At 43.1% G+C, this 57,671-nt stretch carries 43 protein-coding genes and 2 tRNA genes (1 of these 45 running past the window's edge); 18 read left to right on the forward strand and 27 right to left on the reverse strand.

Annotated elements, in window-relative coordinates; genetic code table 11:
* Positions 1 to 147: 147 nt before the first annotated feature.
* The 6 genes from VK664_RS07790 to rimP form a co-directional block, all read right to left on the reverse strand.
* A complete protein-coding gene (locus VK664_RS07790) occupies positions 148 to 789 on the reverse strand; it encodes a response regulator (protein WP_461398072.1) in 642 nt (213 codons plus the stop codon).
* Between the two features lie 12 nt (positions 790 to 801).
* On the reverse strand, positions 802 to 4,434 hold the full coding sequence (locus VK664_RS07795; RefSeq protein WP_461398073.1) for a sensor histidine kinase: 3,633 nt from the start codon (positions 4,432 to 4,434) through the stop codon (positions 802 to 804).
* Positions 4,435 to 4,710: 276 nt separating this feature from the next.
* On the reverse strand, positions 4,711 to 6,084 hold the full coding sequence (locus VK664_RS07800; RefSeq protein WP_461398074.1) for a peptidylprolyl isomerase: 1,374 nt from the start codon (positions 6,082 to 6,084) through the stop codon (positions 4,711 to 4,713).
* A 174-nt stretch (positions 6,085 to 6,258) separates the two neighbouring features.
* Entirely contained in the window at positions 6,259 to 9,297 is a 3,039-nt protein-coding gene (infB, locus tag VK664_RS07805) for a translation initiation factor IF-2 (protein ID WP_461398075.1), read from the reverse strand.
* Between the two features lie 100 nt (positions 9,298 to 9,397).
* Positions 9,398 to 10,645: a transcription termination factor NusA gene (nusA, locus tag VK664_RS07810; protein WP_461398076.1), complete on the reverse strand. Its 1,248-nt coding sequence runs from the start codon at positions 10,643 to 10,645 to the stop codon at positions 9,398 to 9,400.
* Positions 10,646 to 10,778: 133 nt separating this feature from the next.
* The gene (gene rimP, locus VK664_RS07815; RefSeq protein WP_461398077.1) at positions 10,779 to 11,267 is read right to left on the reverse strand and encodes a ribosome assembly cofactor RimP; all 489 of its coding nucleotides are present in this window, start codon (positions 11,265 to 11,267) and stop codon (positions 10,779 to 10,781) included.
* 196 nt (positions 11,268 to 11,463) lie between these two features.
* On the opposite strand from rimP, the gene VK664_RS07820 reads away from it, so the two are divergent.
* From VK664_RS07820 to VK664_RS07835, 4 genes are all read left to right on the forward strand, one after another.
* Complete coding sequence (locus VK664_RS07820) at positions 11,464 to 11,814, forward strand: hypothetical protein (protein WP_461398078.1); 351 nt, start codon at positions 11,464 to 11,466, stop codon at positions 11,812 to 11,814.
* Positions 11,815 to 12,107: 293 nt separating this feature from the next.
* Complete coding sequence (locus tag VK664_RS07825; RefSeq protein ID WP_461398079.1) at positions 12,108 to 12,431, forward strand: hypothetical protein; 324 nt, start codon at positions 12,108 to 12,110, stop codon at positions 12,429 to 12,431.
* A 76-nt stretch (positions 12,432 to 12,507) separates the two neighbouring features.
* Positions 12,508 to 12,861 (forward strand): hypothetical protein, encoded by a 354-nt coding sequence (locus VK664_RS07830; RefSeq protein ID WP_461398080.1) that lies wholly within the window; start codon positions 12,508 to 12,510, stop codon positions 12,859 to 12,861.
* A gap of 304 nt (positions 12,862 to 13,165) precedes the next feature.
* Complete coding sequence (locus tag VK664_RS07835) at positions 13,166 to 13,441, forward strand: hypothetical protein (protein WP_461398081.1); 276 nt, start codon at positions 13,166 to 13,168, stop codon at positions 13,439 to 13,441.
* A gap of 102 nt (positions 13,442 to 13,543) precedes the next feature.
* Here the strand turns inward: VK664_RS07835 and VK664_RS07840 are convergent, their stop codons facing one another.
* From VK664_RS07840 to VK664_RS07875, 8 genes are all read right to left on the reverse strand, one after another.
* Entirely contained in the window at positions 13,544 to 14,158 is a 615-nt protein-coding gene (locus VK664_RS07840; protein ID WP_461398082.1) for an HAD family hydrolase, read from the reverse strand.
* Positions 14,159 to 14,247: 89 nt separating this feature from the next.
* Positions 14,248 to 15,195 carry a glycoside hydrolase family 3 N-terminal domain-containing protein gene (locus tag VK664_RS07845; protein WP_461398083.1) on the reverse strand — a complete coding sequence of 316 codons (948 nt, stop codon included), beginning with the start codon at positions 15,193 to 15,195 and terminating at the stop codon, positions 14,248 to 14,250.
* A 78-nt stretch (positions 15,196 to 15,273) separates the two neighbouring features.
* Positions 15,274 to 15,936: a GDSL-type esterase/lipase family protein gene (locus VK664_RS07850; RefSeq protein WP_461398084.1), complete on the reverse strand. Its 663-nt coding sequence runs from the start codon at positions 15,934 to 15,936 to the stop codon at positions 15,274 to 15,276.
* 33 nt (positions 15,937 to 15,969) lie between these two features.
* Complete coding sequence (locus VK664_RS07855; protein WP_461398085.1) at positions 15,970 to 17,337, reverse strand: glucoamylase family protein; 1,368 nt, start codon at positions 17,335 to 17,337, stop codon at positions 15,970 to 15,972.
* 167 nt (positions 17,338 to 17,504) lie between these two features.
* On the reverse strand, positions 17,505 to 18,989 hold the full coding sequence (locus tag VK664_RS07860) for a RagB/SusD family nutrient uptake outer membrane protein (RefSeq protein ID WP_461398086.1): 1,485 nt from the start codon (positions 18,987 to 18,989) through the stop codon (positions 17,505 to 17,507).
* Positions 18,990 to 19,006: 17 nt separating this feature from the next.
* Entirely contained in the window at positions 19,007 to 22,183 is a 3,177-nt protein-coding gene (locus tag VK664_RS07865) for a SusC/RagA family TonB-linked outer membrane protein (RefSeq protein ID WP_461398087.1), read from the reverse strand.
* A gap of 224 nt (positions 22,184 to 22,407) precedes the next feature.
* Entirely contained in the window at positions 22,408 to 23,478 is a 1,071-nt protein-coding gene (locus tag VK664_RS07870) for a FecR family protein (RefSeq protein WP_461398088.1), read from the reverse strand.
* A gap of 143 nt (positions 23,479 to 23,621) precedes the next feature.
* Complete coding sequence (locus VK664_RS07875) at positions 23,622 to 24,215, reverse strand: RNA polymerase sigma-70 factor (RefSeq protein ID WP_461398089.1); 594 nt, start codon at positions 24,213 to 24,215, stop codon at positions 23,622 to 23,624.
* A 197-nt stretch (positions 24,216 to 24,412) separates the two neighbouring features.
* Between VK664_RS07875 and VK664_RS07880 the strand changes: the two genes are divergently transcribed.
* From VK664_RS07880 to VK664_RS07920, 9 genes are all read left to right on the forward strand, one after another.
* Positions 24,413 to 24,486, forward strand: a tRNA-Ile gene (locus VK664_RS07880).
* Positions 24,487 to 24,677: 191 nt separating this feature from the next.
* Positions 24,678 to 25,466, forward strand: coding sequence for an outer membrane beta-barrel protein (locus tag VK664_RS07885; RefSeq protein WP_461398090.1), 789 nt, complete (start codon positions 24,678 to 24,680; stop codon positions 25,464 to 25,466).
* A gap of 99 nt (positions 25,467 to 25,565) precedes the next feature.
* Positions 25,566 to 26,753, forward strand: a complete 1,188-nt coding sequence (hflX, locus tag VK664_RS07890) for a GTPase HflX (protein ID WP_461398091.1) — start codon at positions 25,566 to 25,568, stop codon at positions 26,751 to 26,753.
* 272 nt (positions 26,754 to 27,025) lie between these two features.
* Entirely contained in the window at positions 27,026 to 27,361 is a 336-nt protein-coding gene (locus VK664_RS07895; RefSeq protein ID WP_461398092.1) for a Rieske (2Fe-2S) protein, read from the forward strand.
* A gap of 143 nt (positions 27,362 to 27,504) precedes the next feature.
* Positions 27,505 to 28,116: a phosphatase PAP2 family protein gene (locus tag VK664_RS07900; protein ID WP_461398093.1), complete on the forward strand. Its 612-nt coding sequence runs from the start codon at positions 27,505 to 27,507 to the stop codon at positions 28,114 to 28,116.
* Positions 28,117 to 28,338: 222 nt separating this feature from the next.
* On the forward strand, positions 28,339 to 29,970 hold the full coding sequence (locus VK664_RS07905; RefSeq protein ID WP_461398094.1) for an ArnT family glycosyltransferase: 1,632 nt from the start codon (positions 28,339 to 28,341) through the stop codon (positions 29,968 to 29,970).
* Between the two features lie 216 nt (positions 29,971 to 30,186).
* A tRNA-Asn gene (locus VK664_RS07910) sits at positions 30,187 to 30,260 on the forward strand.
* A gap of 286 nt (positions 30,261 to 30,546) precedes the next feature.
* The gene (locus VK664_RS07915) at positions 30,547 to 30,849 is read left to right on the forward strand and encodes a GIY-YIG nuclease family protein (RefSeq protein WP_461398095.1); all 303 of its coding nucleotides are present in this window, start codon (positions 30,547 to 30,549) and stop codon (positions 30,847 to 30,849) included.
* 410 nt (positions 30,850 to 31,259) lie between these two features.
* Positions 31,260 to 32,411, forward strand: coding sequence for a hypothetical protein (locus tag VK664_RS07920; protein WP_461398096.1), 1,152 nt, complete (start codon positions 31,260 to 31,262; stop codon positions 32,409 to 32,411).
* Positions 32,412 to 32,524: 113 nt separating this feature from the next.
* Here VK664_RS07920 and VK664_RS07925 read toward each other — a convergent pair whose 3' ends face one another.
* Positions 32,525 to 33,631 carry a hypothetical protein gene (locus tag VK664_RS07925; protein ID WP_461398097.1) on the reverse strand — a complete coding sequence of 369 codons (1,107 nt, stop codon included), beginning with the start codon at positions 33,629 to 33,631 and terminating at the stop codon, positions 32,525 to 32,527.
* A gap of 50 nt (positions 33,632 to 33,681) precedes the next feature.
* Complete coding sequence (locus tag VK664_RS07930) at positions 33,682 to 34,326, reverse strand: vWA domain-containing protein (protein WP_461398098.1); 645 nt, start codon at positions 34,324 to 34,326, stop codon at positions 33,682 to 33,684.
* 242 nt (positions 34,327 to 34,568) lie between these two features.
* Between VK664_RS07930 and VK664_RS07935 the strand changes: the two genes are divergently transcribed.
* On the forward strand, positions 34,569 to 34,829 hold the full coding sequence (locus VK664_RS07935; protein WP_461398099.1) for a DUF3471 domain-containing protein: 261 nt from the start codon (positions 34,569 to 34,571) through the stop codon (positions 34,827 to 34,829).
* 160 nt (positions 34,830 to 34,989) lie between these two features.
* Here VK664_RS07935 and VK664_RS07940 read toward each other — a convergent pair whose 3' ends face one another.
* The 11 genes from VK664_RS07940 to VK664_RS07990 form a co-directional block, all read right to left on the reverse strand.
* Positions 34,990 to 36,768, reverse strand: a complete 1,779-nt coding sequence (locus VK664_RS07940; protein WP_461398100.1) for a RagB/SusD family nutrient uptake outer membrane protein — start codon at positions 36,766 to 36,768, stop codon at positions 34,990 to 34,992.
* A gap of 33 nt (positions 36,769 to 36,801) precedes the next feature.
* On the reverse strand, positions 36,802 to 40,101 hold the full coding sequence (locus VK664_RS07945; protein ID WP_461398101.1) for a SusC/RagA family TonB-linked outer membrane protein: 3,300 nt from the start codon (positions 40,099 to 40,101) through the stop codon (positions 36,802 to 36,804).
* A 343-nt stretch (positions 40,102 to 40,444) separates the two neighbouring features.
* Positions 40,445 to 42,862, reverse strand: coding sequence for an ABC transporter permease (locus VK664_RS07950; RefSeq protein ID WP_461398102.1), 2,418 nt, complete (start codon positions 42,860 to 42,862; stop codon positions 40,445 to 40,447).
* Between the two features lie 203 nt (positions 42,863 to 43,065).
* Positions 43,066 to 44,610, reverse strand: coding sequence for an alkaline phosphatase family protein (locus VK664_RS07955; protein WP_461398103.1), 1,545 nt, complete (start codon positions 44,608 to 44,610; stop codon positions 43,066 to 43,068).
* 51 nt (positions 44,611 to 44,661) lie between these two features.
* Positions 44,662 to 46,143 carry a SusD/RagB family nutrient-binding outer membrane lipoprotein gene (locus VK664_RS07960; RefSeq protein WP_461398104.1) on the reverse strand — a complete coding sequence of 494 codons (1,482 nt, stop codon included), beginning with the start codon at positions 46,141 to 46,143 and terminating at the stop codon, positions 44,662 to 44,664.
* A 9-nt stretch (positions 46,144 to 46,152) separates the two neighbouring features.
* Positions 46,153 to 49,371 (reverse strand): SusC/RagA family TonB-linked outer membrane protein, encoded by a 3,219-nt coding sequence (locus tag VK664_RS07965; RefSeq protein WP_461398105.1) that lies wholly within the window; start codon positions 49,369 to 49,371, stop codon positions 46,153 to 46,155.
* 99 nt (positions 49,372 to 49,470) lie between these two features.
* Positions 49,471 to 50,526, reverse strand: a complete 1,056-nt coding sequence (locus VK664_RS07970) for a FecR family protein (RefSeq protein WP_461398106.1) — start codon at positions 50,524 to 50,526, stop codon at positions 49,471 to 49,473.
* Positions 50,527 to 50,605: 79 nt separating this feature from the next.
* Positions 50,606 to 51,142 (reverse strand): RNA polymerase sigma factor, encoded by a 537-nt coding sequence (locus tag VK664_RS07975; protein WP_461398107.1) that lies wholly within the window; start codon positions 51,140 to 51,142, stop codon positions 50,606 to 50,608.
* A gap of 155 nt (positions 51,143 to 51,297) precedes the next feature.
* Complete coding sequence (locus VK664_RS07980; RefSeq protein ID WP_461398108.1) at positions 51,298 to 52,536, reverse strand: hypothetical protein; 1,239 nt, start codon at positions 52,534 to 52,536, stop codon at positions 51,298 to 51,300.
* Complete coding sequence (locus VK664_RS07985) at positions 52,508 to 53,518, reverse strand: type IV toxin-antitoxin system AbiEi family antitoxin (protein ID WP_461398109.1); 1,011 nt, start codon at positions 53,516 to 53,518, stop codon at positions 52,508 to 52,510. Before VK664_RS07985 ends, VK664_RS07980 begins: the two co-directional genes overlap by 29 nt.
* Positions 53,519 to 53,696: 178 nt before the next feature.
* Complete coding sequence (locus tag VK664_RS07990; RefSeq protein ID WP_461398110.1) at positions 53,697 to 54,101, reverse strand: VOC family protein; 405 nt, start codon at positions 54,099 to 54,101, stop codon at positions 53,697 to 53,699.
* Positions 54,102 to 54,363: 262 nt separating this feature from the next.
* On the opposite strand from VK664_RS07990, the gene VK664_RS07995 reads away from it, so the two are divergent.
* The 4 genes from VK664_RS07995 to VK664_RS08010 form a co-directional block, all read left to right on the forward strand.
* The gene (locus VK664_RS07995) at positions 54,364 to 54,978 is read left to right on the forward strand and encodes a Crp/Fnr family transcriptional regulator (protein ID WP_461398111.1); all 615 of its coding nucleotides are present in this window, start codon (positions 54,364 to 54,366) and stop codon (positions 54,976 to 54,978) included.
* Between the two features lie 195 nt (positions 54,979 to 55,173).
* Positions 55,174 to 55,842 carry an NADPH-dependent F420 reductase gene (locus VK664_RS08000; protein WP_461398112.1) on the forward strand — a complete coding sequence of 223 codons (669 nt, stop codon included), beginning with the start codon at positions 55,174 to 55,176 and terminating at the stop codon, positions 55,840 to 55,842.
* Positions 55,843 to 56,019: 177 nt separating this feature from the next.
* A complete protein-coding gene (locus VK664_RS08005) occupies positions 56,020 to 57,081 on the forward strand; it encodes a hypothetical protein (RefSeq protein WP_461398114.1) in 1,062 nt (353 codons plus the stop codon).
* 365 nt (positions 57,082 to 57,446) lie between these two features.
* Positions 57,447 to 57,671, forward strand: the 5' end (the start) of a protein-coding gene (locus tag VK664_RS08010; RefSeq protein WP_461398115.1) for an acetoacetate decarboxylase family protein. The gene runs 1,230 nt beyond the window's last position; 225 of the gene's 1,455 nt are visible here — the first part of the coding sequence; it begins with the start codon at positions 57,447 to 57,449; its stop codon lies beyond the right edge, outside the window.

Below are 57,671 nucleotides of genomic sequence, written 5' to 3' on the forward strand. Positions count from 1 at the left end.
CATGAGCAAAGGTATTAACCACGGGACACAGCCGCAAAAAGGCACAATCCCGCTCCCAACGGTGCGAAGGAATGAAACAAAACTGCAGCGTCATAGTGCTGGTAAACTTACAAAGCATACCAGCACTTCAATCTCGCAAAATCCAGGTTAAATATAAGTAGCAGAGTTATTCATGAAGTTGACCAATGAAGCGGAGTTCTTCAACTTAAGCTTCTTAAGGATATTATGACGATGAACCTCGACCGTCTTCAAAGAAATTGCAAGCACCGCTGCTATCTCCTTTGATGACTGCCCTTCCTTGATAAGATTAATGATCTGGATCTCTCTTTCGGTAAGCGCATTTACATTCGGGGTATCGCTGTTTTCTTCAAGTACCTGGTCGGAAATATTATTTTTGATCTCGTCACAAACATATTTGTTGCCATTATGTACTTCCATGATGGCTTTGATCATCTCTTCCTTGGATGAATTCTTTGTAACATAGCCCTTCGCACCAATCTGCAACATCTTCTTGGCATATGCTGGTTGAGAATGCATAGATACTCCAATAACCTTTGATAAAGGCGAAACTTTCCTTATGCGTTCGGTTGCCTCAAACCCTGATATCGGCATCATGTTGATGTCCATCAGTACGATCTGGGGCCTTTTGATTTTTGACATTTCAACAGCCTGTTCTGAATCACCACACTCTGCAATTACTTCAAATCTTGAATCGTTGTTGAGGATATAGCTCCATGTCTCACGGATCAACTTATGATCATCGGCAATCAATACACTAATCTTTTCCATATTTCTTGGTTTTTACGCGTTTGTAACGGGTATGTGAATATTTAGGGTGCACCCCTTTCCCGGGGCTGTTATTAAATTTACTTCGCCATTAAAAAGTTCTGTGCGGCTTGTAATATTAGCCAGCCCCACACCACGTTTTAATTTATTATTTTCTTTATCGAATCCTTTGCCGTTATCACTGATAGTAAGGTCCACGATTGAACCATCAACCATCAGTTCGATGATAAGGTTAGTGGCTTCAGCATGTTTAAGCACATTGTTAACCTGCTCCTGTATTATCCGAAACAACATCAGCTGTTGTTTTTCATTTATTACGGTTTCAATACCTGGTGTATAATAAAATTCAGCATTTAACCTTTTAGTTGCCCGCACATTTTCCATCAGGTCATTGATTGATTCAATGATACCCAGGTCACCAATACTTGGGGGTACCAGGGATCTTGATATAGCCCTGATTTCGTTAATCGCGTTAAAGATGTTTTCAGTACTTCTCGAAATCAGGTTTAGTCTTTCATTCTCATCACTACGTGCCAGTTCCAGGTAAAGTTTTGCAGTAGATAAAATCTGGTTCACATTGTCATGAAGTTCTTTCCCGATCTCAGCCCTTTCTTTTTCCTGTGCATCCACTACGGCCTGGGCCACCAGTTTCTGCCTGTCCAGTTCCTGTTTGAGTACTTGTTTTTCTAATTGTTTTCTTTCCGTGATATCCTGCATTGAACCAACAATCCTGGCCACTTTGCCCTCCTGGTTAAAAATCAGGAATCCCCTATCATAAACCAATACATATTCTCCATCAGCCCTGATAAAACGATATTCGGCTTCCCAGTGTTTATGTGTTCCACTCAACATAAAATGTTCAAAACTGGTTCTTACCCTTTCCAGGTCATCTGCATGGATCTTGGAACTCCACTCAGAAAGGGATTGAGGTGAGCCAACCGATTTGTAACCAAATATATTCGCATATCCTTCTCCGTGATATAGTGAGTCAGAAAAAACGTTGTAATCCCAGATCGCATCATTAGTCGCCCGGGTGGCCAGCAGGTAACGTTCATTGCTGATACGTATCCTGGAATCTGCCTTTTTATTTTCAATGATCACCTTCAGGAGATTCTGCACCCTGTCCAGGATCTGAAGTTGCATCGGTGTAGGAGACGCAGCATGCCTGTAATATGTTGCAATCGTAGCCAGAACTTCATTTTGTGCAGTCTTGATAGGAAATGACCAGCATGCATTTAAGTCGTATTCAGATGCAACATCGCGATATTCCGCCCATAGAGGATCTGAACTGATATCAGAAACAATCACCGTGTTTTTTGTAAACATGGCGGTACCACAGGAACCAACTTTGGGACCGATATGAATACCGTTAATTTTTTCAGTAAATCCTTTGGGCAATCCTGGTGCAGACAAGTGACGCATAGATAAACCATCCTCATCGAGCGTCAGTACTGAACAAATCATACCCGGGAATATCTGTTCCAGTCCCTCAAGGAAATGATCAATTGTTTCTTTCAGTGTCGCCACCTGGCTCGCGTTGTATTCAAGCACACGTTTCTCAAGCGCCAAAAGATTTTCCTGGTGTTTACGATAAGTTATGTCGCGGAAATAGATAAACAAACCATCGTTGAACGGATACGCACTTGATTCAAACCAATGATCAAGCGCCGGGATATATTGTTCAAAACTGACAACTGATTTCTGCAGGATAGCATGTTCGTACCTGTCAAATGAAATCTGGTCAGTCATGTATGAGTTCAGGGCAATGATATTTTTACCAACTGCATAAGTCTGGCTGATACCGGTAATGGTTTCGATAACTTTGTTCCAGAGTGTAACCTCCAGGTTATTGTTAACTGCAATAAAACCATCAGTAATACTGTCGAGTATTCCTGTAATTCTTTCTGAATATTCCCTGATCTGCCTGGTGTTTTCAGTCAACCTTTCACGCGCAGCTTTTTGCTCTGTAATATCGATCATAGAGGCAACCACGCCATCCGGTAATCCCGTTGGATTTGAATAATAAACTGGTTCCGTATTTAAGGTCAGCCAGGTTGTCTCCCCGTTCTTTAGGTAAACTCCCATAGTCACATCCTTCACCGGCTTTCCTGTAGTTAAAGTAATCATAGTAGGAAACTCAGGTAGGAGAAATGCAGAACCATCCTCTTTAATAACCCGCAGATCCGGCTGGCGTAAAACATCACCCAAAGCTTCTCCTCTTCCCAGCTGGAACATTTTTTCGGCTGCATAATTAACGGCAACCACATGACCCTTGCTGTCATGCATCACTATGCCTTCACTAAGAGAATTAACGACTGATCGGTATCGCTCTTCAGATGCTACAAGAGAGTCTAAAGTTTGCTTGAGCTCTGTTATATCCTTTGCGAAAATAATTCCCGTAAAAGATTCGCTTTTTGAATTGCGCAAATACTTTGCGGTGATATTGAACCAGCGATCGTTCCCATTCCTGACAGCTGCACGGTAAATATTATTCACGGCAGATTTCCCGGTGGTGCGTGCTTCTTCGAGTTCAATCCGGAAGCGATCACGCTCATCCGGATGGATGATCGCAGAGATTGTTTCACCAACCATCTCACTGCCAGGAAAACCAAGCGTTCTTTCAAACTCAGGTGAAACAAAAATTATCCTGTCATCTCTATCTAGTTTGAAAATAATTTCGGAAGTGTTTTCAATGATCTCTTTAAGTTCAAGATGGGCAGATTTTAGTTCGAGATTTTTTTCATTGATTGCTATATCAACTTTCTTCTGTTCTGATATTTCTGTTATGCGCTGACTGAAACCCTTTGGTTTCCCGTCCGAATGATATATAGGTGTGATCTTTGAACTAAACCAGCGTGTCTCTTCATGGCCGGCGAGTTGAAAATCGCGATAACAAATTTCATTATTTGAAATGGCTTTCTCGAAGTCCACGATAAAATCCCCGGTTAGTTCGGGATTACTATGATATGCTTCCTGCATCGATTTACCGACATAGTCTTTGGGCATTCGTTGCAATAAAATATCATTATTGCACCATAACTTTTTAAACTGGCCTTCGGCATCATATTCAAAAACAACATCATCGAGCGAAGACACAACCCTGTTTAATTCGTCTGCTTTACTCAGCAGGTTTTCCTCAATCGAATTGCTGTTTGAATTATCCATTCGTTTTTCCCCAGGGGAATGGAAAAATTCAACAGTTAGGAAGCTTGTTTCAATCTCGTGCTGGGTTATTTTTAATTCAAATAAATGATATTTATCTGTTACATGGTATTCATTCGGAGTGCCCAGGTATGCATTTGGAATGCCCGGGGATACATTCGGAATGACCAGGGATTCATTGGAAAAGTTCAGGGAATTATCCTGCATCTCCCTGATTTCTTTGAATGTCACCTCGTTCACAAAATCTCTTAATGATCCATTGTATGTTTCGTCATCAGGTTTTGTAATAGCCAGAAGCGCGGGATTCGCGTAAATCAGGTTCAAAGTATCCGGTTCCAGTATGCAAAACGGGTATAAGGATCCGTTGTAAAATGCCCTTCCCCACTTTAAAACGTTCGCATATTGATCATGATAACCATCGGAACGATCCCGATGGGAAGCCTGGTTAGAGGCTATCCCGGATATTAGATGATTTGATTGGTTCAATAGAACAGGTTTTGCTTTTCGTTTTCAGAAACGCGACACACTTAGTGTAAATACTTATGCAAATAACCGAAAAAAGGTTTTCTGGGTTCGGAATAAAGGTTCTTATTTTCCCAGTTTAGGGGTTTACCTATAGATAAATTAAATAATCGCTATGCAACCCGGGGGGCGATAGACCTATAATAAAGAGAAAACGCTTAGACCGATCAGATATTATGACCAGGATCAAAGCGCTTATTCTGAGGTAAAATATAATATTAAAAGCCTGACTTGCCAGCTTTAAAAGCCTGACTTAGCAGCGTATTTTAACCATGGACTCAGGGTTTCGCAATTAGCGAATTCCGGGTCAATCATCAGGTAATAATTAGAAATTTTTGTGGTGAACCATTTTTCAATCATCTCCTGTTTTTTAAACTCAACAGCCCTTTGCGCTATCCGGTTATAATCGTCTTTAAGGTTTTCACGATGTGGTTCTGAGCGTGATTTCAGGAATGCGATACGGACACCTTTTTTACCACGTTCGTCGGTAAACGCCACCGGTTTTGATATCTCGCCGACTTTCATGTCTTTGATCAGTAATGCCATGTCTTTACTGAGCTGATCATAGGTCAGATATGTACCGTTCTGGCCCTGGAGCATACCGGCTGTGAACTTGGCATTATCGTCCTCACTGTATCTTTCAGCCGCAGCTCCGAAAGTGAGCGTAGCTGCTACCAGTTTGGACCTGATTGAATCAAGCCTTTGCATGGCCGCTGTTACCTCAGACTCTGTAACCTTTGGAACTCTCAGAATATGTCTGACAACGGCATCATCACCGGCACGGCTCACCATTAGTATAATATGATATCCAAACCGGGATTTGAACACCGGCGATATTTGTTTTTCTTTTAAACGGAAAGCATTATTAACAAAAGCAGGATCAGCCGGCTGGCCTTCAATCGTTTTTTCAGCCCGGTTTGTTGTATACCGTCCACCGGTATTTTTGCTTCCGGGGTCATCAGTATATAGACCTGCCAGCGTTTCGAAAGTTGCTTTACCACTTTCCACCTGCTGCTTATAATCCAGCAATTCATCCTGCGCAAGCTTTTCCAGATCGCGGCTAGCCTTCGGATAAAGAACAATCTCTCCTATCTCAACTTCTGACTCATAAAATGGTAAGCTGTCTTTTGGGATTTTTTCCCAGTATGCTTTTGCTTCCTGGGGAGTGATTTTTACTCCTTCAACGATTTTATCGCGCATACGCTCGGCGAGTTTTCTTTCTTTGAACGACTGGCGAAGGTCTTCCTTGATCTGGTAAACCGTTCTGCCTGCAATTTCTTCGAGCGCTTCCTTGCTGCCGTACTGGCCGATAAACCCTCTGACCTGGTTATCGAGCAATGATTCGATCTCAGCATCCTCGATGATTATACTATCTTTTTCTGCCTGCAGCACAAGTGCTTTCAGAGCAAGTATCTGCTCCATGATAAAACACTCTGCGTTTGGTGGAACAGGTTCGTTTCGTCTTTGCCTGTCCTGGATATCATTATAAACATCAGATTTGAGGATAATCTTATCACCAACAATGCCTACAATTTTATCCGCAACAACGGGTCTTTGGGCAGAGGCTACAGCCGCAAATAAAACGGCGAAAAAAAAGAGAGCAGTTTTTTTCATAATCGGTATGCAAATTAGGGAAAAGGAATCTGGTTGGAAGGGAGAATTTCAGTTTTAACAAAAACAACAACCCCGCACTTGCGGGGTTGCCTTGATTTATTTAGTCGGGAGATTTTGAAGAAAAAATCTCAAGGAATTGAAACCATTGTGATGCGCATCAAGCTCCCTTCGCTCTTACAGCGTTCTTTTTACTTCTTCTTCTTCATAAGCTTCAATGATATCGCCTACACGGATGTCGTTGAAATTCTTTATCGTCAGGCCGCATTCCATATTGCTGGCAACCTCTTTCGCATCATCTTTGAAACGTTTAAGCGATTGAAGTTCAGCACTCTGGCCCTCACCTTTGGGATATTCAACGATACCATCGCGTATAATCCTGATTTTTGAATTACGCTGGATTTTTCCATCAAGAACATAACAACCGGCAACAGTTGCCTTATCGAACTTGAACACGTTCCGTACTTCAACATTCGCAGTAATCTTTTCCTGGATCTTAGGTTCAAGCATTCCTTCCATCGCACTTTTGATCTCTTCGATCACATTGTAGATAATGGAGTAAGTCTTGATTTCCACACCCTCGCCTTCCGCAAGCCTTGCAGCCTGGGCAGATGGTCGAACGTTAAACCCTACGATTACCGCGTCAGATGCTGTTGCGAGCAATACATCAGATTCTGTAATGGCACCCACAGCTTTCAACACAACGCTGATTGCTATTTCTTCAGTTGATAATTTCTGTAATGAATCACTCAATGCTTCAACAGATCCATCCACGTCACCCTTGATGATCAGGTTCAGCTGTTTGAAGTTTCCGAGAGCAAGACGACGACCGATTTCATCAAGCGTGATGTGTTTTTTGGTCCTGATACCCTGTTCGCGAAGGATTTGAGCACGGCGGTTGGCCATCTCTTTTGCTTCCGCCTCGTCAGAATAAACCTTGAATTTTTCACCAGCCTGCGGCGCACCATTCAAACCAAGGATTAAGCCTGGTGAGGATGGAGGTGCTTTATCTATCCGGTTGTTTCTTTCGTTGAACATCGCTTTAACGCGACCATAGAACTGACCGGAAACTACCAGGTCGCCTGCTTTTAGCGTACCATTCTGAACAAGCACAGTTGCTACATATCCACGCCCCTTATCCAGGGTTGCTTCAACGATGGTTCCGGAAGCTTCCTTATCAGGATTTGCTTTCAGCTCCAGCAACTCTGCTTCAAGCAGAATTTTCTCAAGCAACAGGTCTATATTAAGTCCTTTTTTAGCACTTAACTCCTGGCTCTGGAACTTACCACCCCATGATTCCACGAGGATGTTCATACCAGCGAGCTGTTCGTATATTTTTTGCGGATTTGCTCCGTCTTTATCAATTTTGTTGACAGCAAAGATCATTGGAACACCTGCAGCCTGTGCGTGGCTGATGGCTTCCTTGGTCTGGGGCATCACTGCGTCATCTGCGGCAACCACGATCACTGCCATATCGGTTACCTTGGCACCACGTGCACGCATGGCCGTAAACGCCTCGTGACCCGGTGTATCAAGGAAGGTGATATGTTTGCCATTGGGTAAAGTAACTTCATAGGCACCGATGTGCTGGGTGATACCACCCGCTTCACCAGCTACTACGTTGGCGCTTCTTATATAATCAAGCAGTGATGTTTTACCATGGTCAACGTGACCCATGATCGTAACGATAGGCGCTCTTGGCACAAGTTCATTTTCGTCTTCATCATCGTCCTCGTCTTCCATTTCAAGTTGTTTTTCCATGTCGATGAATTCGACATCAAATCCAAACTCAGAGGCTACGAGTTCAATAACTTCAGCATCCAGGCGCTGGTTGATGGAAACCATCAATCCAAGACCCATACACTTACCTATAACTTCAGAGTAACTTACATCCATCAGGTTTGCGAGTTCGCTAACACTAATAAACTCTGTTAACTGCAGCTTGTTATCGGTCATATCATCACCATGACTGTCTGATTGCTCATCACGTTTGGCACGACGATATTTTGCTTTAAGGCTTTTACCCCTTCCGCCGGAGCCGGCAAGTTTTGCCTGCGTTTCCCGGATCTTATCCTGGATTTCCTTCTTATCAATTTCTTTTGCCTCTCTTGGTGTAAGAGGTGGCCTGCTTCCGCCTTGTCCGGGACGATTACTCGGTCCACGGTTTGGACCGCCTGGTCCGCGGAAGTTTCCACCGCCCTGCTGACCACCGGGGCCGCCAGGTCTTTGTGGTTGACCCTCAGGTTTCTTGAACAGGTGTTGAGCTCTTTGCTGTGGAGTCTGTGTATCCTTTCTTTCGATAGGAATACGTTTCCTCTTGCGTTTTTCTTCGCCTGGTTTTGGCCTGTTATCATTTTCAGTCGGAAGCGTGATTTTCCCAAGGATTTTTGGTCCTTCGAGTTTGTCAGCCCTGATGTTTGTAATAACTGGTCCTGCTTCGGAATCACTCACCGTTGGTACGTCTTCCCTGAAAGCGGGAACAAGTACTTCGGCTGGCTGAGGCTGAGGTTTTACCACTTCCGGCGCAACTTCTGCTGGTGCCTGGGAGGCCGGTTCATCAGGAGCTTCAGCTACCGGTTGTTCAACAGGAGCTTCAGCTACTGGTTCAACAGGGGCGGGAACTTTTTCTTCCTGCTTTTTAATGATCGGCTTAATGATCGGCTTCCTTGGACGTGTAGATGAATCGATTGCAGACAAATCTATCTTGTCAAACACTTTTGGTGCTTCCAGTTCCGGAGAAACTATTCTTGTAATTTCAGGCTCTTCAGGTTTGATTTCAGCTACGACTTCCGGTTCAGGAATAGTTTCTACCTCAGGAGCCGTTACGGGCTCAGGTACAGGTTCCTTCACTTCTTCAACTACGGGCTCCGGTACTTTTTGTACAACCGGCTCTTCCTTAGGCTTAGCTTCTTCCTTAGGTTTCTCTTCATCAGATTTCTTGAAAATCTTATTGAATACAACCGCCTCATCTTCCTTCTTCTTTTTAGCTTCCTGGCTTCCTTTTGGCAGATCGATCTGGTCGCTTTTTAACTTAGCGACTTTATCGCCCGCGAACTCCAGCTGGAGCGCACGGTACATATCTTCCGACAATTTAGACGTTGGTTTCAGGTCATCCTTGTCAAATCCTTTGCCGAGCAAATAGTCGACCAACGTTTCTTTACCAACGTTGAACTCTTTGGCCGCGGCCATTAATCTGGGTGTTGTTGTTTCAGCCATTCGTATTTATGACAATTTTATTTGTGTGTTTGCTGCTAACCTCCGCATTTTCATGCGAAAAGCTTACCAACTTATCACACCAGAAAAATACCTGGCGGGATTAGCCCTGTTCGAACTCTTCTTTCAATACCTTTCTCACTTCGTCAATTGTGACGCGTTCAAGATCGGTTCTTCTTTCAAGTTCGTCAGCGGTAAGATCTAATACACTACGTGCAGTATCGCAACCGATTCTTTTAAATTCTTCAATTACCCATCCTTCAATTTCATCGGCAAATTCGTCGAGGTTGATATCAAATTCCTGGGTTTCGCCTTCTGTATCGCGGTAAACATCAATGCTATAACCGGTCAATTCCTGGGCCAGCTTTATATTGACACCTTTTTTGCCGATGGCCAGGGAAACCTGGTCTGGTTTAAGGTATACATTGGCTTGTTTCTTTTCGTTCTCCAGCTCCATGCTGGTTATCTTGGATGGTGTTAAAGAGCGTTGTATCAATAACTGGGTGTTGTTTGTCCAGTTGATGACGTCGATGTTCTCATTTTTTAGTTCACGAACTATGCCATGAATCCGGCTTCCTTTCATACCAACACAAGCACCTACCGGATCAATACGGTCATCGTATGATTCAACTGCAACTTTAGCTCTTTCACCTGGCTCGCGAACAATCTTTTTGATAACAATTAAGCCATCGAAAATCTCAGGAACTTCGATTTCCAGCAATTTAGCTAAAAAAGAAGGGGAAGTACGGGAAAGGATGATTACCGGTGAGTTATTTTTTAATTCGACTTTTTTAACAACAGCCCGGGTACTTTCACCTTTTTTGAAATAATCCTGGGGGATTTGTTCAGACTTAGGCAAAATAAGCTCATTTCCTTCTTCATCCAGCAATAATATTTCTTTTTTCCATACCTGGTAGACTTCGGCGCTGATGATATCACCAATCCGGTCACCATATTTTTTTACAAGTACATTCTTTTTCAGATCACTGATTCGGCTGGCGAGAGTCTGTTTCGCAGCCAGGATCGCACGGCGTCCGAAATCCATGATATTGATTTCTTCATAAAGTTCTTCTCCTACTTCAAAATCAGGTGCAACCTTTACTGCATCTTTATACGCCACTTCAGTCAGTGGATCTGTTACTTCTCCGTCCAGCACAATCATGCGCCGGCGAACGATTTCAAGGTCACCTTTCTCTGCATTCACAATGACGTCGAAGTTGTCATCACTGCCGAATTTTTTTCTAAGAAGCGTCTTGAAGACGTCTTCTACCACTTTCATCATCGTTGGACGATCGATGTTTTCTGCTTCCTTAAACTCCTGGAAGGCCTCAATAAGGTTAATGCTTGCCATTGTTGTTGTGATATTTTGAATTAATCATTGTTGTTTGTTTTACTAACTGTAATGAATCAGTGTACAAGGACAATATAGAATTGAAAATATATGTAAGATGATCTTATTTGGATTAGCATGAGAGCCGGATGCTTTAACTAAAAAGTATCTGGATCTTTGTTGACTTAATATCCGCAAAAGGTATATTATGTTGAATAATCTCCTGCTTTTTGGATGCCGGTCTTCCTTTGAAAGCCTTGCCTGTCGTTTCTTCCACCATTATCGCCTCTTCAGCTGCATCAGTTAACTTGCCTTCTACCCTGCTACCATCATTCAGCGTTACTTCCACTTCACGGCCAATGTTCTTTTTATATTGTCTGAAAAGCTTTAAAGGCTCATCCAGTCCCGGGGAAGATACCTCGAGAGAAAAGTCATCTGAAGGGAAAAGTACCGTTTCTTCAAATTGCTTGTAAAGCGCCCTGTTAAACATTATGCATTTCTCTATCGATATGCCAGCATCGCCGTCCAGGTAAACTTTTACATTATTGGTCGGCTTTATTTTTACTTCTACCAGGAAGTAACCGGGATGTTCTGCAAGAAGCGTCCCGATCATGTTTTCAATTGTCTGTAACTGCGTTTCCATACTCATGAGAAATTAAGAAAGGGAACGCTTCCGTTCCCTTTCTCTTAATCTTTTACCTGTGCAAATTTAAGGAAAACTATCTAGACAACCAATTAATATTGGAAGGGATATGAAATTGGCAATCTCCCTCAGTACCCGAGCGAATTATTTTCTATCTTCAATCATCACCAGACAATCATCAATTAATCAAGGAATTATGTCTCAACCAGAAAACCTCGGCTCATTTTTTTCTGAAAACAAAAAGCTTGTAACGGACTATATAGAGACGCGGATAGCGTTGCTCAGGTTGCAATCGGTCAGGATGGTATCAAAATCGGGCGGCACTTTAATCTGGGCAGTTATTGCCATTTTGTTCATGTTTATTATCCTGCTTTTTGCCGGGCTCGTTCTTGGGTTCTGGTTTTCGGCCCTCACTGGTAGTTATATAAAAGGGTTCGCACTGGCTACGCTGGTGTTTGTCGTGCTTTTTATACTCATAACATTATTCCGGAAAACACTTTTTGTAAACCCCATGATCCAAAAAATCATTTCTGATTCGAACGAATGAGATAGATTCCAATGACTGAGATAGCCTCAATGACTGAGATAAATGAGTTCGGATACAGATATAGCCCTAAGATAAAAACACATGAAAAAGCAACAGTTTCGGAAACCAATATTTTCAATAACGTTTCTGAAAAGTTAAAACTATAATGGGTCTGAAATAAAACACTTTGTTAACCGACTCACTAAATAAGATCGTCACGGACCAATCATGACCGGCATTTTTATTCAGTGGTTAACATTTCAAACACACGAAAACAATTCAAAACACACTGAAACATTTCAAAACACGCTGATATGCCCAATAATAAAATTCATGACGTAGAAAGTCTGGAAAAAGCGATCGCAGAACTGGAGTTAAAGAAGAAATTGTTAGAACAAAAGCTCGATGCCAATGGTGAGTATCTCCAGAAGAATTTCATGTCTATGGCTTTTAAATCAGTGGTCCCGAAAAACAGTTTTGATACCGGGCCAATTGCCGCAGCAGGAAATTTTCTGAAGAGTGATAAATTGAAGGATGGTTTCACCAGGCTGGTTAGTTCAGTTACCGATATGGCCAGCGATAGGATTGAATCAATTATGAATAAGTTCAAATCCAGGAAAGACGATAGATCAGCCTGAAAAAGCGGATTTACCATTCGTCGAATACCCTGGCAGTTAACAGTTTTTTTAAAGCTCCTGTATTAACTTTACGCGCATGGGACAGATACTTTTAGGATTATTTGCTGCTTATCTTTTATACAATTTTATTTTCAGGTTTCTTATACCCCTGATCCGCGTCACCCGCCAGGTTAAACGGCAGGTGCGGGATTTTCAACAACATGTAAATACACAACAACCCGGAGGTTATCAGCCAGGCAGTTCAAACGGCGGATTCAATGCCTCAGATAATAATTCAGGCCATTACCAGGCAGGGGGTTTTCAACCAGGCGATTTCCAGGGTGGGAGCAGAACACAATCTTCTGGACGGAACGGCACAGCTACCGGACCATTGAAACAGGAACCGCGCCCCGCAAAAGATGACTATATAGACTTCGAAGAGATCAAATAAACCCGGAATCTGTAGGTATTGAAATCCTGCGTATCAATGTTGCAGTTAAAGATTTGAATCGTTTGTTTAACACAAGCGATTTTTTTTGAAGGCATTGTATTGCAAAAGCTGCGATAGAACTTAACAGCGGCTGTCTCAAACCCACGCGAAAAAACTCACAACCACTCCACTCCACTCACCACTCACAACTCACCACTCACCACTCACCACTTTGATTTGCAGCCCGGAAGTATAATGAAAAATTCCTGAGTATCGTATCTTTGTGACACCCAAACTCACCGAACAACACCTTAAATCTTAAATCATGAAAAATACAAATGATTTAGAAAACAATAACCCTGTTACAGAAACGATCATCGATGCACTGGTTCATCCGAAACTTTATGCTTACAAGCCCGGAGGTGATGAAGATATACCTGCAGGTGTAGAAGATGATGACATGGGTGAAGGCTCCGACGACGATGCCATCACTCTGTCTGATGATGATTCCGGTGATGATGAGGATCTTGATTATGACGGAACACCGGTACCTACCGAAGAAGAGCTGGAAGAAGACAATTTTTCCGCAGACGACATCTGAAAAGAGATATGAATTATGAGTTATGAATTATGAAAGTGAAATCTGAAATAAAGATCTCATAACTAGGTTTCATAATTCATAACTCATAATTCATAACTCTTTTCATAAGCCCAGATCCAGTATCGATTTTCCAGGGGTGACCTGTACAGCCTGTAAACCTGCCTCGCGCGCCCCTTCTACATTAACAAGCATATCATCAACAAAAAGTGTTTCGGCAGCGTTTAGCCCGGCATCCCTGACCACATACTCAAAAGCTTCTTTGGTTGGTTTCCTCAGTTTGATCTCGTGACTGTAATAAGCCTTTTCAAAAAGCTCATCAAAAACTCCCTTGTCAAAATTTTCGCTGAAAGTTTTTCGAAATGACTGAAGATGTATTGAGTTTGTATTGCTGAATAGAAACAACCGGTATTTCTTTTTTAGCTCTCTCAAAAACTCTATCCTTTCTTTTGGAAAATCCACCAGCATAGCGTTCCAGGCTGCAATGGCAAGCTGGTCGTCATTTTGTTTTTTTGCAAGATTTCTTATCTCTTTGACAAACTGATCGTCATCGATTCTGCCAACTTCATAATCTTTTATAAAGGAAGTCACATGCCCGCCGGCAAAGATATCCTTAAAGTCTTCGAAACCGATTTCCGTAAATGCTTTTTCAGCTGCTGCGAAATCAAGGTTGAGTATGACTCCACCTAAATCAAAAATAATATTCTTAACTGGCTGCATAAATATTTCCAAAGATTGAGATGCAAAAGTATAGGATTTTTTATGTTGTTAATGAAAGCGTCATTGGTAAACCACAGTTTGAAGGTAAACTACAGTTTGAATGAAGCTTCTTTTACATCCCGGCTATCAGGACCAATATATACCTTAAAATCACCAGGCTCTGAAACCCATTTCAAATCAGAATTGAAAAATTTGCAGTCCTCTGATTTGATTTGGAAATTTACCTGTTTCGATTCGCCTTTTTTTATCATAATTTTTTGGTAGCCTTTTAATTCCATGACCGGTCTTGTTACCGAACCAACCAGGTCACGTATATATAACTGCACAACTTCTTCGCCATCATAATTTCCACTATTCGTAACCGTTATAGTCGCCGTGATTGGTGAAGATGCCGTAATGGAAGTTTTGTTGAGTTTGATATCGCTGTAACTGACACAGGCCAATACCGTGTTATCCTTACTAAGATCGGTGCCCTGGTAACCTCTCACCATAGCGCGGGCAATCTTAGAACCCAGCCACCAGTCTTCCCCCGCACCTTCGCTTACTCTACCCCAGCGCGGATCGCGGGCTATATCGACCATGGGTGAAAAGGTCCAGTTAAGACCATCAGCACTCATTTCTTCTGCGGCTGCTCTTGCTGTTTTTTCAATCAGTAAAGTATCCCAGGTTGCTGAGAGCACGAGTGGTATCGGGAATATCGTACGATGTCCATGAACCACATCATATCCAAATATCAACGGGATCTTCAGCCGCGTTTCCTTTACAGAAATGTCCTGCAATTTTCTGACTGCAATGGGTGTGTAGGTGTTAAATACACCTCCTACCAGTCCTTTCTTTATTTTTTCTTCCACTCCCTGGCTCAGTATGGGGCCGGTAACATCGAAACCGACCGAGGGAAGATTCAGCTGGCCGATCTTTTCTTCTATGGTCATCTTTGCGATCAATGCGGAGATGAACTGGTTCATTTTCGCCTGGTTCGTTTGCCCGTAACCGTTACCAACGGCCAGTATAAGGGCGGCTATGATGAGTTTTTTCATACGTGATTTACTTACTGAATCCAGGATTTCATCCCTTACAGTTAGTGGAATAAAACCAGGTTTGAACGGCACCTGGTATTATTTCTTAAGATATGGTTTGATGGCCACCTGCCAGATATCATAACCTTTTTCAGTCATGTGGAGACTATCGCTCACAAAAAGCTCGGGTATCGGTTGATTAGCTGCGTTCAGCATCTTTGGAAAGATGTCGATATAGGCAGTGTTTTTTTGTTTTTTAAGAAATTCCTTAATCATACTATTCGCCTTTACCACCACGGGTTTAACCCTGGCCCTGCTAGGACTCGGTTTCATAGAAACGAAAGCTATTGATGCCCTGGGAAGCTTTGACCGGATCATACCAAACAATGTTTTGAACCTGTTGGTAATGGTGTCGGCGGTAACAGCTGAATCACCGGCAGCATCATTTTCCCCGCAATAGATCACCACCTGTTTTGGCTGGTATTTTATAACTACATCGTCCACATACCGGATAACATCAGGCAAAGATGAACCTCCGAAACCACGGTTTATTATTGTGTAACCAGGGAACCTGTCCTGAACATCGGTCCAGCGGGTAAAGGAAGAACTACCTGTAAATACAATGGCATTTTTTGGTGGCATGCCGGCACTATCTTTAGACTTAAACTTTTGAATATCGTTATAGAACGGTGGAGTCTGTGCAACCAACGTGGAACTGAATATTGAAATCAATAAGCCAAAAAATCCGATTGTTTTTTTCATTCTCATAATTTTGAACCTTAAATATACATTGGGTTACTTTATCTGCGGACTTTCAAAACCGAGCTTTTTCAATCCTTTTTGTATTTCAGGTATCCCCATAAATAGTTTCCATAATAATCCTGAACGATGATTTTCTATCATAACAATAATCGGCCCCTGGTCGATGGCCAGGTGTGAATCGGCATACCAGTTTTTTGTTTCGTTAAAAGCATCTACAAATCCATATTCGCTCCAGATCTTATCACCAAGATCATTGTAGAAATGCCTCAGGGCCTGCATTGAATATTCAGGTGTATAAGGAAAAGCAGACAATGCTGCAGTTGGTGCAATCGTACCAAAATCATTGTCTGGTGAATGGGCATTATAACCATCATAGGTGTCACAAGCCGTAAGACCCCAGCAGTCTGGACCATAACCTTTAAAACCCTTGGGATTTCGTACACAATGCTCCCGGTTTATCAATGTATGATTACGGTTTTGTTCCCAGTAATCTGCATACTGATCTTTCAGGCCCCTGGGATCCAGTCCGAGAAAAGAATAATGTGAGAAAAACAATGGCCCGCCATAGTCAAATCCAAGTGGCAGTTTAATGCCATAAAATTCTTTACCATTTTTGAAGAAACTACTTTGAGCCCATCCACGATGATAGGCCGCAGCAGACACAGGATAACGTTCACCGGCAGCTGCAAGTACGTACATGATCAGGCATTCATTAAAACCACGTACCGGGAAATTCATTGCCCAACCGTTGTTTGGGCTCCAATGCCAGTACAATACTTCCTGGCCGCCCTGTGTAAACCAGTTCCATTCAACTTCGTTCCAGAGCCAGCCGATCTTGCTCCGTAGTTCATTCTCAACAGGATTATCACCATTGAAATATTGGCGCGCGCAAAGTAGTCCCTGGAAGAGGTATGAAGATTCCACCAAATCAGCGCCGTCATCCTTACGGCTAAATGGAATCGTTTTCCCGGTTGCGCCATTTAACCAGTGAGCATAAACACCGTGATATGAATCCGCCTTAGTAAGAAACCGAACCATTTTCAAAAGGAATTTTGCAGCCGTATCACGTGCGATCCATCTGCGTTCTGTAGCTACGATCACCGCCATGATGCCAAAGCCTGTACCGCCTGTGGTAGTTACTTCATCACCATAATCAAATGATTTATTACTTCGTTCCCTGGACATTCCACTCACCGGGTGAGCATAATCCCAGAAATACCGGAAGGTTTGTTTCTGGACCAGGTCAAGCAACTGGCTATCGGTCAGGTTTTTCCGAATATCAGTGGAGTACGAAATGCCGGCGCGGGCATTGATTTTTTGCTCCGGATTCTTTTTTTTAACCTGCGCCGTTCCATTTTGTATAACGGTAAAGGCCAGCAAATAAATCAGGGTTCTTTTCATCGTAATTCATTGATTAATTATAGCCACGCAGCATATGATTCGTGACGGGTCGTTGAAAACAAAAAACCGGGGTCGGCCATTTGGACGGTTAACCCCGGCTTTTGTAAATATGATACAATAGCGGTTACAATTGCTTTCAAGCAACCGCCCCATAGTCTATTTGACACTCAATAACCAGGATTCTGAGTCAGGATGCCTCCGGAGATATCTATCTCAGTCTGCGGGATCGGAAAAACTTCGTTCTTGCCGGCCTTGAATCCTTTTGGACCAAATATTTGGGGAGCACGACCCTGCCGGATAACATCAAAAAACCGGTCCCCTTCCATGGCGAGTTCATAATGCCGCTCGTTCCATATCGCCAGGCGCAATGCATCCTTATTGGTGGTTGTAACATCTGGTAATACTGAGGGATTACTACCCCGGGCCCGTCTTCGCACCCTATTCAGCGCTTCCAGTGCTGCGGTGGTATTACCAAGTTCATTAGCCGCCTCAGCCTTCATCAACAGAACATCCGCAAAACGGATCACCCGGATGTTCTGTTCTGAACCTTCGTTACACTCCACATACTGACTAAAGGGTACGTATGATTTCTGATTGTAGCGGGGATTATCACCGGTAGCCGGAATCAGATCGCCCTGGGGAGTAGTTTCGCCCCGGAAAATAATGGTTGCATCACGTCGGGGATCATCGGCTTCAAAAGCTGAAGCAAGTTCAGCGGTTGGCACATTAAATCCCCATCCCCCGCCCCGGCTGCCCCGAACACCCTGGGTCTGGCTATACTGACTATTTGATACATCACAATTTCCCGGAACGTAAGTAGCCTGGATCTCAAAAATCGATTCCCGGTTGTTTTCGTTGGGAATGCGAAAAAGTCCCTCGAAGCTTGGAAACAAATCGTATCCAAGACTTATAACCTGGTCCGTGAGCGCTGATACCTGGCTCCACTTCGACTGGTACATTGATGCTTTTGCATGAAGCGCGAGCGCTGCACCGCGGGTTGCCCTTCCTAATTCCGCGTTACTTACATTGGCAGGAAGCACGGTAGCTGCTTCCGTCAGATCCTTTTCGATTGTCGCCCAGACTTCCGCAGCAGTAGACCGGGGCACGAGGTATTCCTCTGCATTCAGGGGCACAGTGAGCAAAAGTGGAACACCTCCAAAGGCCCGGACCAGCCTGAAATAGGAGTAGGCGCGTATAAATTTCGCTTCCGCTAATATCCGGTTTTTTAGTCCCTCATCCATGGCAATTCCACCGACGTTATCCAAAATCTGGTTGGCCAGATTAACGTTACTGTATTGCGCTGCCCAAAATCCCTGTGTCTGTCCTTCGGATGCGGTATGCGAGAAATTATCATAGGTATTAAAAAACGAAGCATCACCAGGGCTGGAACCTTTTTCTGCATCATCCGAGCCCATGCTTTCTATTGCGAATGCGCCAAATGCGACGTTGCCAAAAGTGCGAAGATTGGCATACATCGCGTAAGTAGCTTGCAAAGCATCTTCCTGGTCCACAAAAAACTGTTCGCTTGGCTGCTGTGCCTGCGGTGGCACCTCGAGAAAGGATTTACTGCAACCGATCGGCATAAGCAGCGCCAGACTTAGCGCAACCGGCATTGCTTTCCTTATGATCTGATTTTTATTATGAGATAACATAGTGCGTCATTTTGAAATTAAAAAGTCAGGTTTACCCCAAAATTGTAAGTAGCATACAATGGATATACAATTACGTCTATTCCTGAGTTAATTGCGCCTGTGGCATTGTAGGGATCAGTTAATACTTCAGGACTAAAACCGCGGTACTTAAACCAATTGAAAGGATTCTGTGCATTCGCGAAAATCCGGAGACGACTGATACCCCAGCGCCCGGTCATATCCTGGTTAAATGTATAACCCAGCTGCGCATTGCGGACACGTAGGTAAGAACCATCCTCAACATAAAAATTACTGGGATTCAGGTTATCCCCGTTGAGATTAGACGAGGGATAAAAGTTGGAGGTACCAGGACCCGACCACCTGTTGGTATAAAACTCTTTTATATAATTCTCGTTACCATACCGGACGTTCATTGTACCATTGTAAATCTCTACATCGGCCACGCCCTGGAAGTCCACAGAAAGATCAAATCCTTTATAGTTGAAGCTGGTATTCAGGCCAAATGTGTATTTGGGATTTGGATTTCCAAGAATCACCCGGTCTCCGTCATCGATGGCGCCATTTCCGTTCAGATCGGCATAGCGAAAATCGCCCGGACGGGCAGTTTTCTGAGCTGATTTTTCTACTTCATCTGCACTCTGAAAAATTCCTTCTACCCTGAAGCCATAAAATTGTCCGAGAGGCTGACCGACTGCACTTCTTGTGGTAAGCCGTCCTGCGACTGTACCGGAACCGCCAGAATAAAAAGGAGCATTGCCTGTAGTCAGTTCCATCACCTTATTATCGTTTATCGCGAAATTGGCGCCGACATTGTAACCAAAATCCTTGCTGACATTGTCTTTCCAATTCACTGAGAATTCCCAACCCCTGTTGCGGAAAGTACCCTGGTTTCCTATGATCGTTGAACTGGTCGTTCCCAAATAAGCGTTTATTGGTATCGCGAAAATCCCATTTTTTGTCAACCGGTTGTACCAGCCTGCATCTACGCTAAGCCGGTTGTTGAGAACACTCATTTCCAGCGCAACATCGGTTCCCTCACCTCTTTCCCAGAATGTGGTTGGCGGAATCAAAGTAGCTATGCTAGCCCCCGTGTACGGTGTACTTGGATTTCCAAAGAAACCAGTAAAGCCTGGGTTCTGGGTAACTGTGAGTACTGAAAGCTGGTTGGGAACGGAAACATTACCCACCTGGCCCCAGGACCCGCGTAGCTTAAGGTTATCAAAAATCTTTTGATTTTCCATAAAGCTTTCTTTGGTAATCACCCAGCCCACCCCAACGGAAGGAAAATAACCCCAGCGCTGATCATCAATGAACTTGGAGGAACCATCTGCGCGGATGGATGCCGTCAACAGGTATTTGTCGCGGAAGCTATAATTAACACGCCCAAAATAGGAAGCGATGGTGTACTTGCTGCCATAGTCAGATATGTTTCGTGTTCCGGTATTACCCAGTGCGAAATAAAGATCCCCCTCGCTGGTATTAGGCACATTCAGCGAAGTACCTGTCAGTCCATAAGACTGGTAACTTTGCGCACCCTGGCCCGCCAGTACTGTCAGATTATGATCATCGAACCGTTTGTTAAAAGTCAGCGTGTTTTCGAGAATAAAATTTCGGTTCTCTAATTCGGAACCGGTTAGTTGGCTGATGTTACGATTCTGTACGCTGGTTGCGTTATAGACCGGCAGATAGGCGCGGGTATTGGACTCGCCAAATTCACCACCAACGCTGCTGCGAAACGTAAAGTTCTGCAGGAACTTGAGTTCAGCATAAACGTTACCAGTAAACCGGAACTGTTTTACCTTGCCGTAATTAAAATCGAGTTGCGCCTGGGGATTCGCGAAATTCCCGGTGGGATAATCTACCGGATCCCCGTAAGAACCGTCTGCTTCCCGAACCGGTATCACAGGTGGCGCTACAAAAGTATTATAGAAGATAGATTGTGGTACCGAATCGGTGTAGTTGGCTGCAGCAGTCAGAGTATACCCGATTTTTAAAGGCTTAAACACCTGGAATTCATGCTGAAAACGTGCAGTTACCCTATCGAACACATTGGTATTCACTATCCCTTCCTGTTTCAAATACCCAAGTGAAAAACTATAGGTGGATTTGTCACCCCCACCGCTTACACTCAAGTTATGATTGGTGATCAGTGCAGTGCGAAGCACCTGGTCATACCAGTCAGTGCCGTTTCCAAGGGAAGCGGGGTTTGCAAAAGGAAGTGTAGCGGCTGGATCATTGATCCGGGTTTTTTCATTCAGGAGGGTTGCATATTCTGCTGCGTTGGTCATCTCAACCTGGTTAGTGACCCGTTGAAACCCGATAAAGCCCGTATAGTTAACAATTGCTTTCCCTGGCTTGCCTTTTTTTGTGGTGACAAGTACAACTCCGTTAGCCGCACGAATACCATAGATCGCTTCACTGGACGCATCCTTAAGGATGTTCATGGATTCAATATCATCCGGGTTAAGGAAATTAATGTCATCATACCATACGCCATCGACTACAAATAGTGGATTAGTACTTCCATATACGGAACCCGCACCACGGATTTTGATCTGCGGAGATGCACCAGGTTTACCGGTATTCGTGATCTGGACACCCGCAACCTTACCCTGCAAACCGCTGATGGCGTTGGGGGCCGGTTGCTTGCTGATTTCAGCGCCAGAAACTGTAGCCACCGAACCTGTTACATCTATCTTTCGTTGGGTTCCATATCCAACAACAACAACCTGCTCCAACTCTTTGCCCCCTTCGACAAGCACAACATCGATAGTTGTTTTACCGGCAGTTGGAATTTCCTGGTCCGCATAACCAACATAGGAAAAAACAAGTACGGCACCATCCGGAACAGTGATAGAAAAATTACCACTCGAATCCGTAGTGGTTCCTGCTTCGCTGTATTTCACACGGATAGAAGCGCCCTCGATAGGTTCGCCTGCAGTATTTGTAACCCGGCCAGTGATTGTAGCCCGCACAGAAATAACATCTTCTTCAGACGCACTGATTGATACTTTCCCCTGTGTTTTTAATAAAGCCTGGTTGTAGAGAAAATGATAGTTAGATCTTTTTTCGAATACTGACAGCACCTTGTTAATATCGGCCGACTGCATGTTGAAACTGATCTTAGACTGGGAGAAAAAGCCGGCAGATAGATTTAAACTGGATGCCAAAATGATGACCGCGGTCAATTTCATTATGAACATGCACTTTAATAGGTGATACTTTCCGGAAGACCCGGAAAAAATCATTTTTTTCTTCATATTTTAAACATTGAACGGTGAATAAATGGTATGGCCTACTTCCGACGGTCGCCATACCGCACTAATCTGGCGGGGAATGTTAGCGCATTTCCCGTTTTTTATTTTTAGGTAGTGTTTGGTAAGCTCATGAAGTTTTGTTTGTTAGTTTGCTTAATGCATCAAGGCGAAACGGGTGAAATTGTCACTCCTGTTGATTGAATATCATAATTAAAATCGCGGGTGATTGATAACGCATATAGTGCCTGTTGTATCGTTTCCTTTTCAAAAATTCCTGTGAATCTTAGATTCTTCAGAGATTCACTCCCGAAATAAATTGGAACGCCATACCATTTTTCCATTTTTAAAGCGATGTCCTTTAAAGATTCATCCTGGAAAACAAGTTGGTTTTCCACCCATGAAGTTTCAATTATTATACTGTCAGCCTGTTTGAAGTGGGTAATACTCCGGATGGCCATAGAAGGTTCGTCCACAGAATTCCCCGCATTTATAGTGGCTGGCCGGGGCATAGAATCGTTGGAAATCACTAGTTTTTGATTGGGACGCAAGATAATTTTCTGTCGATCTCCCGCAGTTAGTCTTATTTCGAGGCTTCCACTGATCAATGCTGCTTCGCTGTTTTGTTCTCCCGGATAAGATTTAACATTAAAACTCGTACCAACTGCTTTAAGTTCCATGTTTGAAGTCCGTATGATAAAGGGGTGGGCAGCATCAGGCGTCACAACAAAAAAAGCTTCGCCTACCAGTTTCAATTCACGATTATCTTTTCCGAAACCTTCATTATAGGTCAGATTTGTTTTAGCGTTTAGCCATACCTGTGAACCATCCGGCAGCACTGTTTTTGTTTTTGAACCATTCTTTGTTGAGATTTCACTTAAAGCCATAGCCCTGGCAGTTGTTCTTTTCCGGGGCATCAAAAGGTAGGTAATGGTAAGAATTGCCACAAGGGTTATAAAGTATGGAAGCAGGTTAACCGTGCCTGATTTCTGTGTGGCAGGATGGGCATTTCTTAACCTTTCTATATGCGCTTCATACGCGGCTTCCGTTTCAGGATCCGGTTCTTCCGGATCTTCATTATAGGTGTCAGGAACCCAGAGATCGCTGATCGTTTGTAAAGGGAAATGTATATCGGGATTGGTCCGGAGGAACTGCTCCATCTCGGTTTGTTCTTCAGCTGTTATTTCGCCTGCAAGCTTGCGGGCCATCAAAGTCCAGATACGGTCTTGTTCCATATAGTAATTGTGTAACTATATGGAGACATGGATCAAAAGAATCTACCAAGGCTTTGAAAAAAAAGTCCAGGCAATAAAAAAAATCTGAATAATAATAGATTGGAAATGTTTATTTCCGATTAATACCGAAAATCTGATTCAAATCAGGATTCCCGGGCGGGAGGCAGACTGGAGCTAACGGTTCTAAGGTCAAACTGTATTGCTTCTGCTATTTTCCTGAGAGCGATCGCAAGCTGGTTATCGATGGTTTTTATCGAGATGTCAAGAATCTGGCCAATTTCCTTATATCTTAACCGGTCTTCCCGAACCATCTTATAAACCAGTTTACAACGGGGCGGCAATGAGTCAATTGCCCTTTCCATTTTTGTCATCATTTCGACTGTGATCATCATCTCCTCCGGATCCTGCGAATTATTCTGGAGTTCTACTTCCAGCTCATCGAGCCCAATCGGCGCTAACTTCTGTTGCGACTGAAGATATCTCAGCGTATTATTTTTCGCACTTACATAAAGATAGATCTTGAGGTTCCTGATCTCGTCAACATGTTTGCGGTTTTGCCAGATTTTAATAAACACATCGGAAACAATCTCTTCAGATACTTCGGGGGATGACACAAATGACCCGATGAAGTGAAGAAGTGGCTTGTAAAACAGGTAATAAAGTTGCCTGTAAGCCGTTTCATCATCATACAAGGCTATCCGCCTTTGTAACTCTATTAATTCAAAAGGAGTAGGCATGCGCGATCGTACTTTATTGAGAACTTGAGGGACTAAATAAAGCTATATGCAAGTTAACTGAAAAAAATTATAAGATTTCTGAGTTTCCCTCCATGAATTTTTCTAATTTCGCAGACCTGCAAAAAGTCAAAAGGTCCTTTTTCGCCTTTGATGCAGCAGTTCTTTACAGGTTTCGGGCTTTCCAAAGCCAAATTACTGGACCCTTAGCTCAGCTGGTTAGAGCATCTGACTCATAATCAGAGGGTCGCTGGATCGTGCCCAGCAGGGTCCACAAGGTATTGTCAGTTGTACAATTGCCAAATGTTAGGTAAGGAACATTGCCTGTTTAATATTGAATACTGGTTATCAATGGAGGTTTGCCTCTTCCCGGTATTCAATATTAAATGAGCAATATTAAATTTGACTTCTTCCTTAACAGTTTTTTAACCGGCTACAGGATACATTTGACAATCATTTATGTTTATGAAAAAATTATTTATTGCATTTCTGCTGGCAGGCTCGTTTTCTCAATTGTCGGCACAGGATTCTCTCACTACTTCAGGTACCAAGGTTCAGGACTCCATCATCAAAGCCAATTCACAACCAAAAAAGCAAAAGAAAGACTGGAGCAAGGTCAATATCGATAACCGCTCAGGTGACCATTTCATTATGCAGTTTGGCATAAACATGTGGACAAAGGCCCCTGACTCGATTGCTATTAAAGGATTTTCAAGAACATTTAATGCTCATCTGATGTATGATCTGCCTTTCAAAACCAATCCACGTTTCAGTGTGGCGCTTGGTGTTGGGGTTGGCGTTGATAATACATATTTTGATAAGGTTATCGTTGATGTTACCGGTCGTAAAGCTAACCAGCTGAGTTTCGAAGATGTATCTGACACCACACATTTTAAAAAATATAAGGTGATGAATACCTACCTCGAAGTTCCCCTGGAGCTGAGGTTTACTTCAAATCCTGAAAATTACAATAAGTCCTGGAAGCTGGCCCTTGGAGCAAAAATCGGGACCATGGTTGGAGCAGTTGCCAAGGGAAAAACCTGGCAGAGCAGTTCAGGTGCAACCATTAATGCCTATACTGACAAGGAAAAATCTAAAAGATTCTTCAATAGCACAAGGCTGGCGGTTACCGGCCGTATTGGTTATGGTATTTTCAGCCTTTTCGCCGTTTACCAGGTCAATGCCTTTATCAAAGAAGGTTTTGGACCTGATGTGAGGCCCCTGCAGTTTGGACTTGCCATCAGCGGATTATAAAAGATCATTTTATGATATTCAGAGCCGCATCAGTGATGCGGCTTTTTTATTGCCCAAAAACAAAAACAGTACCTTTACCCACAAAAAATATTTTAAGTCTTGTTAGATAAGAAAGTTGTTTATAAAGAAGAACAGGCTATCCTTGTTGGCCTTATTTATGGAACCCAGAGCGAGGCACAGGTTAAAGAATATCTTGAAGAACTTGCATTCCTGGCACTTACCGCCGGCGCAACCACGGTAAAGAGATATATTCAAAAGCTCCCCCATCCCGACAGCAGAACCTTTATTGGCAAAGGAAAACTGGAAGAGATCAAAAAATATCTTGAAGGAAAAGACATAGGCCTTGTCATCTTTGATGATGAGTTAACCGGCTCGCAAATACAGAATATTGAGAAGATATTAGACGCCAAGGTTATCGACCGATCCGATCTGATTCTGGACATATTTGCACGCCGGGCGCAGACCGCCCAGGCAAAAACCCAGGTTGAACTTGCCCAGTATCAATATCTTTTACCACGGCTTAAGGGAATGTGGAGTCACCTTGAACGATTGGGTGGAGGTATCGGAACCAGGGGCCCCGGTGAAACTGAAATTGAAACGGATAGGCGGATCGTTAAAGAAAAGATCAGCCTGCTGCGAAAAAGACTTGGAGTAATTGATAAACAGGCGGCAGTTCAAAGACAGGAACGTGGTGAATTTATCAGGGTAGCACTTGTTGGATATACAAATGTTGGGAAGTCTACCATCATGAACCTGCTTAGCAAAAGCGATGTTTTTGCAGAAAATAAGCTGTTCGCTACGCTGGATACAACCACCCGCAAAATAGTGTATGAAACCACTCCATTTCTTTTGAGCGATACAGTAGGGTTTATTCGCAAACTTCCTCACCACCTTGTTGAAAGTTTCAAGAGCACATTGGATGAGGTGCGCGAAGCAGATATCCTTATGCATGTTGTAGATATTTCTCATCAACAATTTGAGGAGCAGCTCGGAGTAGTAAACAGCACGCTGCAGGATATCAAAGCATTTGACAAGCCGACCATTACTATCTTCAACAAGATGGATATGTATGAAAAAAATACTTTTGATGAATGGCTGGAACCGGAAGTGAAACAAGAGATCCTGTTGGATCTTAAGGAAAAATGGCAGCGTGAAACCAACGGCAATGCCGTGTTTATTTCAGCCGTTGAAAGAACTAATATTGAAGAATTACGCCATGCGATTTTATCAAAGGTCAGAGAGCTGTATAAAATCCGGTATCCTTATAAAACGGAGTTTTTGTATTGATTCCGTTTTGTAATGACCCATTATGGATTGATATATTCTGGATTGAAATATTATGGATTAATAAAATATTGTATTGACACGTCATATTGATACGTCATGTCATTGTTGAACCTACTGTATGATTCTTCTTGGCATGTTATCTTCTGATTGTCGATTTGAATAAATCCTTGTGAAAACGTAGAGAAATCCCTTTCTCGACATCATTGTGTCGCTGGTTATTAATCATCTTTTAACTGATTCCTTAACCTACAATTATCAAATTCGTCCTTATAATGACCACCTGGTTCAAAATAGCTGAGTCTGCCGACGAACTGCCAATCGGCCCCAATGGCATCGCTGTTATCGAACTGCGCGACAAAAAGATCTGCCTCGCCAAACATGCCGGACAGTGGCATGGTTTTGCTTACAAATGTCCTCATGCGAGTGGCATTTTGGCAAACGGCGATCTCGATGCGATGGGTAATATTATTTGTCCCCTGCACCGCTATCGTTTCAGTTTAAAAAATGGACGAAACACCAGTGGCGAAGGATATTATCTCAAGACCTACCCGGTGGAACGGAGAACGGACGGATTATATCTCGCCTTGTCTACAGGCTTTTTTAGTTGAAAGTGCATATTAATTGAACGTTAAGCTTACCAAACGACCTTTTAGTACCACTGATTACTGATTACATTCGGGTATACTTCGTAAATCCTACTCACATCAACGATTAGCTGGTTGCCATAATTAAATTATTAAACTAATTAACTATGGGTATCTGGGAATGGGTCATCAACGTGGACAAAGAGCTTTTCACACTCATTCATGTTGAAGGTGCATTAACGTTTTTGGACGGATTTATGAAATTTCTCCGGCACCAGTACACCTGGATACCATTATATGCCTTTCTCCTGTATTTTATTATTCGTTTCGGAAAAAAGCAGGCTATTCCTTTTATTGTACTTACTGTTCTGTGTTTTGCAATTACTGATTATTCGAGCGCCAGTATTTTTAAACCTATGCTTGGCCGGTTGCGGCCTTGTCATGACCCAGAACTGATGGATGAGATCCGGGGGCTTGTCGGATGCGGTGGCCCTTATTCTTTCCCTTCTTCCCATGCTGCCAATCATTTTGGTCTGGCCACGTTTTGGTTTTTTGCCATTCAACGAATGACTTCTAAAAAATGGTACTGGCTATGGTTTTGGGCTTTCATTATTTGTTATGCCCAGATTTATGTTGGTAAACATTATCCGCTTGATATCGCCGGCGGCGCTCTTCTTGGTTTCATCACCGGTATGTTGTGTTTCAGGATTTATGACAAGTGGACTTCAAATACTTCCGGCAGAACCAGCAGGAAGAGAGTTATGAGTTATGAATTATGAATTATGAAACCTAGCAACCTGTTGAAGTTGTCTGCAACCCCGATATGGATTGATTTCGCATAACCCCGTTGCAACCCCCGGGGGTTGCAACGGGGGCAAACCAATGGCGGAAGTGCCAACCGGGGCCAATCCCGGTGACGTAGGAATCCCCGCGGATGAACATAAAATGGGCAGTTTTCAGATCTAATTTCCGACCGTATTTTTGCAGCAAGTATTTTCATTATGTATCATCAGCCTGGTCAGGATCAGTCATACCGTTGGTTACAGATTCTGATTGCATTTGCGGTGTTTGCGAACTTCGCGCCCTTGTTTGTTACTATTATTGGTGGGGACGGAACGCTGTACGCGTCTATCTCCAAAACCATGGCTTTGAACAATGATTATGTCAACCTGTATGCAGAGGGCCGCGATTGGTTGGATAAACCTCATTTCCCTTTCTGGGTTGCTGCTTTCTTTTTCGAAATTTTCGGTATACATGGTTGGTCCTATAAACTTCCGGGCATCCTGTTCCTGATGATGGGAGCCTGGTACACTTACCTGTTTGCGAAAAAATTATATAACAAAGAAACTGGGCTGGTAGCGGCATTAATACTCCTAACGGCCGAACATATTCTATTGTCGAGTAATGATGTACGTGCGGAACCTTATCTCACCGGGTTGATCATTGCTTCGGTTTATCATTTTGTTTGCCTGCAGGAAAAATACAGCCTCCGTGATCTCTTGCTAGGAAGTTTGTTTGCCTCCTTTGCGGTGATGACAAAGGGCATATTTGCCTTGTTGCCCATCGGCGGTGCCATGATGGGACATCTTGCACTTACAGGCAATCTTCGTCAATTGCTTCAGCTTCGCTGGCTGGCAGCCAACATCTTAACTTTCATATTCGTTGCCCCTGAATTATACACTCTCTGGCTTCAGTTTGATCAACATCCTGAAAAAGTCGTATTTGGTCAGACTGGTGTTTCGGGGCTGAAGTTCTTTTTCTGGGATAGCCAGTTCGGAAGATTCTTCAACACCGGCCCGATCAAAGGCAAAGGTGATCCATCTTTCTTTATTCATACTTCTCTGTGGGCATTTCTGCCCTGGAGTGTATTGATGTTTATTGCTGTCGGTAAGCGCTTCAGTAAATTTCGTAAACCCGGCCTGGAGTGGTACAGTTTTTTCGCGGCGATCCTGACGTTTTTACTCTTTTCTTTATCGCGTTTTCAACTTCCGCATTATCTCAATGTTGTATTTCCTTTTTTTGCGGTTATCACGGCTGATTATCTGTTAGGCATAAGTAGCGCCCCTGTTATCGGTCGGATATCGAAACTTCAGATCATCCTGGTTTGTCTTTTGTTTGTTGGGGTTATTGCTTTGCAAGTCCTTTATCGGCCGACCGGGACTGGATGGTTAATAATTGGGGCCGGGATTATTGCAGTTACTCTTGTTTTGCGCACGGGTGGTCTTCCCTCAAAACAACGGATTATCACTATTTCTTCTCTAGGAATATTGATTATCAATCTATGGCTTTTCTGGATTCTGTATCCTGATTTGTTGAAATATCAGTCGGGAAGTGAAGCTGCATTCATTGCAAATTCCCAGTATCCAGGCGTGCCGGTTGTTCAATATAAGCAGAGCTCTTATCCTTTAGAATTTTATATTGATGCTCCCGTCTCAAAAATTGATACCTTGGTTGCAACGAACAGTTTAAAGAAGCCGATTTTATTATATGTTGCCGAATCCGTCGATACCCTACTTGTGGGCCCGGGTTTTATTCTTCCAAACTTCAGAATCAGTCGGTTAAATGGAAAATTCATTAACAAAAAACGCCGCGATAGTCAACTGCAATGGTCAAAACTCGAATTGATTCAATAAAAGATGACGGTTATCAGAAATAATTGAATTTTCATTTTGTGAAGAACTCAAAATCCTTATTTTTGCAACCCCAATTGATTGAGGCTGATTCAAAAATCACTTTAGCATTGGCAAAAGACTTATTCCTCCTTAGCTCAGTTGGTTAGAGTCCCGTACTTACGGGATTAATCAGAGGGGTCGCTGGAGAAAACAAGTTTAGGATCGACAAATACATATTCCTCCTTAGCTCAGTTGGTTAGAGCATCTGACTGTTAATCAGAGGGTCGCTGGTTCAAGTCCAGCAGGGGGAGCAAAGCTTCGAAGAAATTCGAAGCTTTGCTTTTTAGGCACATCCTTCATTCCTCCTTTGCACAGTTGGTTAGAGTCATGCAGGTGCGGGATCAATCAGAAGGTCGGTCGTCCTAGACTTCAGAGATCCAGGAGGTCGGCAAAACTTCGAATCCTATTTGAAGTTGTACTTATTAAGTGGCTCCCGCAAATAGAGAAAAAACGAAGTAGGGAGACTTTTCATCATTGCTCGTATGAAAGGATTGACAAACTTGCAATAATAGCAGCCACAATTTAATATCTCCCTTCATGTATTTTATCTACATACCTTATTCACCGTTAGCAGACAAATATTATATCGGGTACTCAGACGATCCGCATCGACGTTTATTGGAACATAATTCCAAACCATTTAACACCTTCACGTCAAAGTACAGACCGTGGGAGCTTCGCGCGATTTTTGAGTGCGGCACGGATAAAGCAACTGCAATGAAAACCGAAAAATTTATCAAAAAACAAAAAAGCAGAACGCTGATAGAACAATTGATTGTAGGCAAAATTCTTCATTCCTCATTAGTTCACTTGGTGAGAATCCCGCACCTGCGGGATTAATCAGAGGGTCGTCCCGCCAGTGCGGGATCAAGCAGGGAGAACCAAAGCCCAGAAATTCGTTGACTTTCGGTTTTTTTTATCGATAGAGAAGTGGTCTACAGGCGCAAAAAAGTCGACAACTGGTCGACAATCTTGTATAAAAGTCGACACTCGAAAACCATCAAACCTCAGATGTTTACTCGCTTACACAATTGATGTTTACTGATAAAGACCTCATGGATTAACCTGGCTTCATCATCCTTCAAAACGCACCGGCCGATTGGTCATTAAAATAAGCCGATCTGTGTAACATGCTATCAGTAAGTTTTTATCTTCTCAGTAAGCGACCATACGCTAAGAAATGCTCAATTTTATCTTTCTTTTTTATTTTAATACTGGCTGCTGGCTTTAATATTGATTAGGTTGTATCTATGAAAAGCATTATTTTATTACCACTTATCGCCTTCGTGCTGGCGGTTTCCGTGCAAGCACAACAGGCGACAGGCCGGTTGGATATAAAACTCAACAAAAACATATTTAAACCCGGCGATTCTTTATTTGTAACAGTGGATTATAAGGACGGCGGTGGTCAAATACTGAACCAATCCCTGGCAACACTGGAGCTGGTAATTGAAAACGAAGAGGGCCAGCGCACCCGCCTCCGCTGGCCGGTGATCAAGGGACAGGCTTCCGGTGCAATATTCTTACCCGATTCATTGCCCCTTGGGAAATACACTTTGCTGGCGGGTTTGCAGCAACGCTTTTTCGAAGTGATTGGCCAGGTAAAAGACGCGAGGAACATCGGCAGTATAAAAGCGATGCTCCTCACCAAAGCTGGCGACTGGGACGAGCAGGAAGTAACTGTGGCACCGGACGGTACCTTTACCATCCGTAACTGGCTGTTTGAAGACAATGCATTGTTAGCTTTTCAAGGAACAAAAGACAATAATCAGTCGCTGAATATCAGCATCAGTAGTCAACTTGATTCCAGCTATGAACCCCTGGCCGTGGCAGGCCGGACATTTTACATAGGTAACCCGCCAGCAGCGGTTCGGCCAAACCTGGACAAGCCTGTTGAAACCCACGAAGCGATTTTTGCAGACCGCGGTAGCGTTCTGCCGGCGGTCATTGTAAAGGGTACCGTTAAAACCCCGGCGCAGCAGTTCAACGAAGAACATGTTAGGGGCTTGTTTCGGTCGGGAGATGAGCGGTTGATTAGCATTATGGATGACCCCAGTGCGATGGGTTTTACCAATGTTTTTAACTACTTGCAAGGCAGGGTTGCCGGTCTGCAAATAGCACCAACAGGTGTGGCCAGGTGGCGGGGCAGCCCGGTAACGTTTTTCCTGGATGAAGTAAGAGTATCTGCACAACAGATCGCCAATATACCCATGACAGACATTGCAATCGTAAAAGCATATCCCCCACCTTTCATCGGCGCTCAAGGTGGTGGTGGCGGCGTTGCCATTTATACCCGTCGGGGTGGTGAAGCCAATTATTTGCCGGCTAATAGACAGGTGTTTAAAGTACGGGGCTACACGCCATCTGCCACGGCGTTGGACATGAATAAGCTGAGCATGTAATTCTGTCCTTCCTGTTTGTGAGAATTCGTTCCGGTGTATCCATAAGCGTTAGGGTAAACGTGTTTATGTTTCCTGAATAGTGCGGAGGTAGTTATGATAACGGCTGGTCAGCATCACTCCACAAAAATCATTTCTTTCGGCAGCGATAACTTCTTTACTTCCCCGCGTTCGCCGGAAACAATATATTGTTCAGCAAGTTCGGGACCAACTGCATTTACAAAAGCCTTTTTGATCTTCGAGAGTTTCTCATTGGCAGAGTTTGATCCTGCATTCACCAGGTCATCAATGCTTTTGTAAATCTTTGGCAACTCACCGGTATTCGTGAAGCGAAAATATAGCCGGACCAGTTCTTCTTTGTGATCCACAAGATGTGTTAACAACACTCCTTCAGGATGGGCAAGAAAGAAATGATAAAGCGTTTTCTCGAGTGGAGTCAGCCTGATCTCGATATTACCAAAATCGGGCAACAGGATCTGGCCCTTTTTTGTAAGCTTCAATTTGCTTTGTTTAAGATTGTGCCTGAATTTCTGGTGAAACAACATCCTCAGGCGCACACCTTCGAAAATGTCAAGGACCTGCCTGATAACCAGGTCGTCAAGCTTCCCGTTCAATCGCTCTATGCAATCCGGGCAGATGTCGGCAGTCCGGAGTTTCAGGATGATATTTCTTTTGTCTTCACAAAAATCATTTACACAGCCCATCGGAAATTCATGCACAGCTTGTTTTAGCTCCGCGTAATTCCTGAACATGAAAGACTGCAACACGAGGGCCGCTGTCAGGTAGGATACCGGGAATTCTCCCGAACAACGTACATAAAACTCCCACTCTCCCGTGTGTACAAAACCATTCATCCTATTGTTGGGATCAACTGCGCTAAACCAGTTGTTTTCGTTAGCAATTGTTGTGAGCAAAATAAGCATTTGATCCTGTGGTATAACAGATGATCTTCTGCGTGCAGTACAAGCGGCAAACAGATTCTCCCAATCGGATATTTTTCGGTATTCCGGCAAGAGGGAATAACTGAGGGATTCTTTCAGCACCATCTTTTTGGGAAATTCCTGCCTGAAAAAATCAGCCTCTTTGGTTTTCTGTTCCCAGTTAGATGAATTGTTCGGATCAATTTGCCCGCAGTCAGTAAAACTCAAAGGGCCATCAAAAGAATTCAGGAACAGCAGCACTTCAGTGAACTGCTGTTCCGAATATTCTTTACTTCTGAGCATGTGTACCTTCATTTGTCAATGTTCTTTGTCCTGAATGTGAGTAATATACCCTATTCCTTGTCATCAAACAAGAAGCTACCTGAACTCCGGTTATGCTCTTTGTTTTCAAAGAAGTTAGTCAGCGATTTACTCAGCCTGCCATATGTTTCTTTCATTTGCTTTTTTTCAAAGGCCATACTATTTTCTCTTTTGATACACAATGCCTCCGCTACCTCACGGGCATCCAGCGTTGCACCGAGATAGGTAAAGGTCCACTTACCACCTGCCTCCAGTTCGCGTATGAGGTTCCCGATACCTTTGAGGTTGAACAACTTTGAAGCGTTTTCATGGCCATCCGTCAGGATCACAACAATAATGGCAACATCTTCCTGCTGCTGCTGAGCAATGCTACCAAGACTGTCTTTGATCTTCAGGACCGTCTCGCCGATAGCATCATACAAGGCAGTTTGTCCATTTGGTTGATATTCTTCACGGGAAAGTTGCCGTTGCTCATTGACTGGCCTGCCAAATGAAACAATATTTACATCGTGATTGAAACAGGTCAACCCGACTTTAATCTCCTGTTCGGGATAGCGTTGTTGTAAAGACCTGATCACCTGGATCTGTTCGTTAAAACCTGAAATAGTCGGATCTATACAATCCTGCATGGAACCACTCTGATCGAGAATAATGTGATAATAAGTTTTCTTTTTCATGACTGTCGTTTTATTGTTATTCAAATTGATAACACAAAACTATCTGGTCTTTACTTAGATTGCCAATCTCTACAAGCTTGTAACCAAGGCCCAAGAACTTAAAACTCCGGGGATAAATTGCGTTTGTGAAATGCGGGTCATAGCCTCTGGTTTTACCTGCGACTGAGCTTAGTTCACTACAATGCGGCCGCTGGCAAGGGAACATTCATTCATCAACAGCTTTATGCTCCGGATTATGAAAGATGGAGATCCTGGTAAAGGATAAACAACTTTGGACTAGAAGCCTATGTTCACCAAAATTGAATGGCCGTATGTATTTCTATAACACAAATACTTTTGCCATAAAATGGGATTACAGGGATATGAATTGTGATGCGTTTGCCACATTTTTATTAGACGAAAATGGCAAAGCGGCTTCCTTTAAAATGAAAGGATTTTCGCCAGGGATTAATTTTAGTTTTGACTTCCAGGATCTGGATCTTAAACGTGTAAAAAGCAAGTGATGGAATTTTGTAAACAGACAGCGAGGTCAATTATTAAATCGCGGGAATAAAGAGAAAAAAATAGGATCTCCCGAAACAAATTTTCGAAAGATCCTATTAACTATCGTTGGAAAAATCCTGTTAATAAGGTTTGTTGTAAAGCGTCAACCAATTTACTTTATCACTCCCACCCTGGATTTTGTTTTAAGTTTGGATTACGCTGCAAATCGTTCAGGGGAATAGGATAATAGTACATGCGTTCCGTCCAATCCCTTTTGATTTCATTCATCCAGATTAGTTCTCCTGAAGTACCATTTCTCAGCAATTGTGAATTTGTAGCAGTGCCTATTTTCGGCGAAACATCCACATAGGTTACACCAGCAACGGCCGGCGATGGACGCGTTCCTTGATAAAATGCCACGTCAAGAATACCATCTTCATTCAGATCCAATGGTGTATTGAGCGCAGGCACGTAAAATCCGTTCCATTCCTGCTCCATCAATTCTCCTGCTTTCCATCTCAGGATATCGGCAAAACGGAAGCCTTCCAGGCTCAGTTCAACACCGCGGTCTCTCCTGATTTCCAAAATAGAAGGATCCGAAATATTGGGAAAATAATTTGCCACCAGGTATGGATCTGCGATGGCAGGTTTTGTTGCAAGACCACCGGTGATACCGCCCCTTGCTCTCAGTGCACCAATAGTAAGTGCCCATTCAGCATTGGTTAAAGTACCGAGCTCTGCCTTTGCCTCTGCAAAGTTTAATAATACTTCAGCATAACGGAACAATGGTACTGAATTCGTATTTAAAGCCCCAGCGTCATAATATACATCGTCCAATGTGTACTTGATAGGCTGGTATCCTGTAAATGTGTAGGAGAATACGGGCGGGGCTGGCACTTGTGCACCATTGTTGATCCGTTTATAATCTCCTGAACGAATTGTTTGTTTCAGCCTCAGGTCACGGTTTTTGACTTCATCTTTAAACAGTGTAGTCTTGTATGCAGGATTGTTGGTAAAAGGAGTGCCGTCGAGGTTCAGATAGGTGTTAATGAAGGTTCGTGTTAAACTTGCCTTTGCTCCGTAAGTACCGCTCGTCCACCACCAGTTGGCATCACCCAATACTCCAAGATTGACATCAGAGACTGAGGCCTGTAATACTTCATTTGCTAAAGGTGTATTGCTGGTGAACACCTGGCGATAAGATAAGCCAGGACCTCCGGCAGTGTTAAGTGAGTATCCTCCTTTCTTGATGACTTCATCCGCAGCGGAAGCAGATTCCTCAAGCCATTTGTTGGCTGAGGCTGTCAGATTCAGATTGGTATGGTATTTCCGGAATGTCCCTTCAAAAAGACAGACTCTCGATTTAAAAGCATATGCCACCCATTTCGTAATGGTGGTACGTGTAGGATCATTAGTAGCTATTATATTGGCGCTGGCATAATTGAGATCAGCCAATACAGAATCCATCACTAACTCTCTTGAATCACGACCCGCCATTAACGCCGGATCATCGATATCCAGTGCTTTTCCAATCCAGGGTACATTACCAAAACGCTTGACCCTTTCCAGGTAAAAATAAGCCCTGAAATAGCGGGCAATACCTGTATAGTTATTCCTGATGTTTTCAGGCACCGCCGGGTCATTATTGTTCTCGATAAAGTAGTTCATGTTTCTTAAGTCTCTCCAGGTCCAGCCTGTACTGTTGTTGGCTCCATATCCTCCCTGCCGGATGAAATCCGAAACAGCCTTTACCGCCAAGTAATCAGACATCTCATCACGCGTGGTAGTGTTTCTTGGCAGGAACTCCAGACCATAAAAGGAGTTTGTGTATAATTTCAGACCATTTTCTGAACCAAATACGGCGTCTTTTGAAGCGGTGGCTCCCGGAACCTGGTCCAGTTTGGAACAAGATGTGAAAGCGAATGCAGCAACCAGTATCCCTATATATAATGTTTTCATTCGTAAATATTTTTTGTTGATTGTCGAATAGCTTTAAAATACAACGTTGATTCCAAAAGAGTAACTCTTTAACATCGGGTAATTGTAACCATCACCGTTTGTAGGGTTATTGTTCAGGTCCCGATCTGCAACCACAGCGTTTTCGACGTCTATAGTATTCTTCACAATCTTGTACATTGGCGAAGAGGTGAAGAGGTTCTCGCCCGAGAAGTAAACTCTCAGACTGCGGGCGCCAATCCGACCGATCCATTTGGAAGGCAGGCTATAACCAAGCTGGACATTTTTCATTCTCACGTAAGCAACGTTTTGTAAATAGCGTGTCTGTGCCACACCGAGTGTGCGGTTAGTATTATTGGACGCAGCTCTGGACATGGTTCTTGGAAAATATGCATTTGTGTTTTCCGGCGTCCACATGTTACCCAAATGGAAAACGGGTACGTTATTATACGGGCGATTGTATTGCCCCCAAAACATTTCTGTTTCGGTGCTTGGATACCATTGTTGCTTTCCCACTCCCTGGAAGAAAACAGAGAAAGAGATATTATTCCAGTCTGCGCCGAGATTTACTCCATATGTATACCTGGGCGATGAATTACCGATGATCCTTCTGTCCCCAGACTTATCAGCTTTATTTTCACCCACGTTGATTAACCCATCTTTGTTCAGGTCTCTCAACTTAATGTCGCCGGGGAACCATAACCCCGAAGGCGAGGCCCGCATCTGTGGATTTTGCTTGGCATGTGAAGCGATATCTGCGGCATCAAGGAAGAACCCTTCTGTCTCATAACCCCATATTTCGCCCAGCGTTTGTCCGACATAGTAAGTTGGGTTATTAGGGTCGGTGCTCAAGAATTTATCGGGGTTGTTATACTTGTCGATTTTTGTTTTGTTGTCTGCTAAAATCAAACGCACATTGTACCTGACGGGTTTATTTCCACCACCAACTTTGTCATTCCAGGTAAGGGAAGCTTCCCATCCACTCGTAGTCAGGTCAGCATAGTTGCCCTTTGGAACATCTGCTCCAAACGTAGCGGGAGGCGTCAGGCCAAACGTGAACATATCCGTGGTTTTGCGGATATACGCATCGCCCACAAAACTCAGGCGGCCAGCCAGCATGGTTATATCCAAACCGATGTTGGTTGTTGTTGAAGTTTCCCAGGTTAAACCTTCAGGGATTACATTGGGATTACGCGTGGTCTGAGGTCTTGTGCCGCCTAAAATCACAGATGATTGGGTTACAGCAAAGAGCTCCTGGAATCGATAGGAATCAATGTTACCATTCCCAAGTGCGCCATATGATCCCCTGATTTTCAGATCAGAGATAATGTTTGGTGAAACATGCCAGAACGCTTCTTTATTGATTCTCCAACCTGCAGAAACAGAAGGGAAAAAACCATATTGTTGATCTGCCGGGAATTTTGATGAACCGTCGTAACGAGCATTTACTTCGACCAGGTAGCGATCTTTGAAAGAATAATTTAATCTTGAAAACCCGCCCACAAAAGCCCATTGTTCGTAATCACCACTGGTAGCAATAGACTGCCCTGCTGCAAGATTCAGATTAAAAGCGTCTTCGAAAATAATCCCGTTGCGCTGAACGTTAAGACGATTATAGGTAGACTGTTCGTAATTATAACCAACCATTACCTTCAAATAATGGTCACCGCCCAAATCAGGTTCAAATTCTGCATAGATGTTTGTCGCCCAATACCTGGTTTTCCGTTCGTCAAATAATAAATCGTTGGTAGTTGTTCCCACAAACGCAGTAACTCCCTGGAAGTTGCTATAGGGTACCTGGACACGCTTTTGATTTCTGCTTTCATCCGTATTACGGAAAGTAAAATCGGCATTCACCCGAAACTTATTATTGAAGAATTTGCTTCTCAGGCCGGTAATGTTCCGGAGTACATCTCGACGAGTATCGATTCCATTCTTTCCATATATAAAATCACCTATGGTATAAACAGATGCAAAAGTCAGCGTGCCATCAGGATTATACAAAGGCATGGTGGGTTTTCCTTCATCGGCAATATTCCTCCAGATTCCGCCGCCTTCACCCACGTTGATGGGGTTATGGTAGTTCATACTGGAATAATCCATATTGTTCTCAATAGTCAGCCAGGGAAATACTTCAATAGAACCCCTGGCGCGGATATTTTTCATATCATAATCATCACTGTTGTAGCGGAAAAGTCCTTTCTGATTCAGGAAACGTCCCGAAACCAAAAAGCTCGCCTTGTCGCTTCCCCCGCTTGCAGAAATATTGTTCTCAAACGCCGGCGTGTTTTTCTTGTATAGCTCAGCATAATAATCGGTGCTTCCATAATATGTATACTCACCAGTAGTAGGATTGACTTCTACAGTGTTGTAGGGCTGTCCTGACTCTGCCCTGCGTTTGAATTCATCAAGGTATGCCTGGGAAAACTTCTGTGTCTTATTGGCATTTTGCGGGAATGCACCATCACCATTTACAAAAGCTTCGGCAAACATTTTAGACCAGGTATAACCATCGGTTACAAAATCGGGGGTTGTGATAGGCGATTTTAATGCGAAATTGCTGGAATAAGTTACACTGGTACGGCCCTTGACACCTTTCTTAGTAGTGATCAGAACCACACCAAATACTCCTCTTGCTCCATATATAGCAGCAGAGGCAGCATCTTTTAGAACCGATACTGTCTCTACGTCGTTTGGATTTATCAAACTGGGATCCCCTTCAAACCCATCGATCAAAACCAGTGCATTACCACCTTGACCGATAGAAGTTGTACCTCTTATATTATAACTGGGCGACTGGGTGGGCTTGCCGTCTGCCATTCTCAGGTTCAGATTCGGGATCTGGCCTTGCAGCCCCTGGGTAAGGTTGGTTATGGGCCGGCTTTCCAGGTTTTTGGAACTGATCTGATCAACCGCACCTGTGGCATTTAGTCTTTTTTGTGTACCAAAACCTACTACGATCACCTCATCCAGGGCAGCAGTTGAGGAAGTAACCATTGTTGCCATAACAGCCTTGTTTTCCCCGGGATTTAACGAATAGTTCCGGATCTCCAGTGTCTGAAAGCCAACATAGGACATTCTGAAACGGTAATTAGTGCCTGTAGCAAGTTCAAGCCGGAAAACACCCAGCTCGTTTGTCATAGCACTTTTTTGCAAGGTACTGTCCGACTCATTGATAGCCACAACCGTTACGTTAGACAGCGGTGCGCCACCATCATCCTTTACAGTACCTGTAACGGTTGCATTTGTTTGTGCCAGACTTTGAAAGGAAATGCCCAGTAAGAGCAGCAGAACCAAACCCAAGTAGCGGGATCGCTTAAGTTCAATTTTCATCATTCAGTATTTAGTTAGTAATGGTTAAAGATGCCTGGTATCTCAACAGGATATCTGGATTCTAAATAAGATGCAAACGTATCGACGCAACGATAAAAGAAGTGAATCCCTATTTTAAGGAATTGTAAACTTTCATGTTGGCAACAATCGTTTGTTGTAATACAAATTAAACATTTTTTTCAATTCCAAAGTTATTAGTCATATTTCAAAAGACCAACTCCTGTATGTAAGAGATCGCTGACATCTGTGGCATCAAAAAGAAGCTTACAACTAATGTTGGAAGGCGAACTTTTACAACTACAGTGATGTTAAATAACGTTGTCAGAATTGATGTAGGTTGTTCGTATCAACCATCCGTTTTTAGACTCTTTGCCGGGTTCGCTTTCGCTGCTTTCATTGCCCGATGTCCCACCGTTAGCCAGCCAACAACGATACACCCGATAAACGCAAATAAGAAAATGGAATATCCCGGTTGAATGCGATATGTATAATTCTGCAACCAGTTATGCATAAAATAATATGCCACAGGCGAAGCAATTACAAAAGCCAGCACGATCAGTAATATAAATTCTCTCGATAACAGGTACACAATACTTGAAGTAGAAGCACCAAGCACCTTTCGGATACCCACTTCCTTTGTGCGTTGGGTAGCGATAAACATGACAAGTCCATACAACCCGAGACAGGAAATGAATAAGGCAATTCCTGCAAAAACTTTGTACAATATGGAAAGCTGGTTTTCCTGTTTGTAAAAGCTATCAATAGTATCATCAAGGAAACTGTAACTAAATATCTTGTCGGGGTAAGTTTCTTTCCAAAGTTTTTCTACTACAACCAGCGTTGCTTTTTGCGTTTCAGGTTTTACCCTGATATTCATTACCTGATAAGTACCATTCCAGGTGCTGAGTACAACAGGCGACATCGGCTGCTTCAGGGATAAAGCATTGAAATCACGAACTACACCGATAATGGGAATGCCTTCCCCTTCGCTACCAAAATTGATGGTTTTCCCGAGTATATCTGAAGGGTTTAAATAACCGAGCTTTTTAGCGAGTGTTTCATTCACGACATATTCCCTGATCGTATCGCTTGCATAGTATTGGCGACCACCGACGAATTCAATGCGGTAAGTCTTGAAATAATCTGCATCTGCCCACTTTAGATTTGCTCCAAAGTCGGTCTCATGGGTCGACTGGTTGAACCGGAATTTACTTGTCCAGTTATCTTCGGAAGAAGGACTGGCATAGCTGAGACTTATATTTTCGATGCCGGGGTGATTGCGTAACCTGTTCACAAAGGCGTTGGTTTTCGACTGGTTCGCGCTATCGTTCGCTATCGGAACATTCACCACATACGACCTGTCGAATCCCAGAGGAGCATCTTTGAAATAAACTGTTTGTTTTACCACGATCAACATGCCGATGATCAGGATCTGTGCAATAGAAAATTGCAATACAACCAATGATCGTCGTAGAGATATTCCTCCAACCATCTTTGAACTGATCTTGCCTTTTAATGCAGTCACCGGTTTAAAGCCCGACATAATAATTGCAGGGTATAAACCTGATAAGATCGTAATCAGTAAAACAAGAATCACCATCAGATTAATCACGGTTGGGCTTAGTAACATGCCTGCCGTCATACTGGTAGCAAGCAGTTGGTTAAGAAAAGGAAGCGCTGTAATGGATATCCCGATTGCGATTGCAAAAGCAGCAACGGTGATCAACAATGATTCGCTGAGAAACTGGAATGTGAGTTGACCGCGACTGCTACCCAGCACTTTTCGTACACCTACTTCCTTCGATCTGTTAACCGCATGCGCTGTCGCAAGATTGATGAAGTTCACACAGGCGATCCCTATAAGAAAGATGGCGATCAGTGAAAGTATAGAAACCAGCTGGTGACTGAATGTGTGTGTGCGATAGTTGCCGAAACGCTCATCGTAATGCATTTCGGCGAGTGGTTGGGCATTAAAAAGGTCACCTGCATTCTGAGCAGGTTTGTACTTTTTTGAGAACGCTTTCAGATCAGCCTGGAATTTATTCAAGCCATACGAGGGAGAGAGTACCACAAAAGTGTAGGCGCCGTGATAAGTACCTATCCAGTCCTTCAGGCTTTCTTTATAGTCTGTACTTTTCAGTGTTTCATAAGAAATTATTACGCTCAATGGGAAATCGGTATTTTCCGGAACGTTTTTGAGTATGCCAGATATCTTATAAGTGAAGCGATTATTGTGGCGAATGGTTTTCCCGATCGCGACCTTCCAGGTGCCGAAGTATTTATCTGCAAGCTCCTGCGTCAGTACGACACTGTTGGGTTGAGATAATGCAGTTTCCGGGCTACCTGCCAACCATTCGAAATCGAACATCTGGAAAAACCCGGGTTCGGAATAGAAGATATCCTTCTCTTGAAATTTTTGTTCCTGCTTGGTTTTATCAGATTGCGCATTGATTTGTCCATCTCCTTGCCTGAAGATAGAGGCAACTTCTTCTACCTGTGGAAAATCGAGACGGAGCTGGGGCGCTACGGGGAATGACGTATTACCGGAATATCTAAGTCCGTCCAGGCCGGAAAAGGTGGACGTTATCCTGTAAATGTTATTTCGTTTTTTGTGAAATGAGTCGAAGCTCGTTTCAAACTGGACAACAAAAAATATCAGTAGGGCAGCTGCAATTCCTACGGCGAGGCCGCTGATATTTATGATAGAAGAAAGCCGGTTTTTCGACAAGTTCCTAAGGGAGCTGTTGAGATAGTTTCTGAACATGGAGTGGCAAGTTGATGAAGAAATTCAGTAAATATTAAGCCAGTTTAGCATCAACTTGTTAATCAGGTCTTTGAAATATCGGATTGATGTGTCAGGTGTTCGCTTTTGATACTGCTAAGCGGACAAAAAAAAATATTGCACCAACCCGAAAGTTGATGCAATATTGAAATTTTCGCAGCATTTACCGGAGTTGAGACACGACTTTATTTAACCTTGGTCCTGCTTACTTTTCCAAAATTCACATACTTATATTTTCCCATTATCGTTCGCTCCAACATTAAATGGTAATTACCTCCGGGATATTCAACTGAAGTCTCGATTACTTCCTTCCTGGTCGTTTCCTTTTTATTCGATAAAGGTTTATTTAAGAACTCATTCATAACGCGCCCGTCCATCGATGCCGGGATAGCAATGCCGAGGATCTGTAAGATAGTCGGCGCCAGATCTACATTGGATGTTGGAAGATCGCTTTCGAATGAGGTCTTGAAAGCCGGACCCGACACGATCAGCGGAATATGTACATCATATGGACTCAGGCTGCCATGGCCGGCTACACCAGGAATAAAACTTGCCCCGGCATATCCCGCACTGTTCTTACGGTCGTCCCAAAATGCATCCAGTAAGATATCTGCAGAGCGTTCGTGATCCCAATGGATCGTTTCGAATGAAAGCGTGCCCGGTACCGCGCCTTTCAGATCCCCGGGTTTCGCCCCCTTTGTAAATATAGTACCGACAAAATCCATGGGTTGCAACAAGGCTACTATCTTTCTGATCAGTTCAGGGTTATGATCTTTTACGTGAATGGCCCCGCCGGCGGTCACCACATCCTCCGAATTAACAGCTTGTTTCAAACCGGCATCAATCAGTATCTGCGCGAGACTTTTCTTGGCTTGGCCCACATAAGTCATGAAGCCATGGTCCGTTGAAATAAGAATATTGAACGATTGACTTAGTCCTTTACTTTCCAGGCTGGCGATGATCCGACCGAACTGTGAGTCTACCGATTTGATGGATGCCATCGCCTCTGGTGAGCCGATGCCGTGTTCATGCGCCGCTCCATCCGGGTCAGAGAACCAGATGGCACTTACCAATGGACCATCTGCGGAGAATCCATAACGGATCAATGCATCGGTAACCCATTTATGTTTTCCACCCGGTTGTATCGGACCGATCTCTTTATAGATGCTATCCTTCAATGAAGCAGGGAGGATCATCGATGGGTTGATGATTGCACCGCCGCTGATAGTATGATTCTGCAGGAAGGCCTGCCCGGTGGAACCTGAACTGAATACCATCATTCTCTTACCGGCAGATTGTATGATCTCACCCAACGAGATCGTGGTCAGCAGTTTGCCATTGGTGGCCTCTGCTATCTTTTGCAACTGACTCGCATCACCGGTATTTAACGCAGTAGTTTTCGATACCTCCGGGAAGAAGACACTATTACCCATTAATCCATGTGTTGATGGATAACTTCCTGTAGAATAGGATGAAGAATTGACACGAGTTACCGTAGGGAAGACGCTATGATGCTCCTTTCCATAAGACGATCTCTTTTTGAATGCATAAAGATTTGGCATTGCTTCTGGTGTGATATAATCCGGTCGCAGCCCGTCGAAGAATACGATCAGTGTTTTGCTTCCTGAATTATTATTCATCTTATCCTTATTCACCTTATCCTGTGCATTCAGGTCGGCAATACTTACAAGTAAGACGACTATAAGAATATATTTTTTAAACCTTTTCATATACTGTTTTTTATTAAGTTTTTTATCTGACTATTAATCCCACCACACTAGCTATTTATCCCACCATACCTTGATATTCGTATTGTCGCCATCCATGGATGCAACCGCATCGGCCAGGCTCTTTGGGTTCAGCGATTGCAGGTAGGTAGGGAAGGGTACACGTACCGGGAATGCATTTTCAACCGGAATGCCTGATCCTCTCGGTAGTACAGGATAGCCCGTTCTTCTTTTTTCAAACCATGATTGATAGTCATTGAAGAAGAAGGCATAATATTTCTGTTGAATGATCGACTCAAGCTGAGTCTCCTTCGGCGCTGCCGCGTCATATGCGACTCCGTGCTGCGCCAGGAAACCTGATGGCAATGCTACACCCCACTGTTTCATGGATGCGGTGATACCGGATTCATAATGTTGCTTCGGAGTCTTGCCAGTTGAAAACCCTTTGAGGGAAAGTTCGGCCTTGATGAATTCAAGTTCAGCGTAGGTCATCATTACACCGAGTGAGGGTAGCGTCTTCAGCGCATCGGGGTAACTGGAGTTGGCGCCGACCGGGTAGGAAACGGTTGTAGGGTAGCCACTTTCAATTCCCTGGTATGCTGTAGCGCCATTCACCGTCACTGTTGTCGCCCATACGGAGAGCCTCGGGTCATTCACGGCATTCAGGTTATTGATGAAATATTTTGTAAAGCAGTTCTGATCTCTCCATTCCAACTGCCTTGTAAGGTAGAATGGGTTGAAGTAAGGTGTAACACCCGGGTACTTAAATATTGCTTCATCCGCATTACCGCTGAACATGGGATATGCGGTGGGATCGGCCAGCATTTTACTTATCTGTTCGCTCACGTTTATTTCTCCATCGCGTTTAATGATGCGTAGCAACAGGCGAAGTTTTAAAGAATTAGCAAACTTCTTCCATTTAAGAATACCGGCGCCTGCGGTGGAAGAGGCATTAGCATCATATACGAGATCGCCGCCGAATGTCAGCCCCTTAGTAGTATTGAACAAAGTATTCGCAGTATCCAGATCATTCAGGAGCCGCATATAGATGTCTTTTTGTTTATCGAATGCCGGCAGGAAATTGTCGTCCGTTCCTTTCGTGGCCTGACTAAAGGGAACATCGCCGTACAGATCTGTCAGGATCGAATAGGCCCAACATCTATAGACCAGGGCGATGCCTTTATAATTATTCTCATTCAGTTCGTTCGCGATAGAATAGATGTCTTCGATGTCTGTCATATACCGGTAAAAATTACTCCATACAGCGCCACCCGGTTGAATAACGTAACGGTGAAGGCCACCCGCACCCGAACTTGCCCTGGGTGCATCCACCTGCATCAGCTCATGTGTAAAGAAACGACCCTCGTTGATTGTAGTATTCACGATCCGGTATTGCAGCTGACCGAGGATCACACCCGGTGTAATTCCTTTAGGCCGGTTGGGATCGGTGTTGAATTCCTTGAAATTCTTCGTACATGCAACACAAAATAGCATTGCAGATAATGTTACGATATAATATTGTTTGATCCGTATCATATTGCTTTATTAAAATTTTAAAGTAAGATTGATTCCCATCGTACGGGTTGAAGGGAATTGCGTTAGCTCCACTCCGGGTGTCAACGTCCCGTTGTTAAGATTTCCTCCTTCAGGATCGAATGCAGGGAAATTGGTAATGTTGAACAGATCCCTTCCATAGATGGCAATACTGGTCTGTTCAATAGGCAGACGCTGAAGCCATTTTTTTGGAAGGCTGAACTCGATGCGCACCTCTCTCAGTTTAAGAAATGACGCGTCGAAAATGTTGTTCTCCGTGATAGCATCATTATACATCGTTTCGTAGTATGATCCGGCTGGTACCCGCTTGGTATTCGGTTCATACTTACCACTTGCAGTGTTCAATACTACGCCGTCACCTATCACTCCGCCTTCAGCACGGCCGGGGAGGGTGACCTTTGTCTTACCTAGGCTATTGTTTTTATAATTGGTCTGCGACCAGATGCTTCCGCCCTTTTGTCCATCCAGCAGGAAGCTGAACCTGAAATTCTTTAGGGTAAACTCATTCATCAGTCCGGCTTTCCAGTCGGCGAAGGCATTACCCATTTTTATAGCTACCGGGTCGAGTCCTGAAGGCAGACCGGAGGTGGCGGAGTAAATGATCTTTCCTTCATCGTTTCGAAGTAGTGGACGTCCGTACATGTCGCCCATCCGTCCACCGACCCTGGCCTCGATGGTCACGTTGCCGCCATGGTTGTAGATGATCTGGCTGGTGACTCCTTCGGCGAGTTCCTTCACATAGCTGCGGTTCATGCTCCAGTTAAGCGTAGTGGTCCAGGTGAAATTTTTATTTAAAATGGGTTTTCCAGTTATAACTGCTTCGATACCCCTGCTGTTGATTAAGCCAGCATTCACCACCTTGCTATTATAGCCGGAAATGGGATCAACGGGAAGCGCGATGATCTGGTTGCGGCTATTGTTGGTATAGACGGCGAGGTCGAGACCTATACGATTATTAAATAAGCGCAGATCAAATCCAGCTTCGTAACTGGAGGTTATTTCTGGTTTAAGATTGGGATTGTATAATGTGCCTGGATTGGTGAAGCTGTTGCTATAGATCCTGTCATAATATTTATCTGTATTGTATGGTGAAGCGTCATTGCCGACCTGTGCCCATGAGAACCTCAGTTTGGCGAGTGATACGGCCACCGGCATTTGTATCATTTCATTAAGCAGGAGACTCGTACTTACGGAAGGATAGAAATAGGAATTGTTTTCCTCTGGTAATGTGCTTGACCAATCGTTGCGGCCTGTTATGTCGAGGAAAATTTTCTCCCTATATGAAAACTGTGTGGATGCATAGAGGCTGTTAAGCGCCTTCTTGGATTTCTGCGGATCTGCAACGGCGGGGAAAAGACTGTTAGAGATCATATATATTCCTGGCTGTGCCAATTGATCGGCGTACATACCCGCGAAGTCATAGGTTTGCCGCATCGCATTTCCGCCGGCAGAGACGGTGAACTTGAAATCTTTGCCGATATTATCATGATAGGTCAGTAATGCGTCCGTGTTGATCTCGTAGTTGAATACGCTCTGTTCCCTGAACATGCCATTGGGGAATTTGGTCATACTGAACGGGCGTTGTTGCGATCTGTATTCATAAGACATGTCGGTGCCGGAACGCAGCATCAGTTCCAACCTGGGGCTTATCTGGTAGTTCGCCGAGATCGTACCGATAACACCATGTTTATTTATCTTATTCAGCATTTCATACAGGTCGAGGTATGGATTATCGGGGCCTGTATTAAATGGATTTTTCTGCTTCACGTTTACCAGTCCCGGTTGCCAGTAAGGCTTGAACCATTCGGGTCTGATATTAGGTGTAGTTCCGATGATCAGGAAATACATCATCGACTGGTTGTTGTATCCCGCTCCTGGAAGATTGTCGCTTTTCTTATTAGTGTAATTGACCCTGCCGCTGATCTTTAATTTGTCGCTGATCTTCTGGTTCACGGATAGTGCGGCATTGATCCTTTCGAACCCGGTATTCGGCAGTATCCATTCATTCTTGAGGTGGGTCAACGATAGGCGTGCGGAACCTTTGTCGTTGCCGCCATCGATGGATATGCTGTTGGAAACTGTTAGTCCCGTTTTGAAGAAGCCGGTAATATAATCTTTATCAGCTACCCAGGGAGTGCGTTCGGTTGGTTTGCCATCGGGAGAATTTGGGTTATACTGAAAATACGACTGGCCATTGAACCTTGGTCCGAATGCTCTTCCGGCTGCAACGGTCGTACTGGTGTTGCTGCCATCGACGCTGTTGAGATATGAGTAATAGGCATCAGTTCTTCCCTCTCCGTATTCATACTGGTAATCCGGCCAACGGTTTACCTGGTCCATGCTTACATTGGAATTGAATGTGATGCCGATGCCCCTCTCCTTTCTTTGCCCTGACTTAGTAGTAATGAGAATAACGCCACCGGCAGCACGGCTTCCATAAAGGGCTGTGGCTCCGGCTCCTTTTAATACTGTCACCTTTTCAATATCGTCAGGGTTTATATCAGAAAGATCCGAGCCGAAGTCAACCGGGTTGTCGGCAGACAGGTTAGATGAAAAGCCAGTGCCTGTTATCCGTTTGCTTACCGGTACTCCATCGATGATGATCAATGCCTGGTTGTTATCCAGGTTGAGCGATGATTCGCCTCTCAGTGTGATGCGCGACGAACCGATGGGCCCGGCGCCTGCACCTTGTATCGTTAGTCCCGCTACTTTTCCCGAGAGTGAATTGATCCAATTCGGAGTCTTCGCATCTGTCACGGCGTTTGCTTTTATCGTTTGAGCCGCATATCCCAGTGATTTTTCTTCCCGGCGGATTCCGAGGGCGGTGACAACCACCTCGTTCAATTCGTTTGATTGCTGTTTCAAATTAACGGACAATGAAATCCTTGCTTTCTCAGTCACAGTATATCCTGAAAGTGTGTCGGGGATATAGCCGACGTGACTAAAAATGAACCTGTATGGTCCGCCCGGCTGCAGGTTGTCCAGGATGAAGATGCCCTTTTCGTTGGAGGTGGTGTTGAGTACGGGATGGTTGGAACTGTTTTGCATAGTTACCACTACATCGCTTAATACTTCGCCATCGCTGTTTTTTATTATTCCCGTAGCGACGGAGCCTGCATTCTGTGCTTGTGATGTGATAACGCAGACAAAGAATGGTAGTAAACCTACCGTTTTCAGAAGCAGTTTAATTGGTTTGATCGTTGCATTCATATTAATTCATATTAAATTGTTTCAGTTTAGACAATAAGATTCCTGCACATGTTTTTGCATGTTTTTTTCAGTTGTTTATAATAATGGTTACTTAATGAATCATGGACTGCTTACGATGATCATCTTATCAGAGCGATGAACTGTAAGCCCGTTGAGCTGGCAAGCCGTTTGTATAAATTCGAATATTGATTCCTTGTTGTTGAATTCGCCGGTGAAACTCATACCGGAAAGTTGGATTCTACTATAGGATATTCTTTGCTGATACTTTTGAGCGAGTGCATCGAATACACTGGCGAGGGGTTCATCGTGGAACCTGAGTATGTCGTTTGGCGAAGTATCCCTCTTATGCAGCGTCTTCCGGTGCGCCGCATTCGCGTGCATGATCTCCTTAATCCTTACGAAGGCCAGCTGTTTAATCGGATCGAAACGAAGCTCCTGCCCTGGTTGCAGTATGGCTTGTTGTATACCCCTTGTTTTAAGGATGCTGTCAGGGTTTACCACAATTTTTCCTTCCAGCAGAAGGATGCTCGTGGTCTTCGTTTCCCCGCTGAATGCGGTGATCTTGAAAATGGTACCGAGCGCCGTTGTGGCCAGCCTTCCTGCATATACAGTGAATGGCCTTGCGGGGTCTTTAGCAACATGGAATAAAGCCTGGCCTTTCAAAAAAACATCCCTCCGGTTGCCGGCAAACAGTGAATCGTAGGCAAGTTCGCTGCCTGGTGATAATTCAATGATAGTGCCATCTGACAGGGCCAGCGATACCGGGCTGTTTGTTAGATTGATATTTTGCTGGTAAGTTTTCTTTTCGATCGGATGTTTGTCAGAGAGGTCAACAAACTGCTGTTCTTTAAAATCATTGGTGAACAGATAGACGCATAGAACAACGATCACCATTGCTGCCGCCGATAGCCAGGGATACCGGACTATTATAGCTGTCTTACCCGGCCTTGTCACTGCCCGGATATTATTCAACATTCTGACCGAAGTATCAGTTGGTAAGCCGAGCGGAGTCTCAAATACCCTCCAGCTTTTTTCTGATAGTAGTGATTGGAGGAGGTCCGGGTGTCGACGGAAATATTCCAGGACGTTTTTTTTCTCGGCCGCGCTGCAGTCACCAATAATGAATCGTTCTATCATGTCTTCGGTGATATCCATATAGCTATACTTCGTTTAAAAAGGGCCGTTCCCCCACGCGTAACAATTAGTTAATAGTGCGATGTGGTAACCGGCAGCTTTAAAGTAATACGGAAATGAGGAAGCCGATTTTGTCCTTCAGGTGACGGATAGCCCGCCCGATCTGGTTTTCGACTGTTTTCGTGGAGATGGACAAATGTTCCGCGATCTCCTTATGTGAAAGATCATCGAAGCGGCTCAGCTTGAACACTATCTTTCTCGCCAGTGGCATTTCTTCGATGATTTCATTGACCCGGCGAAGCTCGTCCTTGTAGGTAATATCCGTTTCGACGTAGAGGCCATGTGCATCGTCAGCCGGGACCAGTAAATGTTTTTTGGAGGTTTGTTCCTTTCTCAGGAGATCGATCATTGTGCTCTTGGCCACGCGGAATACCTGCGTCGACAGGTCAACGCTGTCGGATAACTTTTGCCTGTTTTCCCAGAGTTTGATGAATGTTAATTGAACCGTTTCTTCGGAGAGAAAGGCTGACTGCAGGTGTTTGAAAGCATAGAAATACAATTTTGTGTGGTAATGCTGATAGGCTTTTTCAAAACTCTTTGTATCCCCCGCTCTTATTTGCTGTACACTGATCTCCATAGCCGGGCAAAGGTATCGACACGTGGGAATGGGTTCCTGGTGTAAAGGTTATCTAATTATTACATTAACTTAAATATTAGAGTTGAAGTAGGCTTGCTTCGATTGAAGGAATGCATTTCACGCAAAGCCGCAAAGAGTAATCTATTCATTTAAATCTATTCATTGCCATGACCAAGTTGAAAAGATAGCTTACAATACTCCTCACCATGATGGTTGTTTTGGGTTACAAGCTCAAATTTAATCTGACATCTATTTAGTGGTATCTCCCACAGTCCCTCGACAACAGATGTAACTGGATTGGGAGTAATAAGGATTTTATGAGTTTCACCTGTTGCTATATAAAAGATCATATAAAACCGATAAATTGACTTTCCAGATAGTTTAATAAAATGGCAATCCTTTGAGAAAATAGAATGAGGCGATACAGGATAGAGAGGTGAAAGAACAGTTAATTCAAAATCACCATTTGTAATATCCCTAAAAAATGCAACTTGTTTTAAATATTCATTGTCAACACTGCTTTTTGACGAAGTACTGTCAATTTTATCATGAATTCCTGTAACGATTTCGTTTAATAATCCAACAGCATCTTCAATTGATGCCGGACTTAAATTGAGAACATTTACAAGTATAAGTCCTATTGGACTTTCTGTTAACTTTTCAATATTCTTATAAAGAATTGAAAGAAGTCTTTCTTTTAGCAGCAGGTTTCGATTTAAAATAGGTTGCATTTCCCGGCCCAATGCCCTTGCAGCCACGGATGGCAATTCCCCGTATACTTCAAAAAGGTCCACATATTTTCGGTAAATCATTTCTGTTTCAATGTCAAAATAATTATTGAGAATGGATCCTATATCCTGAATATCCTTAGTCCTCATTTCCGGCCTGTCATCGAACGCAATAAGTTTCAAGATAACAATACCCGGTAAAGAGGAAACTTTAAATGTGTATTTGCCTTCGAATTTTACATCCTCTACAGCTCCCTCATAAACTTCCTGAAATCCGGTTATGTCGGAACGTGCAATGCCTGTACTGTCAATAAATTTATTACTTTCAATTTCTATTGCCCCGAAAGGAAGTAGATCAATCTGCTGTCCTTTTTTATCAAATACTATATATTCGTTCGACGAAGAGTCAGAAAAGCCTTCATTTTTAATCAGAAATTCCTTCAACTTTTTGAATTGGGATTCTTCGGAAACAGCTACAGCCCAGTCTACATCTTTTGTACCCAACGTCCGAATGTTTTTTTGAGCAAACCAGGTATCACGAGCCAATGCACCAATTAAATAAAAATCAATATCAAGAGCTTGTAATGCCCTTTCAAAAGATGCAAAAATATCTTTTAGATTTTCTTGCCTGAGTTCTTTAAAATTTATCCTGTAAATATTGCTCATAAATTTTTTGGGCTGTTTCAATGTTTCTTCTGTTACCGGTATTAATCAGGTCCGCATAAACAAGCAATGGAGGAGCCGTATTTTTCTCTTGTTCACCCTGTTTCCAAAACCTGTCGTAGATGCTGATATATCCTTTAGGACCAGGCACTAACTTATAATTTCTAATCCAGTCGAGCCTATTCTCCTTGGTGTATATGGTTAATTTTTCCGGTTTGAGAAAACCAGTAAGCAGTTCACCGGCAGGCTCACCGCCCCATTTTGTCAGCGTACTTTTGAAATTGATCTTTTTCCAGTTGAGAAAGTCTTTGTCATTAATGAAAGCAAAGGTTCCTATTTGAAGACTCGGTTTCAGGCGGGTTTCATACTCCGTTATCCATCTATCAAACAATTCCTTCTTTCTATTCCATTTAAGTGTATAATTATTTAATGGAACCAGATACTGAAGTTCTTTTAATCCATTAACAGTTTTGTGCACTGTATCGAGGCTTACCTCTGTTGCTTTAGCTATTTCTCTGAAAGTCTCGTTGATGTAATCATCATGCTGCAAAAATTGAAAAATCACTTTGAGACCTGCTTTGCTGAATGGTTTTGCTTTAAATTCTTTCTGATTCTCCAGTTCTTTTCGGCCTTCAATCATGACAAATAACGGGTCATGTTTTACAAAGGCATTGCCTGCAGCATCAATGTAATTAATTCCAAGAGCATGAAGTTCCTTTTTAAATCGGGGCATTATTGTATTGGCAAGAACCAAAACCTCCTTGTTGTGATTTTTTTGGTTTATCAGGTCAGGAAGATTAGGGTTTTGAATATTGTTTTTAGCCTCAGCAGCCATTTCAATCTTAGTTCCCCCGATATTAAATTGTACAATGCCATCTACATAATCATACTTGTAGTCGGCTTCCTTAATAGTTCTCCACTTTGCTTTAATTCCTGTCAGCTGGGTGAAGTTTTCCAGTATCTGATCTACCATGTGCTTTTTCATGTTCGGCAAATAATTATGTTCGAAAAAAGCGAACAAGCAAAAATACCGAACAAAGGCGACAATTACAAACCTTAAAAAAAGACCCTTTAGGCAGGGATTGGGATTATATTATTAGACAGGAAGTGATCATTAGAAGGGTCCAGTCAACCATAATTGCAAAACTTAAGCAATATATCGGCTAACTCTTATGAGGACACCCAAAGTACAATATATATCCGTCAGCGTCCTCAATTTCAAATCCGCGCAATCCATCATCGTTGTTATTGATCGGTGTAAAAAATCTGACTTTACGCGAAGAGAATTCTGCTGCCAGTGCATCAGGATCAGAAACATGGACGTAAGCATCCCACCGGGCAATGCCTTTTTTGATATCTCTCGTGTAGTTCGGCACCGGGTCGACTCCAACTTCCTTGAGCATGATCATTGCCGCACCCCGTTGGACAATGCCAAAAAAAATATCGTCCTCACCGGGTCCTTGAAATGTGATGTCGAACCCGAGAAGATCATGATAATAGCTTAGCGCGGCCGGAACATTTTTTACAATAAAAAACGGCGCAATGCCGGTGATTGCTGTTTTAGTCATGTAAGTTTCAGTTTTACAAATTTTACTTGCTTCTACTTTTCTCTTTCCAATAGTAAATTTATTGCGATTTCTGATTTTTCTATGCTTTTCAATAATGACAGCAAAAATATCCGCAAGCCAACCTGTCCAGACCTCAATGGTAAAATAGTAATGCAGTAGGTTAATCAATAAAAAGAGATTGCATGTTCAATACAAGGACGAAGTTTTTATATAAATGAATCGGGGTAAAAAGTTATATTGAGTTCGTGATAACGCAATCAGCATGAAATTAAATGCATCAACAGCTTCCATTGAACCTTTGCTTGATTATTTTGATCGGCTCATACCATTGAATAGGGAAGAGAAGGAACTGGTAAAAACGAAATTCCATCACCGTTTGTTTCGTAAACGTCAATATGTGTTACAGGAAGGTGCTGTATGTAACCATTTTTACTTCGTAGTAAGAGGTTGCCTGAAAATGTATAAAATAGATGAAAAGGGCACAACACATACACTTCAGTTCGCTGCTGAAAATAATTGGATTACTGATCTTGGTAGTTTCCACGGCTTAAAGCCTTCGATGCTAAATATCGAAACGCTTGAAGACACAGTTGTGTTGGAAATCAACCGCGAAGATCTTGTTTCATTATATATGCAGACCTCCAAGTTTGATCGGATCTTCCGGGTGCTGATAGAAAATAGTTTTGTGCGACTTCAGGAACGGCTGCTCCAAACTATAAGTTCAACGGCTGGAGAACGTTACCAATCCTTTGTCGAAATTTACCCGCATCTTGCCAACCGTCTTTCACAGGTCCAGATAGCATCTTTTTTAGGCATTACCCCAGAGTTTCTAAGCCGCTTGCGAAAGCGCAATGCAACAAAGCCTTCAAACTCTTAAACCAGGTCAAGAGTATTTTCTTAAACAGATCAAGAGTATTTTTCTTAAACAAATCAAAAGTATTTCTTAAACCAGATCAGATTATTTCTTAAACCAGATCAAGACTATTTCTTAAACCAGGTCATTGGAGCACTCATCTTCAATGCCAGAGATTTGCATTATCAAATCAGTCATTTAATTCAAAAGAAATAGTTTATGAAACAGCAATCAAAAGTAGCAGTTATCGGTCTTGGAAATATCGGAACTGTGGTCGCAACCAATCTTGTAAAAGGTAATCGTTCAGTAATTGTTGCCGATAAAAAAATCGAAAAGGCAAATGAGTTATCTAAAAAATTAGGAAACCTGGCGCAGCCTGCCGCAATTGCAACTGCCATAAACCAGGCCGACATCATTATACTTGCCGTTTATTTTGATGTAATAAAAGAGTTATTTAAAACTTATGCAAAAGAATTGGAGGGAAAAATCATCGTTGACCCTTCCAACCCTATTGCGCCGGATGAAAAAGGTGGTTTTAAAAAGATAATTGATGAAAACTTGTCTGCAGGTGAAATACTTTCTTCTCTAATACCCAAAGGTGCAAAGCTGGTAAAAGCTTTAGGAACATTAAGCGTCGCTTCCCTTTCAAAAGCGGCTTTTCAAAGCCCTGATAAGGCTGTTTTGTTTTTTGCAACAGATGATACAAGCATCAATGCAGCAATTGAAGACCTGATTCGTGACAATGGCTTTGAACCTTTACATTTAGGTGGAATTGATCAATCCATCCGAATTGAAGCATTTGGTGACCTGCATGAATATGGTGCTTTGGGCAAAACAGTTGTCCTCAACGAAGTGAAGCAATTAGTCAAACAATCACAAATCAAATAACTCAAATCGGATTTGAAAATTCACAAACAGTAGAAGCTACTACTAATTCCGATAACCGACGATGCTCATCGTCGGTTATCGGAATTACGTTTCATTGCGAAACTTCTTTTGCGGCATTTTACAACAAAGCCGATATTTGGGATAGGCCAACCTTTCTTTCATCATAATCTTTTAGACATGGAAGATGAACGAAATACTTCTGGAAATAAACCGGAAGAAAAACTACCTAAGCCCCGGGAAGATAGTCCGGTCAATCCGTTAGTTGAATCAAATACCGAATCGGAAACCATGTCTTCGCCGAAACAAACTTCTTTAATTAAGGAACCTGAAACTGAAATTCAACCAGGACTTCAACCAAACCATCAAACAGAACGTCAAACTGAGTTTGAAACTGAACCTCATGCCGAACCTCAACCAGGAGTTAAACCAGAACTTAAACCAGTAGCTAAATCAGAACCTCAAACTGAATCGCAATCAGAACCTCAAACCGAAATTCAAACTGAATCTATGGAGCTGCACCATCACCCCCATGTTCACCATTCAAAAAAATGGAAAGATTATTTGTTCGAGTTTTTAATGCTTTTTCTTGCTGTTACAGCCGGTTTTTTTGTCGAGAATACCAGGGAGCATTATATAGAAAATAAAAGAGCGGAACAATTTTCAAAACATCTATTGGTAGATCTTCGATTAGATTCTTCATTTTTTGAGAGAAGGAAAAAAGATCTTCAATCGAACCTGGAAGGCCATGCCAAACTGCTTTACCAGTTGACCAGGCAAACCAACGCTTCAGACAAAGAAATTTTGGAAACATTACTTCCAATTACATTTGCTTACGATCTTCCAGTCACAACCACAACGTACAACCAGATGAAAACATCTGGATCGTTGCGTTATATTCATAACCCGGATTTGACTATTTGCCTTCAGACTTACTATGATGTATTGTTACCCAGGTGTGTGAAACTTACAGATGCGTCTCTTGAATATTATACAAAATATATCAACCCATTTTATCTTAATCATATACCAATCCAGGATTTTGATCCATTCAATGACACATTGATAAACAAACAACCTAAAATAATTAATCGCCAAGATCACACTAACCAGGAACTGGCTAATATTATGGGGCATTATAGTTCTCTGCTAAAGATTCAGAATATAACCATGAACGAACCAGCACTTTCCAAAATCAAAGAGGCAATGCTTTTATTAAAGCAAGAATACAATCTTAAGTAAATACCGGATAACGGGTTCAAACTTTCCTTGACAGATTAACATATCTGATATTTCGTGAATCAATGCCAGGTTTACAACGGCCAAGGTTAAACGTCTCATTTAACAGTGAATAACCCCCTTTTTTTGGTCATCCCCTATAAATACTAATAAATTGGATTGGCTTAGCGATGGCATTTATGATTCATTGATCAATCCAGATATTTAGATTTCTCAAATTATAGTGTCTATGAAGTCCATGAAGATCTGTTCATGGGATTAGTTACCGTGAACTGAATTAATATTAAAATGTCTTCGTTAGCATCAAACTTTTCAAGGACAGTTCAATCCAAAAAATATTACAAACCAATAAAAAGGAGATCAAAAAAATGAGCACAGAAAATTTCGTTCCCCACCAGACTGTTCCCGGACCAGCAAGACTGGAAATGGCGATAGCTGACTATTCGGGTACCGTTAACACCGATCCGACTTTCATGGCTGACCGGCAGGCGATCATTAATCACGTTATGGCCTATTCGTACCTGATTGACGAAGGCCGTTGGACCGACTGGTTCGGATTGTTTTCAGAAGATGTTGTATTCGAAAATTCCACC

Origin of the sequence: Flavitalea sp. (assembly GCF_035489435.1) — a bacterium.
Lineage (GTDB): Bacteria > Bacteroidota > Bacteroidia > Chitinophagales > Chitinophagaceae > DATHKG01.

Excerpts from the sequence above, each read along its gene's own strand:
- VK664_RS07790 (WP_461398072.1), bottom strand. The coding sequence starts at position 789 with ATGGAAAAGATTAGTGTATTGATTGCCGATGATCATAAGTTGATCCGT.
- VK664_RS07800 (WP_461398074.1), bottom strand. The coding sequence starts at position 6,084 with ATGAAAAAAACTGCTCTCTTTTTTTTCGCCGTTTTATTTGCGGCTGTA.
- infB (WP_461398075.1), bottom strand. The coding sequence starts at position 9,297 with ATGGCTGAAACAACAACACCCAGATTAATGGCCGCGGCCAAAGAGTTC.
- nusA (WP_461398076.1), bottom strand. The coding sequence starts at position 10,645 with ATGGCAAGCATTAACCTTATTGAGGCCTTCCAGGAGTTTAAGGAAGCA.
- rimP (WP_461398077.1), bottom strand. The coding sequence starts at position 11,267 with ATGGAAACGCAGTTACAGACAATTGAAAACATGATCGGGACGCTTCTT.
- VK664_RS07820 (WP_461398078.1), top strand. The coding sequence starts at position 11,464 with ATGTCTCAACCAGAAAACCTCGGCTCATTTTTTTCTGAAAACAAAAAG.
- VK664_RS07825 (WP_461398079.1), top strand. The coding sequence starts at position 12,108 with ATGCCCAATAATAAAATTCATGACGTAGAAAGTCTGGAAAAAGCGATC.
- VK664_RS07830 (WP_461398080.1), top strand. The coding sequence starts at position 12,508 with ATGGGACAGATACTTTTAGGATTATTTGCTGCTTATCTTTTATACAAT.
- VK664_RS07835 (WP_461398081.1), top strand. The coding sequence starts at position 13,166 with ATGAAAAATACAAATGATTTAGAAAACAATAACCCTGTTACAGAAACG.
- VK664_RS07840 (WP_461398082.1), bottom strand. The coding sequence starts at position 14,158 with ATGCAGCCAGTTAAGAATATTATTTTTGATTTAGGTGGAGTCATACTC.
- VK664_RS07845 (WP_461398083.1), bottom strand. The coding sequence starts at position 15,195 with ATGAAAAAACTCATCATAGCCGCCCTTATACTGGCCGTTGGTAACGGT.
- VK664_RS07850 (WP_461398084.1), bottom strand. The coding sequence starts at position 15,936 with ATGAAAAAAACAATCGGATTTTTTGGCTTATTGATTTCAATATTCAGT.
- VK664_RS07855 (WP_461398085.1), bottom strand. The coding sequence starts at position 17,337 with ATGAAAAGAACCCTGATTTATTTGCTGGCCTTTACCGTTATACAAAAT.
- VK664_RS07860 (WP_461398086.1), bottom strand. The coding sequence starts at position 18,989 with ATGTTATCTCATAATAAAAATCAGATCATAAGGAAAGCAATGCCGGTT.
- VK664_RS07865 (WP_461398087.1), bottom strand. The coding sequence starts at position 22,183 with ATGAAATTGACCGCGGTCATCATTTTGGCATCCAGTTTAAATCTATCT.
- VK664_RS07870 (WP_461398088.1), bottom strand. The coding sequence starts at position 23,478 with ATGGAACAAGACCGTATCTGGACTTTGATGGCCCGCAAGCTTGCAGGC.
- VK664_RS07875 (WP_461398089.1), bottom strand. The coding sequence starts at position 24,215 with ATGCCTACTCCTTTTGAATTAATAGAGTTACAAAGGCGGATAGCCTTG.
- VK664_RS07885 (WP_461398090.1), top strand. The coding sequence starts at position 24,678 with ATGAAAAAATTATTTATTGCATTTCTGCTGGCAGGCTCGTTTTCTCAA.
- VK664_RS07895 (WP_461398092.1), top strand. The coding sequence starts at position 27,026 with ATGACCACCTGGTTCAAAATAGCTGAGTCTGCCGACGAACTGCCAATC.
- VK664_RS07900 (WP_461398093.1), top strand. The coding sequence starts at position 27,505 with ATGGGTATCTGGGAATGGGTCATCAACGTGGACAAAGAGCTTTTCACA.
- VK664_RS07905 (WP_461398094.1), top strand. The coding sequence starts at position 28,339 with ATGTATCATCAGCCTGGTCAGGATCAGTCATACCGTTGGTTACAGATT.
- VK664_RS07915 (WP_461398095.1), top strand. The coding sequence starts at position 30,547 with ATGTATTTTATCTACATACCTTATTCACCGTTAGCAGACAAATATTAT.
- VK664_RS07920 (WP_461398096.1), top strand. The coding sequence starts at position 31,260 with ATGAAAAGCATTATTTTATTACCACTTATCGCCTTCGTGCTGGCGGTT.
- VK664_RS07925 (WP_461398097.1), bottom strand. The coding sequence starts at position 33,631 with ATGCTCAGAAGTAAAGAATATTCGGAACAGCAGTTCACTGAAGTGCTG.
- VK664_RS07930 (WP_461398098.1), bottom strand. The coding sequence starts at position 34,326 with ATGAAAAAGAAAACTTATTATCACATTATTCTCGATCAGAGTGGTTCC.
- VK664_RS07935 (WP_461398099.1), top strand. The coding sequence starts at position 34,569 with ATGGAGATCCTGGTAAAGGATAAACAACTTTGGACTAGAAGCCTATGT.
- VK664_RS07940 (WP_461398100.1), bottom strand. The coding sequence starts at position 36,768 with ATGAAAACATTATATATAGGGATACTGGTTGCTGCATTCGCTTTCACA.
- VK664_RS07945 (WP_461398101.1), bottom strand. The coding sequence starts at position 40,101 with ATGATGAAAATTGAACTTAAGCGATCCCGCTACTTGGGTTTGGTTCTG.
- VK664_RS07950 (WP_461398102.1), bottom strand. The coding sequence starts at position 42,862 with ATGTTCAGAAACTATCTCAACAGCTCCCTTAGGAACTTGTCGAAAAAC.
- VK664_RS07955 (WP_461398103.1), bottom strand. The coding sequence starts at position 44,610 with ATGAAAAGGTTTAAAAAATATATTCTTATAGTCGTCTTACTTGTAAGT.
- VK664_RS07960 (WP_461398104.1), bottom strand. The coding sequence starts at position 46,143 with ATGATACGGATCAAACAATATTATATCGTAACATTATCTGCAATGCTA.
- VK664_RS07965 (WP_461398105.1), bottom strand. The coding sequence starts at position 49,371 with ATGAATGCAACGATCAAACCAATTAAACTGCTTCTGAAAACGGTAGGT.
- VK664_RS07970 (WP_461398106.1), bottom strand. The coding sequence starts at position 50,526 with ATGGATATCACCGAAGACATGATAGAACGATTCATTATTGGTGACTGC.
- VK664_RS07975 (WP_461398107.1), bottom strand. The coding sequence starts at position 51,142 with ATGGAGATCAGTGTACAGCAAATAAGAGCGGGGGATACAAAGAGTTTT.
- VK664_RS07980 (WP_461398108.1), bottom strand. The coding sequence starts at position 52,536 with ATGAGCAATATTTACAGGATAAATTTTAAAGAACTCAGGCAAGAAAAT.
- VK664_RS07985 (WP_461398109.1), bottom strand. The coding sequence starts at position 53,518 with ATGAAAAAGCACATGGTAGATCAGATACTGGAAAACTTCACCCAGCTG.
- VK664_RS07990 (WP_461398110.1), bottom strand. The coding sequence starts at position 54,101 with ATGACTAAAACAGCAATCACCGGCATTGCGCCGTTTTTTATTGTAAAA.
- VK664_RS07995 (WP_461398111.1), top strand. The coding sequence starts at position 54,364 with ATGAAATTAAATGCATCAACAGCTTCCATTGAACCTTTGCTTGATTAT.
- VK664_RS08000 (WP_461398112.1), top strand. The coding sequence starts at position 55,174 with ATGAAACAGCAATCAAAAGTAGCAGTTATCGGTCTTGGAAATATCGGA.
- VK664_RS08005 (WP_461398114.1), top strand. The coding sequence starts at position 56,020 with ATGGAAGATGAACGAAATACTTCTGGAAATAAACCGGAAGAAAAACTA.